Origin of the sequence: Limnohabitans sp. Rim8 (genome assembly GCF_945901735.1) — a bacterium.
GTDB lineage: Bacteria > Pseudomonadota > Gammaproteobacteria > Burkholderiales > Burkholderiaceae_C > Limnohabitans_A.
Genome location: NZ_CAMDLM010000018.1, coordinates 1 through 57671, shown reverse-complemented (window position 1 = coordinate 57671; position 57671 = coordinate 1). Strand labels below are relative to the sequence as shown.

The 57671-nt window shown below is 59.4% G+C and carries 50 protein-coding genes and 1 tRNA gene (1 of these 51 running past the window's edge); 21 read left to right on the top strand and 30 right to left on the bottom strand.

Annotated features, from left to right (window positions below):
* From Q0O99_RS10460 to Q0O99_RS10450, 3 genes are all read right to left on the bottom strand, one after another.
* Positions 1 to 10171 carry the 5' portion of a hypothetical protein gene (locus Q0O99_RS10460; RefSeq protein ID WP_293751128.1) on the bottom strand. It extends 6095 nt beyond the left edge of the window, so the window shows 10171 of its 16266 coding nt (coding positions 1–10171); its start codon is at positions 10169 to 10171; the stop codon falls past the left edge of the window.
* Positions 10172 to 10958: 787 nt separating this feature from the next.
* Positions 10959 to 11035: transfer RNA gene (locus Q0O99_RS10455), tRNA-Arg, on the bottom strand.
* A gap of 54 nt (positions 11036 to 11089) precedes the next feature.
* On the bottom strand, positions 11090 to 12121 hold the full coding sequence (locus Q0O99_RS10450; protein WP_293751126.1) for an ABC transporter substrate-binding protein: 1032 nt from the start codon (positions 12119 to 12121) through the stop codon (positions 11090 to 11092).
* An 83-nt stretch (positions 12122 to 12204) separates the two neighbouring features.
* Here Q0O99_RS10450 and Q0O99_RS10445 point away from each other — a divergent pair, with 83 nt between their 5' ends.
* Complete coding sequence (locus tag Q0O99_RS10445; RefSeq protein WP_293751124.1) at positions 12205 to 13197, top strand: P1 family peptidase; 993 nt, start codon at positions 12205 to 12207, stop codon at positions 13195 to 13197.
* A 328-nt stretch (positions 13198 to 13525) separates the two neighbouring features.
* Positions 13526 to 14254, top strand: coding sequence for a class I SAM-dependent methyltransferase (locus Q0O99_RS10440; RefSeq protein ID WP_293751122.1), 729 nt, complete (start codon positions 13526 to 13528; stop codon positions 14252 to 14254).
* A gap of 388 nt (positions 14255 to 14642) precedes the next feature.
* Here the strand turns inward: Q0O99_RS10440 and Q0O99_RS10435 are convergent, their stop codons facing one another.
* Positions 14643 to 14981, bottom strand: a complete 339-nt coding sequence (locus tag Q0O99_RS10435) for a hypothetical protein (RefSeq protein ID WP_293751120.1) — start codon at positions 14979 to 14981, stop codon at positions 14643 to 14645.
* Positions 14982 to 15559: 578 nt separating this feature from the next.
* Complete coding sequence (gene hrcA, locus Q0O99_RS10430; RefSeq protein WP_293751118.1) at positions 15560 to 16564, bottom strand: heat-inducible transcriptional repressor HrcA; 1005 nt, start codon at positions 16562 to 16564, stop codon at positions 15560 to 15562.
* Positions 16565 to 16592: 28 nt separating this feature from the next.
* Here hrcA and Q0O99_RS10425 point away from each other — a divergent pair, with 28 nt between their 5' ends.
* Genes Q0O99_RS10425 through rapZ form a run of 3 tightly spaced genes read left to right on the top strand, consistent with a single transcriptional unit; the run spans position 16593 to position 20020 of the window.
* Entirely contained in the window at positions 16593 to 17486 is an 894-nt protein-coding gene (locus tag Q0O99_RS10425) for an NAD kinase (protein ID WP_293751116.1), read from the top strand.
* Between the two features lie 3 nt (positions 17487 to 17489).
* A complete protein-coding gene (recN, locus tag Q0O99_RS10420; protein ID WP_293751114.1) occupies positions 17490 to 19175 on the top strand; it encodes a DNA repair protein RecN in 1686 nt (561 codons plus the stop codon).
* Positions 19172 to 20020: an RNase adapter RapZ gene (gene rapZ / locus Q0O99_RS10415; protein WP_293751145.1), complete on the top strand. Its 849-nt coding sequence runs from the start codon at positions 19172 to 19174 to the stop codon at positions 20018 to 20020. The genes recN and rapZ overlap by 4 nt, the downstream gene beginning before the upstream one ends.
* A 105-nt stretch (positions 20021 to 20125) precedes the next feature.
* Here rapZ and Q0O99_RS10410 read toward each other — a convergent pair whose 3' ends face one another.
* Together Q0O99_RS10410 and Q0O99_RS10405 are read right to left on the bottom strand one after the other, a co-directional pair.
* Positions 20126 to 20755, bottom strand: coding sequence for a TetR/AcrR family transcriptional regulator (locus tag Q0O99_RS10410; protein WP_293751112.1), 630 nt, complete (start codon positions 20753 to 20755; stop codon positions 20126 to 20128).
* Between the two features lie 18 nt (positions 20756 to 20773).
* Positions 20774 to 21358: a 5-formyltetrahydrofolate cyclo-ligase gene (locus tag Q0O99_RS10405; RefSeq protein ID WP_293751110.1), complete on the bottom strand. Its 585-nt coding sequence runs from the start codon at positions 21356 to 21358 to the stop codon at positions 20774 to 20776.
* A 9-nt stretch (positions 21359 to 21367) separates the two neighbouring features.
* Between Q0O99_RS10405 and Q0O99_RS10400 the strand changes: the two genes are divergently transcribed.
* Positions 21368 to 23344: a lytic transglycosylase domain-containing protein gene (locus tag Q0O99_RS10400; protein WP_293751108.1), complete on the top strand. Its 1977-nt coding sequence runs from the start codon at positions 21368 to 21370 to the stop codon at positions 23342 to 23344.
* A gap of 150 nt (positions 23345 to 23494) precedes the next feature.
* Here the strand turns inward: Q0O99_RS10400 and Q0O99_RS10395 are convergent, their stop codons facing one another.
* On the bottom strand, positions 23495 to 23797 hold the full coding sequence (locus Q0O99_RS10395) for a polyhydroxyalkanoic acid system family protein (RefSeq protein ID WP_293751106.1): 303 nt from the start codon (positions 23795 to 23797) through the stop codon (positions 23495 to 23497).
* A gap of 26 nt (positions 23798 to 23823) precedes the next feature.
* On the bottom strand, positions 23824 to 25917 hold the full coding sequence (locus tag Q0O99_RS10390; RefSeq protein WP_293751104.1) for a molybdopterin oxidoreductase family protein: 2094 nt from the start codon (positions 25915 to 25917) through the stop codon (positions 23824 to 23826).
* 145 nt (positions 25918 to 26062) lie between these two features.
* Between Q0O99_RS10390 and Q0O99_RS10385 the strand changes: the two genes are divergently transcribed.
* The 5 genes from Q0O99_RS10385 to Q0O99_RS10365 all read left to right on the top strand — a co-directional run bounded on the left by Q0O99_RS10385 (position 26063) and on the right by Q0O99_RS10365 (position 31335).
* On the top strand, positions 26063 to 27274 hold the full coding sequence (locus Q0O99_RS10385) for a M20 aminoacylase family protein (RefSeq protein ID WP_293751102.1): 1212 nt from the start codon (positions 26063 to 26065) through the stop codon (positions 27272 to 27274).
* A gap of 11 nt (positions 27275 to 27285) precedes the next feature.
* The gene (locus Q0O99_RS10380; protein ID WP_293751100.1) at positions 27286 to 28374 is read left to right on the top strand and encodes a M14 family metallopeptidase; all 1089 of its coding nucleotides are present in this window, start codon (positions 27286 to 27288) and stop codon (positions 28372 to 28374) included.
* The gene (locus tag Q0O99_RS10375; protein WP_293751098.1) at positions 28371 to 29330 is read left to right on the top strand and encodes a complex I NDUFA9 subunit family protein; all 960 of its coding nucleotides are present in this window, start codon (positions 28371 to 28373) and stop codon (positions 29328 to 29330) included. The genes Q0O99_RS10380 and Q0O99_RS10375 overlap by 4 nt, the downstream gene beginning before the upstream one ends.
* Positions 29331 to 29392: 62 nt before the next feature.
* A complete protein-coding gene (locus tag Q0O99_RS10370; protein WP_293751096.1) occupies positions 29393 to 30076 on the top strand; it encodes a glutathione S-transferase family protein in 684 nt (227 codons plus the stop codon).
* A gap of 8 nt (positions 30077 to 30084) precedes the next feature.
* Positions 30085 to 31335 (top strand): multifunctional CCA addition/repair protein, encoded by a 1251-nt coding sequence (locus Q0O99_RS10365; RefSeq protein ID WP_293751094.1) that lies wholly within the window; start codon positions 30085 to 30087, stop codon positions 31333 to 31335.
* Between the two features lie 71 nt (positions 31336 to 31406).
* On the opposite strand, the gene trxC is transcribed toward Q0O99_RS10365, so the two are convergent.
* From trxC to Q0O99_RS10340, 5 genes are all read right to left on the bottom strand, one after another.
* A complete protein-coding gene (trxC, locus tag Q0O99_RS10360) occupies positions 31407 to 31853 on the bottom strand; it encodes a thioredoxin TrxC (protein WP_293751092.1) in 447 nt (148 codons plus the stop codon).
* A 96-nt stretch (positions 31854 to 31949) separates the two neighbouring features.
* Positions 31950 to 32210, bottom strand: coding sequence for a translation initiation factor IF-1 (infA, locus tag Q0O99_RS10355; RefSeq protein WP_019426546.1), 261 nt, complete (start codon positions 32208 to 32210; stop codon positions 31950 to 31952).
* 14 nt (positions 32211 to 32224) lie between these two features.
* The gene (locus Q0O99_RS10350; RefSeq protein ID WP_233204898.1) at positions 32225 to 32440 is read right to left on the bottom strand and encodes a hypothetical protein; all 216 of its coding nucleotides are present in this window, start codon (positions 32438 to 32440) and stop codon (positions 32225 to 32227) included.
* 386 nt (positions 32441 to 32826) lie between these two features.
* Positions 32827 to 33021, bottom strand: a complete 195-nt coding sequence (locus Q0O99_RS10345) for a DUF2905 domain-containing protein (protein WP_293751084.1) — start codon at positions 33019 to 33021, stop codon at positions 32827 to 32829.
* Positions 33022 to 33040: 19 nt separating this feature from the next.
* The gene (locus tag Q0O99_RS10340; protein WP_293751082.1) at positions 33041 to 34156 is read right to left on the bottom strand and encodes an SAM-dependent methyltransferase; all 1116 of its coding nucleotides are present in this window, start codon (positions 34154 to 34156) and stop codon (positions 33041 to 33043) included.
* 131 nt (positions 34157 to 34287) lie between these two features.
* Here Q0O99_RS10340 and Q0O99_RS10335 point away from each other — a divergent pair, with 131 nt between their 5' ends.
* Genes Q0O99_RS10335 through Q0O99_RS10310 form a run of 6 tightly spaced genes read left to right on the top strand, consistent with a single transcriptional unit; the run spans position 34288 to position 38082 of the window.
* Positions 34288 to 35061, top strand: a complete 774-nt coding sequence (locus Q0O99_RS10335) for an SDR family oxidoreductase (protein WP_293751080.1) — start codon at positions 34288 to 34290, stop codon at positions 35059 to 35061.
* Complete coding sequence (locus Q0O99_RS10330) at positions 35058 to 35453, top strand: dihydroneopterin aldolase (RefSeq protein ID WP_293751078.1); 396 nt, start codon at positions 35058 to 35060, stop codon at positions 35451 to 35453. Before Q0O99_RS10335 ends, Q0O99_RS10330 begins: the two co-directional genes overlap by 4 nt.
* Positions 35450 to 35821: a dihydroneopterin aldolase gene (locus tag Q0O99_RS10325; protein WP_293751076.1), complete on the top strand. Its 372-nt coding sequence runs from the start codon at positions 35450 to 35452 to the stop codon at positions 35819 to 35821. Before Q0O99_RS10330 ends, Q0O99_RS10325 begins: the two co-directional genes overlap by 4 nt.
* A 5-nt stretch (positions 35822 to 35826) precedes the next feature.
* Positions 35827 to 36765 (top strand): tRNA 2-thiocytidine(32) synthetase TtcA, encoded by a 939-nt coding sequence (gene ttcA, locus Q0O99_RS10320; protein WP_293751074.1) that lies wholly within the window; start codon positions 35827 to 35829, stop codon positions 36763 to 36765.
* 18 nt (positions 36766 to 36783) lie between these two features.
* Positions 36784 to 37425: a DUF4136 domain-containing protein gene (locus Q0O99_RS10315; RefSeq protein WP_293751072.1), complete on the top strand. Its 642-nt coding sequence runs from the start codon at positions 36784 to 36786 to the stop codon at positions 37423 to 37425.
* 12 nt (positions 37426 to 37437) lie between these two features.
* Complete coding sequence (locus tag Q0O99_RS10310; protein ID WP_293751143.1) at positions 37438 to 38082, top strand: histidine phosphatase family protein; 645 nt, start codon at positions 37438 to 37440, stop codon at positions 38080 to 38082.
* On the opposite strand, the gene htpX is transcribed toward Q0O99_RS10310, so the two are convergent.
* From htpX to ruvA, 10 genes are all read right to left on the bottom strand, one after another.
* Positions 38077 to 38952, bottom strand: coding sequence for a protease HtpX (gene htpX, locus Q0O99_RS10305; protein WP_293751071.1), 876 nt, complete (start codon positions 38950 to 38952; stop codon positions 38077 to 38079). The two genes, Q0O99_RS10310 and htpX, sit on opposite strands and share 6 nt — an antisense overlap.
* 70 nt (positions 38953 to 39022) lie before the next feature.
* Positions 39023 to 39799: a DUF3025 domain-containing protein gene (locus Q0O99_RS10300; protein WP_293751069.1), complete on the bottom strand. Its 777-nt coding sequence runs from the start codon at positions 39797 to 39799 to the stop codon at positions 39023 to 39025.
* Positions 39800 to 39846: 47 nt separating this feature from the next.
* Positions 39847 to 40884 (bottom strand): dihydroorotase, encoded by a 1038-nt coding sequence (gene pyrC / locus Q0O99_RS10295; protein ID WP_293751067.1) that lies wholly within the window; start codon positions 40882 to 40884, stop codon positions 39847 to 39849.
* 102 nt (positions 40885 to 40986) lie between these two features.
* Entirely contained in the window at positions 40987 to 41742 is a 756-nt protein-coding gene (locus Q0O99_RS10290) for an amino acid ABC transporter ATP-binding protein (protein ID WP_293751065.1), read from the bottom strand.
* Positions 41743 to 41755: 13 nt separating this feature from the next.
* Positions 41756 to 42856 carry an amino acid ABC transporter permease gene (locus Q0O99_RS10285; protein WP_293751063.1) on the bottom strand — a complete coding sequence of 367 codons (1101 nt, stop codon included), beginning with the start codon at positions 42854 to 42856 and terminating at the stop codon, positions 41756 to 41758.
* Position 42857: 1 nt separating this feature from the next.
* Positions 42858 to 44057: an ABC transporter permease subunit gene (locus tag Q0O99_RS10280; protein WP_293751061.1), complete on the bottom strand. Its 1200-nt coding sequence runs from the start codon at positions 44055 to 44057 to the stop codon at positions 42858 to 42860.
* An 83-nt stretch (positions 44058 to 44140) separates the two neighbouring features.
* Positions 44141 to 45169 carry an amino acid ABC transporter substrate-binding protein gene (locus Q0O99_RS10275; protein WP_293751059.1) on the bottom strand — a complete coding sequence of 343 codons (1029 nt, stop codon included), beginning with the start codon at positions 45167 to 45169 and terminating at the stop codon, positions 44141 to 44143.
* Positions 45170 to 45473: 304 nt separating this feature from the next.
* Positions 45474 to 46418, bottom strand: a complete 945-nt coding sequence (locus Q0O99_RS10270; RefSeq protein WP_293751057.1) for a LysR substrate-binding domain-containing protein — start codon at positions 46416 to 46418, stop codon at positions 45474 to 45476.
* A 76-nt stretch (positions 46419 to 46494) separates the two neighbouring features.
* Positions 46495 to 47547, bottom strand: a complete 1053-nt coding sequence (ruvB, locus tag Q0O99_RS10265) for a Holliday junction branch migration DNA helicase RuvB (protein WP_293751055.1) — start codon at positions 47545 to 47547, stop codon at positions 46495 to 46497.
* Between the two features lie 14 nt (positions 47548 to 47561).
* Positions 47562 to 48137 (bottom strand): Holliday junction branch migration protein RuvA, encoded by a 576-nt coding sequence (ruvA, locus tag Q0O99_RS10260; RefSeq protein WP_293751053.1) that lies wholly within the window; start codon positions 48135 to 48137, stop codon positions 47562 to 47564.
* A gap of 93 nt (positions 48138 to 48230) precedes the next feature.
* On the opposite strand from ruvA, the gene Q0O99_RS10255 reads away from it, so the two are divergent.
* The gene (locus tag Q0O99_RS10255; protein WP_293751051.1) at positions 48231 to 49211 is read left to right on the top strand and encodes a PhoH family protein; all 981 of its coding nucleotides are present in this window, start codon (positions 48231 to 48233) and stop codon (positions 49209 to 49211) included.
* A 17-nt stretch (positions 49212 to 49228) separates the two neighbouring features.
* On the top strand, positions 49229 to 49684 hold the full coding sequence (gene ybeY, locus Q0O99_RS10250) for an rRNA maturation RNase YbeY (protein WP_293751049.1): 456 nt from the start codon (positions 49229 to 49231) through the stop codon (positions 49682 to 49684).
* Between the two features lie 77 nt (positions 49685 to 49761).
* On the opposite strand, the gene dbpA is transcribed toward ybeY, so the two are convergent.
* The 4 genes from dbpA to tyrS are packed head-to-tail and all read right to left on the bottom strand — an operon-like array spanning position 49762 to position 53855.
* Entirely contained in the window at positions 49762 to 51171 is a 1410-nt protein-coding gene (gene dbpA, locus Q0O99_RS10245) for an ATP-dependent RNA helicase DbpA (RefSeq protein ID WP_293751047.1), read from the bottom strand.
* Positions 51172 to 51206: 35 nt separating this feature from the next.
* Positions 51207 to 51650 (bottom strand): D-aminoacyl-tRNA deacylase, encoded by a 444-nt coding sequence (gene dtd, locus Q0O99_RS10240; protein ID WP_293751045.1) that lies wholly within the window; start codon positions 51648 to 51650, stop codon positions 51207 to 51209.
* Positions 51647 to 52573 (bottom strand): cation diffusion facilitator family transporter, encoded by a 927-nt coding sequence (locus Q0O99_RS10235; RefSeq protein WP_293751043.1) that lies wholly within the window; start codon positions 52571 to 52573, stop codon positions 51647 to 51649. The genes dtd and Q0O99_RS10235 overlap by 4 nt, the downstream gene beginning before the upstream one ends.
* A gap of 49 nt (positions 52574 to 52622) precedes the next feature.
* Positions 52623 to 53855, bottom strand: coding sequence for a tyrosine--tRNA ligase (gene tyrS, locus Q0O99_RS10230; protein WP_293751041.1), 1233 nt, complete (start codon positions 53853 to 53855; stop codon positions 52623 to 52625).
* Between the two features lie 358 nt (positions 53856 to 54213).
* On the opposite strand from tyrS, the gene Q0O99_RS10225 reads away from it, so the two are divergent.
* Positions 54214 to 55464 (top strand): M23 family metallopeptidase, encoded by a 1251-nt coding sequence (locus Q0O99_RS10225; protein ID WP_293751039.1) that lies wholly within the window; start codon positions 54214 to 54216, stop codon positions 55462 to 55464.
* An 84-nt stretch (positions 55465 to 55548) separates the two neighbouring features.
* Positions 55549 to 56688: an anhydro-N-acetylmuramic acid kinase gene (locus Q0O99_RS10220; protein ID WP_293751037.1), complete on the top strand. Its 1140-nt coding sequence runs from the start codon at positions 55549 to 55551 to the stop codon at positions 56686 to 56688.
* A 33-nt stretch (positions 56689 to 56721) separates the two neighbouring features.
* Here the strand turns inward: Q0O99_RS10220 and erpA are convergent, their stop codons facing one another.
* Positions 56722 to 57087 (bottom strand): iron-sulfur cluster insertion protein ErpA, encoded by a 366-nt coding sequence (gene erpA / locus Q0O99_RS10215; protein WP_108354256.1) that lies wholly within the window; start codon positions 57085 to 57087, stop codon positions 56722 to 56724.
* 167 nt (positions 57088 to 57254) lie between these two features.
* Positions 57255 to 57647, bottom strand: coding sequence for a 30S ribosomal protein S9 (gene rpsI / locus Q0O99_RS10210; protein WP_108324550.1), 393 nt, complete (start codon positions 57645 to 57647; stop codon positions 57255 to 57257).
* Between the last annotated feature and the right edge of the window lie 24 nt (positions 57648 to 57671).

Below are 57671 nucleotides of genomic sequence, written 5' to 3'. Positions count from 1 at the left end.
CGCTCAGGCGGTTGCCCTCAACATTTCTGTAAAGCTTACCCGAGGCATCGCGTTGCCAGTTTTCACCGATTTCTTCCACACCGTTGCCGTTGTCGCCGTTGTACCAGGATCTTTCCACCAACTGCATGCGCTCGCCAGAGAATCCCAAATACTCAACGTTATGAATTACATCTCGCCCTTCACCACCCTTGCTATCAGAGAAGCGGTCTTGAATGACAACAAAGCCAGCAGGATCTAAGAACCCAGAAGGTAAATAAAGCGCTGCATCTCCCGTAGCGGCATGGCCCAAATTGTCATAGACCCCGGTTTCATCAGGGCCGGCCAACCTGAAGGCCGTGATGTCGTAGCGGCTGCCAGCGTTCGAATAGTTGACCTGGTCCGAATCTCCGGCACCACCGTCAAGCACGTCGTCGCCCTTGCCACCCCACAGCTCGTCATGGCCCGCGCCGCCGAGCAGGGTGTCGTTGCCGGCACCGCCGTCCATGCGGTCGGCGTCCAGCAACCAGGTGCCTTGCTTTTGAAGTGCATCGGCATCGATCAGGTCACCCAGCAAACCGCCACGCAAGTCATTGCGACCGTTCTCCTGGTTGGTGCGGTACTCGGTGATGCCCAGCTGAATCTGGGTGTCGTTGAAATGCAGTTGCTCGACGTTGATGACGTAGTTCACACCGTCACCACCAGCAGCATCTGACAAGCGGTCGGTGATGCGGATGATGTCTTGCGGCCGGTCGGCCTCCAGGTATTTCGCATCAATGGCGGTCTTGACCTGAAGCTGCAGAATGCCCTGGGGCAGTGCTGCTTGCGTGGTCAGTTGTACGTAGCTCAGGGTGTCCACCGTATAGCGCGAACTTGCGCCACGAAGTTCAACGATGTCGAGGTTGTCCCAGCTGTTGGCCGAGGTGCCGTTGGCGCCACCGTCGTAAAAGTCATTGCCGCCCGCGTCAACCATGCGGTCGCCACCTTCGCCACCAAAAACGAAATCATTGCCGCCTTGCGCGTCAATGCGGTCGTTGGGGTTGGTCGGCTTGGCTGCTGTCCCTAAGACCTGCGCATCAATGCGGTCGTTGGGGTTGGTCGCATTGGCTGCTTTCCCTAAGGCCTGCGCATCAATGCGATCGGCAAAGTCGGTGCCTTGCACATCGTTTTGCCCCTGATCACGCGCACCGAAGCGCACGCCCAGGCGCATCGATTGGCCTTCAGAGAAGTCAATACGCTCGATATTTTTCAGGGTGTCCACACCTAAGCCGCCAAACTCAACAGACAGCTTATCGGCCACGGTCACTACACCGGTTGCTTCGTTGCGCGTGACGGTAAAGCGGCTGCGGCTGGCGTCCATTCGAAGGACGTCCTCATCATTCCAGATGTTGTTTTCCGAAGGTACGTTGGCGCCACCATCGATCAGGTCATTGCCTTCACCAGACTCGATGTAGTCAACGCCCGATCCACCCACGATGGTGTCATCGCCAGCGCCCGCCCGAATATCGGTCTGCTTGGTTTTGTAACTGCTAGCGGACACATCAATGTTGTCAGCGAAATCACTGCCACGCCAGTTAGACCCCTCAATCTCACCTTTCGGATTGGTCCAAGACGATGATGTCACGGACAGATTCTTTTCGCCATCGGCAAAACGCAAAACTTCGACATCCACCAACCTGTCAGTGCCCTCGCCTGCATCACCCTTGCTGTCCACCACGGTGAAGTAAGTTTTGCCAGCCACCCCAACTGGGCCCTTGCCATCAACGTCAATCAGTTTATTGACGGTATAGCGGCTAGCGTTACCAGCGTACTCAGCCACGTCGGCACCATTCGAGCCATTTGGGTCCCAGGTCTGCGTTGCCCCCGCAGGGCGGTCAGAGCCACCGATCAGCAGGTCGTTGCCCTTGTCGCCACGCAGGGTGTCGGCACCCGCGCCGCCATACAAGGTGTCGTTGCCGCTGCGGCCTTCCAGGCGGTCAGAGCCGGCAAACAAGGTGTCCGCGTCCTTGACGGCCAGGTCGGCGCCCAGGCTTTCTTCATAGGCCGTACCGGAAACTTGAATACCGCGAATAGGACCAGGCGTCGAAGTCTGAGTCTGCGGGTCAAAAGTCCAGTCGCGATTGGCCCAAATTTCGGCCGTGAGGCGGACTTGCTTGTCAGAAAACTGCAGGGCATCGATGTTGAAAACCACATCGGTGCCGTCGGGCGAGCCACTGCGCTTGTCCTTGACCTCGAAATAAACTTGGTTGGCTTGCCCGGTGACCGTACCGGTTGCGTTGTCTACGAGGCGCGTGATCTCATACCTCGAAGACAAGCCAGAGTATTGGGCCCGGTTTTCCAGGTTCCAGACGTTGTTGGTGGCAATGCGCTCGCTCACCGAGGCGAGTTGCCCCCCGTCGATCGTGTCGTTGCCAGCGCCGCCATCTATCCAATCGCCGCCCTTGCCTGCCTTGACCATGTCATTGCCTTGGCCAGCATTGATGCCGTCGCGGTAGGTACGTGCCTGTGCCTGATCGGCCAACTTGTCGCTGTCAATCACATCATTGGTGTCGGTGCCATGGGTCCAGTTTTGTGCCCACTCATTGGTATCGGTCGTTGCGTTGAAATTAACGACCAGGCTCATGCCGCGCTTGTCACCGTTGAAGTAAAGGGACTCGACCTGGGTGTACACATCCGTCGAGCCGTCGATCAGGCTCTTGACCGTGACCGCGCCGTCGGCGCGGTTGCCAATGACGTAATCGGTCGAGCTGCCGTTGTAGTGAATGTTGTCGTTGCCCTCGCCGCCATCGACGGTGTCGCTGCCCTCGCCGTCAAGGATCCAGTCGTCGCCTGCGCCAGCCAGGATGCTGTCGTCGCCGGCACCCGCCTGAATGTTGTCACGGGTGGTGGTTGCGCTAGCCGCTTCCCCCAACGCTGCGGCGTTGATCACATCGTCGGTGAAAGTGCCGCGAATCTGGTTTTGTGCGTTGACTTGGGCGCTGTTGGCCTTATCAAAGGTCACCTGAAGATCAAGTGCCGAGTCGTCAAACTGCAGCTTCTCGATGTCGTACAGACGGTCCGTGCTGTTGTCTTGTTTGTCAAACACCAACATGCTGCCGTCGGTTTTGTCGCGGCTAAAGGTAAAGCCGCTTTGCTTACCGATAAAACTTGCAACATCGGTGCCGGCGCCGCCGCGCAAGGTGTCATCTCCCTGAGCACCTTCTAGTTCATCGTCGCCTTCGCCACCCAGCAAAGAATCGTTGCCTTTGCCGCCCTGCAGCGCGTCATCTCCAGCACCACCGTCAAGTGTGTCGTTGCCAGATGCACCAAAAAGCAAATCGTTGCCAGCTGCACCGGACAAGCTGTCGGCCTTCGTGGTACCTGCAATCAGATCATCCGTCGTGTCGCCAACAGATCCAAAGGTCATGCTGAATTGGCTCTGGCTACCGTCTTGGCTGCGCACCAACAGCGATTCGATAGCGCCACGTCCAGGGTTCACGGCACCGGTACTACTGTCCACTGCGTATTGATTTCTGACCACAACCTGGCTGAGCACCGTGCCATCGGCCTTCATGGTTTGCAACACCAGGTCTGTGGGCGAAGAGCTGCTCACACTCACTTGACCAATGTTGTTGCGCGATTCAAAGACCAGCTTGTCGCCGCTGCCGTAGCTGCCGGACAAGTTGTCACGACCCGAATCGGTTATGACATCGAAGCCATCTTCGCCGTCGACGTGGGTATAGGTGTCGTCACCCGTCAAGCCTGACAAAGTGTCGTTGCCGCGTCCGCCCGTCAGAGTGTCTGACCCGGCTTGCCCGTCCAGGTTGTTGTTCCCTGAATCACCAATCAAGAGGTCGGCAAAATTGGAACCACGAACTGCATCAACACCGATGAGCACATCAAAACCACCAAAGCCGTCTGTGGCCGATCCAGTTGACAAGTCGACATTCACGCCCATAGGACTACTGCCGAACTCAACACGCGTGACAGCGCCTGCGCTGCCATCCATCGTGTCGTCGCCTTCAAGGCCTTCGAAGGACTCTATATAGCCATCGGTCACGAAGGTTTTACGGTCACTGGCAAAAAAGATGTCGTTGAAAGCTGAACCCCGTGAGGCTTCAATGTTGATCAGAACGTCCGTGCCGCCCATGCCATCCTGTGCAGAGCCAGCCTTAATTCCGCCAAGTTTGACTGTCACCCCTTCGTAGCTCAAGCTGTAATCGGCGCGATCCCAGCCTGTACCGCCGTCAATGGTGTCATCGCCCGCGTTGCCCTGGAAGAACTCGAAGCCATCCGTCACGGCGGACCCATTGGCCGCATTGCCCCCAACGATCTTGTCGTTGTAAGCCGAGCCAAACACAGCTTCAATGTTGCGCAGGGTATCGGTACTGCCATAACCATCGCTTGCGATACCCGTTTGAAGATTGACATCCACGGCGCTGGTGGCGCCGTCGTATCGGGCAATGTCCTTACCGCCCAGGCCATCAATGGTGTCATTGCCTTTGCGGCCTTCAAATTGCTCAGTCAATAAAGTGGTGTTGCTGCCGGTGAGTGTGTCGGCATGGTCCGAACCGCGCACCATGTTGATGTTGCGCAATGTGTCGTTGCCCGCACCACCCGTGGCAGTGCCAGTGCCTAAGTCGACCGTGACAGCCGCAGGTGCCGACTGGTAAGAGGCTCGGTTGTTGTCTGAAGCGATGTAGGTGCCAGTGATTTTTCCGCCGTCGATCGTATCGTCGCCAGCGCCACCTTCAAACATCTCAAGCAAGCCAGCTCCACTGCCCAGCATCGAATCGTTGAAAGCCGAGCCCACAAAGAACTGCGCATTTCGCACCGTGTCGGTACCGCCCAGACCATCAGAGACCGTCCCCTGACCGACGCTTCCGTCACCGGTAATGCCAGTCAAATTGAGCTCGATGCCACTGGTGGACGAAGCGTAGCTGATTGTGGTTCCGTCCGAATTGCGAATGTGGTCCACCAACACACCACCGTCCAGGGTGTCATTGCCAGCACCGCCAACCAGCAGATCAGCACCCAAGCCGCCAAACAAACTGTCGTTGCCCGTGGTGCCAAAAAGATTGTCCAAACCATCGACGACTGTGGTGTTACGCCACTGACTCAAGACGACGCCGAAGTCGTTGTTGGGATCGGTGTTGTCGCCAAAGAAGCTGTCGCGCACCGAGAACGCAATGGACACCGCACCAGCAGGCACCACCACGCGCGTGACGCCCGCGGCAACGTCAAAATCCTGGGTGACATCAGTCACATCGCCAATGCTTTGCGCTTGAGTGGTGGTGCGTGCATAGACCTCAGGCGCAACTCGAGCGCCTTGCGCGTCTAGAAATACTGCCACCATGTTGGAGGTCACGTCGGTGCTGTTGCTGCCGAATTGATAAGCGCCCGATCGGGTCAGCGAGATGACCTCGCCGGCCACCATGCCCAAAGAGCTCAATGTCAAGGTGGTGGCCGCTTTGGCCCCCGTGTCGGTGCTGGCAGCCAAGTAAGTGCCAGCCGGGTCAATCTGATGAAATTCATCACCCGCTGGCACCACGCCCCCTTGAGCGTTGATGTTGAATTCGACTTCGCCGAAGATCATTTTTTCAAAACCTGTCAGCGTGTCAACGCCATCGCGCAGTTCGGTGTTGTCGGTCACCGTGTAGCTTTTCGTGATGCTGTTGAAGCTGATCAAGTAGTCAGCACGGGCGCCTGTAAATCGCGCCGTGTCTGTGCCATCGCCGCCGTCAATTGCGTCGTTGCCCTTGCCGCCGTGCACCGTGTCGTTGCCAGCACCAGCAAACACTGTGTCGTCGCCTGCTCTGCCTTGGAAATCGTTATGGCCATCGTTACCGCGCAACTCGTCGCCGAACTCGGAACCGCGCATGCTTTCAATAGCAATCAGCGTGTCTACGCCGCTGCTGGTGTAGGCCTTGCCTTCGGTCAAATCGATGCGAACACTGGACAGTTCCGCTGAATAGCCGGCACGGTCGTTGCCCGCACCACCATCGATAGTGTCATTGCCACCAAAGCCTTCAAAGTAATTGTTGTTGGCGTTGCCTGTCAATTGGTCATCGAATTGACTGCCAAGGATGCCCGTGAATCCGAATAGCACGTCATTGCCGTCAGCGCCCCATGCGCGACCTTGCAAAAGGTCGACTGTGACCGAGCCGGGCGCCGCCCAATAATCGACCAGATTAAGGCCCAAGTCTGTGCCAGTGCCTGTGCCTCCGCTCAAGGTGTCGTCACCGCCATTGCCGCGCAAGACTTCATTGATTGCGCGATCACTGCCGGAAATCATGTCGCCAAATTTGGTACCCAGCACACGCTCAATGTTGATGAGCGTGTCGACACCGATGGTCAACCCTTGAGCTGTGCCAGCCGTGCCATCCGAACCCAGCTTAACCAACACTGGAGAGCTTTCGGAATCGTAAATGGCCCAGTCGTAATCGTTGTTGGCATTGGCCGTATCAGGCCTGATGGCTTGAATGCCGCCATCAAGCGTGTCGTTGCCAGAGCCGCCATACAACTTATCCGCACCATCACCGCCCATCAAGCTATCGTCACCACCTCGACCCTCCAAGGTATTGGCCAACGCATCGCCAGTCAAAATGTCTGCGAATTCAGAGCCCCGAACCTCCTCAATGTTGTACAACGTATCTACGCCATAGACTGCTGATGTACCGGTGCCAGAAATAAGGACGCCATCTCTGCTTGCAGTGTTTTCCGACAGATTGACCACCACGCCAGTAGATGAGAACTGATAGTTGGCTCGGTCCCATCCTCCGCGCCCATCCAAAAGGTCGTTGCCCTTGTCGCCATAAAATGATTCAAAAGAAGCGTTGTCACTGCCTGTTAGCGTGTCGTTGTAACCCGAGCCTCTCACTTCTTCAATGTTTCGGAGCACGTCACGTCCGCCAAAACCGTCACTGGCGCGGCCATCAAAGGCACCGCCCAAGTTGACGGTGACGGCCACCGGACTGTTGTTGTAATCGGCGCGATCAAACCCTGCGCCGCCGTCAATGGTGTCGTCGCCACCGTTACCGCGGAAAGACTCATAGCCATCGTAAGTTGCCTTGGTCTTGACGCCGTTTTCCACTGCACCGCCAATGAGCAAGTCGCCATAGTCCGAGCCCTGAACAATGGAGATACTGCTTAAAGTGTCTCGGTCACCCCAGTTGTCGATGGCCCAGCCTTCGGCCAGGTTGACGACCACGCCGGTGGTCGTCTTCGATTTATCACCATAAAAGTTATAGCCGTCGTCTTTGTAATTCACAGTGTCGTGACCCGGCCCCCCCATGATGGTGTCCTTGCCGCTGCCAGGCGTCACGTTGTCATCACCCGTTCCGCCGGTGATGTGGTCGTTGCCAGCGCGGCCAAAAACATACCCACCACTTGTTGAGCCCGCATCGGGGTTGCGCATGACAATCGTGTCACCGTGGGCAGAGCCATGTGCCGCTTCAACCGAAACCAGCACGTCGTTGCCCAGTCCGCCACGGGCAAAGCCGTTCTGCAGATCGATGGTGACGGGTGTGGGGGAATCCTCATAAGCTGCGACATCTCGTCCGGCACCACCGTCAAGGCTGTCGTCTCCTTTGCCGCCTTCTAACCAGTCGTTGCCGTCGGCACCCACTAAAAGGTCACTGCCATCTTGTCCACGCAAGTTGTCGTTGTTTGCAGATCCGCGCAAAATGTCTGCATTAGGGGTTCCATAGCCGCCATTGATGGAGTCTGAGTAGGTGATGGCGGTGCCTGGTGATTGCGTGACCAGCGTTGAAAGGTCAAACTCAGGGCCTTCTGCAAGAGTGCCGAATCGGATTTTTTCAATGCCAGTCAAGTAGTCACGGCTAATAAGGACAGGGGCGGCAACTGCGCCTGAAGGGCTTGTCAGATTTGCAGAGCCAGCGTTGGTGCTTGTTGCTCCACCTACGGACCCACTGACAGAGTCATTTCCAGCAACACCACCAGCGACATTTGACCCGGTTGCAGTCACAGCAGGTCGGCCCTGCCAGTACTCAGCCCAGACACCGCCATTTACGCTGTCTGCCATGTCAGCCGTGAAGGTCCAATCGGTGCGCGCCCCCGACAGCACCACCAGATCATTGCCACTGCCGCCAGCCAGTATGTTGCTGCCTGTTCCGCCAACCAGCGTGTCATCTCCCGCGCCAGCGTTGATGTTGTCCCAACCAGCGCCACCGATGATTAAATCGTTGCCCTGCATACCGCCAAAAGCGGAATTTCCGCTGGAACCTGAGCCATCTTGTCCCTGAACAACCAAAGACTGACCCGCGAGCAGGGCACTGCCATCGACCTTAAAAGACTGTGTTGCAGCTTTGGTGGAATCACTTGATTTATAGCCCACTATGCCCACGTCACCGGTCGTGCCATTGCGGTCATAGTCGGCTGTCGCGGCCATATCTGAGGTCAGAACAACCCCAACAATTCCTGTCGAGCCGGTATTTAGCCGATCAGCCAAATCGATGCGGTCAATCTCACGTATCTGGGCGGCATTTTTCAGGTCGTAAACGATATCACCGGTAGTTGTGCCTCCAAACAACTGCATCCGGTCTCGCGCTGACACTAAATCGCTGGCCCCATTGGCGCCTTCAATGACATCTTGGTTCAAGTGCGTGGCGTTGAAGTAACGAAACCGATCCTCGCCGGCGTCACCTGAAAGATAGTCTGCACCCGCGCCACCTTCAATGGTGTCGTTACCTGCGCCGCCCTCGATGCCGTCATCACCATCGGCACCCACCAGCGTATCGTCACCAGAGCCGCCGCTGATCCATTCGCTGGCCGTGCTGCCTGTGACGCTGTCATTGCCTCCGCCAGCCTCGACCGCTTGAACGCCCGAGGTCAGAGCGATGGTGTTGGCCAGCTCGGTGCCAAAGGCAATGGCCCCCGGCAGAGCAGGTAAGCGGTTACCGCTGGCGTCCCGAATGGCGTCAGATCCGTCAGTCTGTGTGGGCTGGTAATTGACCACCACGTAGTCGGTAGAGCTCAAAACAGTCGAGGAGACTGCCCGCAATTGGGTTGTTCCGCTGCCCTCAAACGCTGTGATGGCCAGCACCTCGGTACCGTTTTTCATCAGCGTCAATGCCACCGAACCGCTGGCAAAAACCGGCTCTGAAAAGTTCACCGACAAGACCGTGCCGCCGCTGCTGCTGTCCAGATGAATCGCCAGCGGATCGAGCGGCTGCTGGTCTTGAATTTGGACGATATCAGCGCCAGCTGTTGGCGCAATACCTTTGGCCAGAACCCCTTTCAGAACAACTGCAGTTGACTTAGCTTCAACGTTGAGGGTCTGAAACAACATGGTTGAATCTGTAGAACCGTTGCCATCGTTGTCAAACAAAAAGGCGCCAGTGCCCTTCATCGATTGCAGGTAGGTCGCAACCTGGGTGGAATTGGCTTGGTTCACCAAAATGGGTTTGTTTGCCTTGTCGAAAAAGGTGAACATGCCGTCCGCCACCTCATGGTGATCAATCAGGCTCTGCGCGCTGCGATTGCCAATCAAGTCGACGCCGTCAGCAGCAATCTGCACGTGCGTCAAATCCAAGACATCGTGGCTCTCAGGGTTGATGGACATGATGTCAAAACCCTGAATGACATCGGCCGTATTGCTTTGCCCAATGGTGAACGAGCCATAGCTGTCACCAGCGAGCATCACCACGATGTCGCGGCTAAACGGCAGCGCCGCCGAGCCGTCTTCGACCAGCACGATCTGATCGGCACCCAGCCCCCCTTGCAAGGTATCTGCACCCACGCCATCGATGAGGCGGTCGGCTGCACCGCTGCCAATCAGCAAGTCATCTCCCGAACTGCCAAAAACGCTTACCGGCAACCAACTGCCGTAGTCGTCCATGTTGAGCGTGTCGTTACCCGTTCCGGCAATCCAGATTTCACCCCGTTGGAAACTGCTGCCACCAGTCACCGATTTCAAAACCCCACTGCCCGGGGGGTCGTAGCGAACGAGGATCGTATCGGCTTCGTTCAGCGTCTCCGGGCTGATGAGGGTCAGCGTCCGCTTGTCGGTGTCCAGGCTCAAAGATGTCGAAGGTATCGACAAACGGGCCCAGCTCGAAGATGAGTCCAAGCTTGGATTAATGAACAAGCTCCAGCCATTGAGGCCATCAGCAGCCATAAGAACAACATCTTCACTGAAAATGAGGCTCACAACGTTGCCAGAAACAGTGGCACGCACGACATTAGGATTGCTCATAAAAAGGCTCCGAGATTCAGTACAGGGCAAATGCAATGGCTTGTCAGAATTGCATTCTTTGATGATTTTAATATTTCAACACAATTCACCCGTTCCTCACAACCAAAAGTCACAAATTCAAGTGATTGCCGAGCCACAAAATTGCGCGCAAGCTGTGGTCCGCTGCATTCTTTTGAGGTGAAATGGGCTCTTGCAGTGCTTGACAGAAAAATTTGATTCCCGGCCATTTCATGATGAGGGCATGCTGTGGCGATGGTTGGCTTAAATCAACCCTGTGACTCAGGCCGTTGCTGGAAACCGGATTGGGCCAGTCGTTCACTGGCAGCAGCGCTTGGCGGATGAGCGGCCAACACTTTTGCAGCATCCAGGGGTGCGCTCAATGCCGAACCCATTCACCTTGGTTACGCTTGTGATTGATACAAACTATTTATGACTTCACGCTATGGCATTGCCATCGGGGATCAAACCGCAAAGTGAAATCCCCCAAAACAAGAATTGAACGCCTTGTAATTTAATAATAATTGCTTTAATTGACTTATTTTAAAAAGCGCTTGGTGGCTGAATGCCCACCCGACCTGCTTGGCATCACATTTAAAACGGTTCTCGTCGAACGGCTCGGATTGAGGTTCAGCGCTTACATTCCAAGCTCGGTCGCCCTGACGCGGTTGGGCAACAATCAAGCTCGCTTTGACCCAGCCAGCAGCGGGACTTGCACCCGCAGGTGTGCGCCCATGCTGGGCGCACAAAAGAAAAAGCCCACAACTTTCGTTGTGGGCTTTCTAATTTTTGGTGCGGCTGGCAGGAATTGAACCCACGACCCCTTGGTTCGTAGCCAAGTACTCTATCCAACTGAGCTACAGCCGCATCGTACACGGAATTATAGCAAGCTTTTCAGGGCACTTTCGGGCTGTTTTTGTTTTATTGCCAAGACACGGCCGACATGTCGTTGGCAAATACAGGCGAGCTGGACCACAGGCCTTTGAGGCCTTTTCGGTACACCGCCGTGTTGGTGGCGTTGAACAAAAACACGTTGACCGCATCCTTGGTGATCATGCGCTGCATGTCGCCAAACAGTTGCGTGCGTTCTTTGGCGCCCGTGGTAGCGGCGTGATTGGCGGCCAGATCGCGGAAGGCCTTGCTGTCGTAACCCCAGTAATACTGCGGATTAGCGTAAGCCATGTAGTCAAGGGGCTCGACATGGTTGATCACCGTCAGGTCAAAGTTGCCCTTGAAGGTGCCGCCCAGCCACTGCGCCCATTCGACGTTTTCAATTTTGGCGATGATGCCCACCTTGGCCAGTTGGGCGGCCAAAATTTCGCCACCCTTGCGGGCATACGGCGGTGGAGGCAGGGTCAAGGTCACGTTCAATGGGGTTTGCACACCGGCTTCCTTGAGCAGGGCTTTGGCTTTCTCGGGGTCGTAGGCGTACGCACCCGTCAGGTCAACATAACCGGCATCGGTGGGGGCCATGTGGCTGCCAATGGGTTTGGCCAGGCCTTCAAACACGCCGTCGATGAAGGCTTTTTTATCGATAGCGTGCGACAGGGCACGGCGCACACGCACATCGCCCACCTTGTTTTGCTGCGAAGCGGCATAAATGCCCAGCGCCAAGGCCAACGCCACCGTGAGACCCATGGCCATCACGGCCAGCGGCAGCGTCACCTGCATGCGCTCGGCCATCAGTTGCGCCGTGGGGGTGTCGTAAGAGATGCTCAAGCCCGTCTGCCCCTGCAGCATGCCGCCCATCCAGCTCAGGTAGCGGGTGGCCGCAGGCTGGTTGAGGCCCAGCTTGTCTTCCATCGCCGCGATCGACTCGGGCGTGGCCGTTTCGCCCAATATCACCTGTGCGGCATTGCCGGGCAGTAACTCCAGCACAGCAAACACCACCACCGACGTGGCCAGCAGGGTCAACACAAAGCTCAGCAGCCGTCTCAATACAAACAGGGGCACGCGCTATCCTTGGGATCTGTGAGCAAAGATGAACAGGGTTTTCAATGGCATCGCAAACGATTGTAAACAGCGGCCAAGGCGCCATGGTGGGCTCTGTTGTGGATGTCCCCGGGCTGCAGGTCGGTCACTTCACGCTCAGCGAACGGTTGACCGGCTGCACGGTGGTGCTGGCCCCCCACGGCGCGGTGGGCGCGGTGGATGTGCGCGGCGCAGCCCCTGGCACCCGCGAAACCGATTTGCTGGACCCGGCCAACCTGGTGGACAAAGTGCACGCCGTGCTGCTCAGCGGCGGCAGCGCCTTTGGCCTTGACGCGGCCACAGGCGTGGTGCGCTGGCTGGATGAGCAGGGCATCGGCTTTGAAACCGGCTACGGCCGCGTGCCCATCGTGCCTGCGGCCGTGTTGTTTGACTTGCCTGTGGTGCGCCCCGGCGACGACCCCAAAGCCCGGCCTCACGCGCAGGCCGGCTACCAAGCCTGTCAGGCCGCATCTACCGCCACGCCCGCAGCAGGCAATGTGGGCGCAGGCGCAGGCGCCTGCGTGGGCAAGCTCTTCGGCCTGGACCGCTGCATGAAAGGCGGCATCGGCAACGCCAGCGTGCGCGTGGGCCCCTGGGTGGTGGGCGCCTTGGTCGCCTGCAACGCGGTGGGCGATGTGATCGACCCGGCCACGGGCCAAGTGCTGGCCGGAGCCCGCACAGCCGATGGCCGCAGCCTGCTGGACACCCAACGCGCCTTGCTGCAAGGCGAACGCGGCAACCGCCCCCTGCCCGGCACCAACACCACAATCGGTGTGGTCGCCACCAACGCCACCCTGACCAAGCCCCAAGCCAAACGCTTGGCCATGAGCGCCCACGACGGCCTGGCCCGCAGCATCCGCCCGGCCCACACCACGCTGGACGGCGACACCTTGTTTGCCCTGGCAACAGGCACTGAAACCGATCCGGTAGATCTGATGCTGCTCACGGTGATGGCCGCTGAGGCCACGGCGCTGGCCACGGTGGATGCGATTCGGCAGGCGCGGGGCATTGCCACAGGCTGGGGCGATGTGCCTGCAGCCATCACCATGGTGACTTGAGCCCAAAAACAAGAAAACCCACTCGGTGAATAGCGGGCTGAGTTGTGGATCAAAATGGTAGGGCGTGACAGACTTGAACTGTCGACCAAAGGATTATGAGAGCAGAAAATCAAAAAGAAGCCAGCATTTACAAGACATACAACGCGATTATTTTCGGTGTGTAGCAAAGTGCGTAAGCAAATACGCAATTTACTGCCGCACAATGTCGCACCCAACTACAATCCACAGTATCACTGAAGCAATGCTGTGCGCACAGTCGTAAGTCTGTGCCGTTCTGCTTTACGCTGTTAAACTGTCTTTTCTTTTACAACAATCAGGAACTTTAACGATGCATCCCACAGCGATGAACAATGGCGAAGCTTTCTTCGCAACCTATTCAAAGTTTTTTAATGGTTCATTAGTGACGGTGATTGACATCGGAGCTCAGGATGTTAATGGATCGCTCAAGCAAGTTTGCCCAAAAAATTTCAAATACATTGGGGTAGATTTTCAGGAAGCAAAAGGTGTTGATATCGTATTGAGCGATCCATACAAACTCCCATTTGAAAATGATTCGATCGACATCATAGTTTCGTCTTCTTGTTTTGAACACTCCGAAATGTTTTGGTTAAGTTTTTTGGAGATTTTAAGAGTATTAAAACCAACTGGTCTTTTCTATTTGAATGCCCCATCTGACGGTGGAGTTCATAACTATCCTGTAGATTGTTGGCGCTTTTATCCGGACAGCGGTCAAGCACTTGTTACTTGGGCAAAACGTAATGAATACAATCCCGTTTTACTTGAGTGTTACACACAGGTCGGCGGTGGATGGCAGGACTATGTTGGTGTATTTCTAAAAGATGCGCAGCATTCATCAGTATTTGCTGATCGTATCTTGAATCATAAAAAAGACTTTGAGAACGGACGGGTTTCACATAGCAACACATTGTTGAATCCTGCCGGCGCTACTCAGAATGAGAGAACGATGCGATCAAGAACTTTGAAAGGCATCCTAAAGAAAATTCTTCTGCTTAATTTTCTACGCCGCGCACTTAAACCAACTCCACCGCAGACTTAACAACGCTTGGTCGCAAGTCAACATTGATGCGTGTGATGACTCTTTTGCCAAGTATTGGTATCAGGTACTCGGTGATGACACGAATACTGTCTTTGATTAAGACCTTACCCTTGCCACTTTTGAGTTCTTGATCCATGCATTCAATCGCAAGATGAGCGACATCACGGAAACTACGAGTGACAACGGGAAGGTTTTGTGACTTTGCCCCCGAAAAACGTACTGCTTAGCTGATGGTAAAAAATCAGTTCAAGGAGAACGAAATGAGTGAAACGAGAAAACGGGCCATTACACGCTGGAATTCAAGATGGAGGCGGCCAGGCTGGTCAAAGGCGCGGGGGATAAGCCTGTCAGTGCGGAGCAAATGGCGCTGGCCCGTTAGCGAATCACCTCAGTGCAAGGTTCCCTCCAACTCCGGTAAATACTTATCAGCGGTATCGTCATAGTTATCTATTAATTTTTTGTCAATATAAATTCCAAGCAAAATTGAAGTCACACTTTTTACCATTGACCAACTCGTAAGACGCATCTGGGCAGTGCGACCACGTTTGTAGCTTTCATGCAAAATGGTTGAGTCTCGACTGATTAACAAACCTGTTGTTGACCAACTATCCAAGTACTCTTTTGGTGATTTTTTAAATAATCCCCACTTGTACTTAAAGTCATTAATTTTAGCCTCATCAAATTTTGTCGGCATTGACGAATTTTCAATGATGTGGTGTGGGAACATTTTTTCAAAACCGCCAGAATAATTTCCAGCTCAGTACTCAGGCAATCTGGCAAACCGACCATTCCAACCAGTTGGGTAACCTTGATCCTTTCCCCATTTGTCTGCAGCCCATGTCGGCAAAGAAGCTGTGGATAAACCTGCACCTAGTCCATATCCAACAAATTGACGCCTGTCCATGATCAGCTCTTTTTGAAATCAGTAAACAACACGATCAAAGTTGAATAACAAAAAAGCCACCTTGAAAGGTGGCTTTTTGCAAGTGGTAGGGCGTGACAGACTTGAACTGTCGACCAAAGGATTCTGGTTTGTGTAGCTTTCACTACTCCCTGGACTATGCCTTCATCGTATGCATCACTGCACTTAGACGGGCGCCGTCTAGTCTCTACACCTTCAAAGTGATTTCTCACTGAGCTTGGCTCGGCATTGGCGTATGCATCACTGCACTTAGCTTTCACCGAATTTGACGCCATTCACACGAAGAGTTTCCTGCCTCGGTGCACAATTTTCATGAGTCCTCTGCTCTAACCAACTGAGCTAACGCCCCACTACAGCTTGTCATTGTAGTCGGCCAAAGAGGCCTATTTGGACTGGCTCAGCGCATTGCTGACCAGGCGCGAGGTGATGTTGACGATCTGGATCATGCGGTCGTAGGGCATGCGGGTCGGGCCGATCACGCCCAAGGTGCCCACAATCTGGCCGTCGACCTCGTAGGGCGAGCTGACCACCGACAGTTCCTGCATGGGCACGATCTGGCTTTCTCCCCCAATGTAGATGCGCACACCTTCGGCTTGGCTGGACACATCCAGCAAACGCATGAGCTGGGTTTTTTGCTCAAACAGGTCGAAAGCCCGCCGCAAATGGCCCATGTCGCTGGAAAAGTCGCTCACCGACAACAAATTGCGCTCACCTGCGATCACCACTTCATTCTGGTCATCGGCCAGTGCTTCGGTGCTGACCTGAACGGCCGCTTGCATGAGCGTGGCGATTTCGCTTTGCAGGCTGACCAACTCTTGCTGCACCCGGCTGCGCACCTGCTCGATGGCCATGCCCGCGTAGTGGCTGTTGAGGAAATTGGACGTTTCGATCAGTTGGCTTTGCGAGTAATCGGTCTCGGTGAACAGGATGCGGTTTTGCACATCGCCTTCGGGGGAGACGAGGATGACCAGCAAGCGCCGCTCGGACAGGCGCAAAAACTCGATATGCCGGAACACCGACGGCTTGCGCGGTGTCATGACCACACCCACAAAATGCGACAAGCTAGACAGCAAGTTTGCCGCACTGGCAATCACTTTTTGCGGCTGGTCGGGCGTGAGCGCCGGGGTGTCCAAGCCGTCGCGCTGCACGGTGAGCATGGTGTCGACAAACAGGCGATAGCCCCGGCTGGTCGGAATGCGCCCGGCCGAGGTGTGGGGGCTGGCGATCAGGCCCAGCTCTTCCAGGTCGGACATCACGTTGCGGATGGTGGCGGGTGACAAATCCAGACCCGAGGCCTTGGAGAGCGTGCGCGAGCCCACGGGTTGGCCGTCCGCGATATAGCGTTCCACCAGCGCTTTGAGCAATAACTTGGCACGGTCATCTAGCATGCGGTCATTTTAATGATGTAATTTGCGAATGACCTCCAAGTTTCGTCACATTGCACTCTTTGGCAAGTACCACACCACTGCCCATGGCGGGGCGTTGGAGAGCTCTCGCCGCGCTTTGGACGACGTGGCCCAGTTCTTGACCCGGCAAGGCTGCGATGTGGTGCTGGACCAAGAAACCGCCTCGCACACCGGCTTGAACCAATACCTCGCATTGGACATGTCCGAGATTGGCACGCAGTGCGATTTGGGCCTGGTGATTGGAGGCGATGGCACCATGCTGGGCATAGGCCGCCAAATGGCCCGCCATGGCCTGCCGCTGATGGGCATCAACCAAGGGCGGCTGGGCTTCATCACCGACATACCCCTGCAAAGCTACCAGACCGTGTTGCTGCCCATGCTGCAGGGCCATTACCAAACCGAAGACCGCAGCTTGCTACAAGCCCACGTCATGCGCGACCAGCGCAGCGTGTTCAGCGCGCTGGCCATGAACGATGTGGTGGTCAACCGGGGTGGCACCTCGGGCATGGTGGAGCTGCGGGTCGAGGTTGACGGGCGGTTTGTGTCCAACCAACGCGCCGACGGCCTGATCATCGCCACGCCCACGGGCTCCACTGCTTATTCGCTGTCGGTGGGCGGCCCCTTGGTGCACCCGGCCATGGGCGGCTGGGTCATGGCCCCCATTGCACCGCACACCCTGTCCAACCGCCCCATCGTGCTGCCCGAATCCAGCGAGATCAGCATTGAAATCGTCTCTGGGCGCTATGTCAGCGCTAACTTTGACATGCAATCGTTGGCAGATTTGATATTGGGTGATCGGATCGTGGTCAATCGCTCCGAGCACAAAGTGCGCTTTTTGCACCCGGCAGGCTGGAATTATTTCGACACCTTGCGCAAAAAAATGCACTGGAATGGGGGCGATTGAGCCATGGCATTGACGCACATCACGCTGCGCGACTTTGTGATCGTGCATGAACTGGCGCTGGACCTGAAAACAGGCTTCAGCGTGTTGACCGGCGAGACCGGTGCGGGCAAATCCATCTTGATCGACGCCTTGCAACTGGCCTTGGGTACCCGTGCCGAAGCCAGCGTGGTACGTGAAGGTGCCAGCCGCTGCGAGGTCTGCGTCGAATTTGAGCCTACGCCCCTTATTCAGGCTTGGCTCGAAGAAGCTGGGTTTGAGGCCAATGCCAATTTGCTGCTGCGCCGCACGGTGGACACCGCAGGCAAAAGCCGCGCCTGGATCAACGGCAGCCCCGCCACCGCCAAGCAGCTGCGCGAGCTGGGCGAGCAGTTGCTGGACATCCATGGCCAACACGCCTGGCAAAGCCTGACCCGCCCTGATGCGGTGCGCGGCTTGCTCGACGCCTACGCGGGCACCGACACCCGCCCGCTCAAAGCCGCCTGGCAGGCCTGGCGCCATGCTCAGCAAGCCTTGGCCGATGCGTTGCAAGCGCAAAGCACTTTGGCCAACGAGCGCGAACGCCTGGCCTGGCAAATCAGCGAGCTGGAAAAGCTGAACCCGCAGGTGGGCGAATGGCAAGACCTGAGCACCCAACACAGCCGGTTGGCCAACGCGCAGGCCTTGATTGACGGGGCCAACCAGAGCACGGTCTGGCTCGAAGGCGGTGACAGCGACAGCGGCGCTTTGCGCCATCTGTCCCGCGCCATCCAGACCCTGCAATCGCTCGGGCAGTATGAGGCCGAGTTCCACGCCCTGGCCGAAGTGCTGGTGTCTGCGCAGGCCCAGGCCGAGGACGTGGCCCACAGCCTGCACAGCTATTTGCGAAAAACCGATTTGGACCCGCAGCACCTGGCCCAACTGGACGAGCGCATGGGCCTGTGGCTGTCGCTGGCTCGGCGCTACAAAAAAACACCCGACGAACTGCCCTTGAGCTTGCAAAACTGGCGTCATGAGCTGGCCCAGCTCGATGCCGCCGCCGACCTTGACAGCCTGCAAAAAGCCGAACAAGCTGCCCACAAAGCCTGTTTGCAAGCGGCCAAAGCCGTATCACATCAACGCCAAAAAGCCGCCAAACCCTTGGCCCAGGCCGTCAGCAAAGCGATGCAGCAACTGGGCATGCAAGGCGGCCGCTTTGAGGTGCAGCTGCAAACCCTGGATGCACCGGCACAGCACGGGCTGGAGGAAGTCAGCTTTCTGGTCGCAGGGCACGAAGGCAGCACCCCCCGGCCCGTGGGCAAAGTGGCTTCGGGTGGCGAACTCTCGCGCATCGCGCTGGCCATTGCGGTGACCACCAGCGAGCTGGGCGAAGCCGGCACTTTGATCTTTGACGAGGTGGACTCCGGCGTGGGCGGTGCTGTAGCCGAAACCGTGGGCCGCCTGATGAAGCAGTTGGGCCTGCACCGCCAAGTGCTGGCCGTGACCCATCTGCCCCAGGTGGCCGCCTGCGCAGACCACCACTTGTTGGTCAGCAAAGCCGCGGCCAGGGGCCAAGTCAGCAGCCAAGTGCGCGGCGTGAATGGCCAAGATCGCGTGAGCGAGATCGCCCGCATGCTGGGCGGCGAAAAGTTGTCTGCCACCACCTTGGCCCATGCTCGCGAAATGCTGGGCACCCCTTCCAAACCCGTTGGCCGCAAAGCCACCCAAAGCTGAACATGGACATCATCTTGATCACCGGCATGTCCGGTTCTGGCAAATCGGTGGCGCTGCACGCCCTAGAAGACTCAGGTTTTTACTGCGTGGACAACCTGCCGCCTGAGTTGCTGATTCCCTTCGTCAAGCTCGAAGAGCAACACCAAGAGCGACGCCTGGCGATTGCCATCGATGTGCGCAGCGCCAATTCCTTGTACCTGATGCCTGAGCAAATGAATTTGCTGCATGACATGGGCATGACGGTGAAGTCGGTTTTTCTGGACGCGAACTCCGACACGCTGCAGCGCCGTTATTCCGAATCGCGGCGCAAACACCCTTTGTCGAGTGGCGACAAAGCCTTGCTTGAAACCATTGGTTTCGAGCGTGAATTGCTGGCCGACTTGCGCGACCGTGCCCACGTCATTGACACCAGTTTGCTGCGATCGGCACAGCTTCAAACCTACATCAAGACCTTGGTCAGCGCCCCCTCGGCCCAGCTGACCTTGGTGTTTGAATCGTTTGGCTTCAAGCGCGGCATCCCCACCGATGCCGACTATGTGTTTGACGTGCGCATGTTGCCCAACCCCCATTACGAGAGCGCGCTTCGGCCTTTGACGGGACGTGACGAGCCGGTGCAGGCCTATTTGCGCCAGTCCGAAGCGTTCTTGCAAATGCAATTGCAGATCGAAGGGTTCCTCAAGCACTGGATTCCGGCCATCGAGCGCGATCACCGCAGCTACGTGACGGTGGCCATCGGTTGCACTGGGGGGCAGCACCGCTCGGTGTTCATGGTCGAGCAGTTGGCCCAAAACTTCGGCACACGCTGGCTCACCCTGAAACGGCACCGGGAACTGGACGCGATTTGAGCCACAGTGCAAGGCGCAGGTGAGCCGATTTGCCACCCGTTTCGCGGCTGGGTGATGAACATCCCGTCACCTGCGCATGAGCAGGGTTGCAGACGTCCAAGCACCTCAACCCAGCCCCTTTTCCAGCATACCAATCACTTCATCGGCAAAGGCCGCATAGCTGATGGGGCCACCCGGACGCAGCCAGGTGAAGGTCCAGTTGATCATGCCCAGCAGCATCATGGTCAGGGCGGTCTGGTTGGTGGGCGTCAAGCGCTCAGGGTAGGCCCGCTTCATGAATCGGGTCATGGCGGCCACGATGTCGCGCTGGCGGTTCAGGATCAGCTCTCGCGGGGATACTGGCGCAAAGCCCAAGGCCGCGTCGGGCACGTCGCTCAAAAACTGGGTGTCATTGAGCAAGGCCGCGTGCCGGGTGGCCGAGGTTTCATATTCCTGCAAAAACGCCCGAACCAACTCGTGCAGCGCGGCCCGTTCGTTCAGGTCCTTGCGCTGGGCGTTGGCTTCGGTTTGCGCGATCACCGCCAACAGGCGCTGGGTGTGGCGGTCCAGCAAATCAAACAAGATGGCTTCCTTGCTTTCGTAATAGTGGTACAGCCTGGCCTTGGAGGTGCCACATGCGGTGGCGATTTCGTTCATGCTGGCAGCGGGGTAGCTGCTTTGCGCAAAGCACTGCGCCGCGATGTCCAGGATCGCGTCGCGCTTGATGTCGTGGGTTGCTGATTTGGGTCTGGCCATGGTTCTTTCGGGTTTGACTCAAATGGGCCAGACCACCCCGTTGTCGTTCAGGATGGCGTTCAGCGGCTCATCGTGGTCTTCGGGCTCCAAATCTTCTAAAAACCCGTGGGTGTAGCCCAAGCCCACGGTGAAGGGCTTTGGCAGCAGGGTAGCCAGGGTGCGGTCGTAGAACCCCCCGCCGTAACCCAGGCGGTAGCCGCCAATGCCATAGCCCACGCAGGGCACAAACAACAAGGTGGGCACGATGACTTCGGTGTCTTTGGGCTTGGGAATGCCATAGGCGTCTTCTTCCATCGGGCAGCCGGGGTACCAGGTGTGGAAAGTCAAGGTTTTGTGCTGTTTGTTGACGACCGGCAGGCCAATTTGGCGGCGCTGCGGCTCGCCGTTCAACTCGCCGTCTTCTTTCCAGCGGTGCAGCGCGGGCAGCGGATCGAACTCGCCCTTGATCGGCCAGTAAGCACCGATCACGGTTTCGGGGCGGTCAAACAGCCAAATGCGCATGACGCGTTGCAAGGCTTCGGCCCGCGCCAATCGGTCGGGCAGGTTCAGCCTTTCTTCAATCAAGGCTTTTCTCAAGGCGCGTTTTGCTTCGGCTTTGTCCATAATCGACCCATGAAATTAAGACCCATTTTGACACTGCTGAGCGCCATGGCCATGACGGGCCTGGGGGTCTGGCCCGCCCAAGCCCAAAACCGGGCCGACGTGGTGCTGCTGGAGATGCATCAGGCTTTTCGCAAAAATGATGCCAAACGGCTGTCAGCCCTAATGCCCCAAGCCCGCGGCCATGTGTTGGAGCCCTTGGCCGCCTATTGGGACATGCGCACCCGCCTTGACACCGCGCCTGAATCTGAAATTCGCGGCTTCTTGGACAGCTACGCAGGCAGCTACTACGAAGACCGCCTGCGCAACGACTGGCTGCAACAACTGGGCAAACGGCGCGACTGGGCCACCTTCACGGCCCAATACCCCCGCTTTCGCATGCGCGATGACCGCGAAGTGCGCTGTTACGCCCTGGCCACCGAGGCCATGAACAGCAAGGCCGATGTGGCCGATGAAGCCCTGCGTCTTTGGTATTCATTGCGTGAGGCCGACGATGGCTGCACCTATGTGGCCGAGCATTTGCATTCGGGCCGTCAGATTCAGGCGCTGGACCTGTGGCGCAAAGCCCGCACCGCCATGGACGCCAACCGGCCCCGCGCGGCGCAAGCCGCAGTGGACATCGAAGCGCCGCGCCTGTCCGAACAAGTGGCGCTCATCCACGCCAACCCGGCCAAATACCTGGACAAGCGCATCATGGCCATCACCCGCAGCCGCAAAGAACTCGCGGTGCTGGCCCTGATCCGGCTGGCCGCCAAAGACCCGGACGAGGCGGCCGATTTGCTGAGCCGTCGCTGGGCCATCCAGCTGAGCGCTGAAGAGCGCAATTGGACCTGGGCCGTCATTGGCAAACAAGCCGCCCAAAAGCTGCAAGACAACGCGGCCAGCCACTTTGCCAAGGTGCAAAAAGACAGCGACCTGAACGACGACCTGCTGGGCTGGAAAGTGCGTGCCGCTTTGCGCCAAGGCCAATGGCCACAGGTGCTGAGCGCCACCCAGGCCATGAGCGCCGACCACCGCAAAGACCCAACCTGGGTCTATTGGCGGGCCCGCGCCCTGACCGCCACGGCCCAGGACAACGCCCAGAAACTGGAGGCCCAAGGTCTGCTGCGCAGCATCGCCAGCGTGCGCGGTTTTTATGAGCAGCTGGCGCTGGAAGAGCTGGGCCAACCGATCACTGCGCCTGAGCGCCCCATGGCCCTGACCCCGCAAGAAAAAGCTGCGGCCCTCATCAACCCCGGCCTGCAGCGCGCCTTGTACGCCATCCAGTTGGGTCTGCGAACTGAGGGCAACCGCGAATGGAACTACAGCACCAACCTGCACACCCCCGGTGGCATGAACGACCGCGAGCTGCTGGCCGCGGCCGACCTGGCTTGCCAACGGCAGGTATGGGACCGTTGCATCAACACCAGCGAGCGCACCAAGGAGGTGATTGACTTTGAACAGCGCTTTCCCATGCCGCTGCGCGAGACGGTGGTGCGCCGCGCTGGCGAGATCCGCCTCGACCCGGCTTATGTGTACGGTTTGATCCGGCAAGAAAGCCGCTTCGTCATAGACGCCCGCTCGCATGTGGGCGCTTCGGGCCTGATGCAGGTGATGCCGGCCACCGCCAAATGGACGGCCAAAAAGATCGGCATGACCGGCTTCACGCCGGACCAGATCACCGACCGCGAAGTGAACGTGGCCATTGGCACCGGCTACCTTAAACTGGTGCTGGACGACTTTGAAGGCTCCATGCCCATGGCCACCGCCGCCTACAACGCTGGCCCCAGCCGCCCGCGCAACTGGCGCAAAGGCCCTGTGCTCGAAGCGGCCATCTGGGCCGAAAACATTCCATTCCTCGAAACACGCGATTACGTGAAAAAAGTGCTGTCCAACACCACCAACTACGCCGCCATCCTGACGGGGCAGCCGCAATCGCTCAAAGCACGTCTGGGCTCGGTCGGTCCGCGCACCTCACCCGTTGCCGAGGCCAGCAAGGATTTGCCGTAACACTGACGGCCGGTTCAACCTCTTTGCCGCAGGTCGGACCTTCTGATCCGACATGATGGGCATTGCCGCAAGTTCATGTCGGGGCTAAAGCCACCGTCCTGCAAAACTTCAAAGTCCATGGCAACAGCAGGCCCCTGCGAAAAAATGCGCTCAGGCCTGCGGCGCTGGGCCCAACAAAGCGTCCAGATTGGCTTTGATTTTTTCTTCGATCTTGCCGCTGTAAGCGCCCAGCAAAAAACCCAGTTTCAGCTGCAGGTCAAAGCGGGTGTCGGACACCACCAGTTCACCGCTCACGCCACTTCGCGCGAAACGCATGCGGTCTTCAAACTCACCTGGCTCGGACTCGCAGGCCATGCCCCATTCCTGCTCGGCTTGTTCGCGCCAGCGCTCGGCCACGGTGCGTGCGCCGCTCAAGCCCAGGGCGTGCGCGCGTTCAATGTTCAGTTCAGGCATGGTGTTTGAAAGGTGCTTTTGGGGGTTCAGGTGTGGGCTGTGGCCACCCAATGGGTGGCCGGTTTGAAAGCCGGATCGGCAGCCACTTCCACCAGGCAGTCGTAAAACACAGGCGCACGGCCCAGGTCGGTCAGGTGCTGGCTGGTCAGCTCGTTCACGTTGGTGCCGTTCAGGCCCAGCTTGCGCCACCAGATGCCCAAGCCATGGACCACGCCAAGCCGCGCCCGCTGGTTCAGCCTGGCCTTGCAGTGGTAAGTGCCCCGGTCGTTGAAGACGCGCACCACCGCACCGTCGGCAATGCCTCGCGCAGCGGCGTCTTGCGGGTGCATTTCCAGCACCGGCTCGGCCTCGATGTCGCGCAGGCTTTGCACGTTGACAAAGGTGGAGTTGAGGAAGTTGCGCGCAGGTGGCGAGATCATGGCCAGCGGGTAGCGCGCGTCGCTGCCGGCCGCTTCGTAATTGGGCAAGTGATCAGGCAGGCCATCCAAGCCCTGATCGGCCAGGCGTTGGCTGAAAAACTCGCACTTGCCAGATGGCGATGGAAAGCCACCTTGCGCGAACGGCGCATCGGGCACAGGCAAAGAAACAAAGCCATGCTCAAGCAGCTGCTCAAAGTCTTTTTCGTCGCCAATGGCGCCGCGGCACAGGCTTTCGTCGCTCTCGGCAAAACACGGGGCGTCAAACCCCATGCGCGCAGCCAGCGCCCGGAAGATGTCGGTGTTGGTGCGCGCCTGCCCCACGGGCGCAATGGCGGGGCGGTTGAGCAGCACATCGGTGTGGCCGTAGCTGGTGTGAAGGTCCCAATGCTCCAACTGCGTGGTGGCCGGCAAGATGTAGTCCGCCATGTCGGCCGTGTCGGTCTGGAAATGCTCCAGCACCACGGTGAACAGGTCTTCGCGGGCAAAGCCCTGCACCACCTTGCCCGACTCGGGAGCCACGGCCACCGGGTTGCTGTTGTAAACGATCAAGGCTTCGATCTGCGGGCCAAACGTGGGCGATGACGGGTGCAACAACTCGTCGCCAATGGTGCTCATGTTGAGGGTGCGTGGACGGCGTTCGCCCAACAAGTCGGGTCGTTGCAAAGCCGCACGCCGCAACGGGTAATGCCCCGAGCTGCTGAGCAACACCCCACCCGCCCGGTGTCGCCAGGCTCCGGTGAGCGCGGGCAAACACGCCACCGCCCGCACTGCGTTGCCGCCTCCGCGCACGCGCTGCATGCCGTAGTTCAGGCGAATGGCGGCAGGCTGGGTGGTGCCCCAGTCGCGCGCCAGTTGGCGGATCTGTTCAACCGGCACCCCGCAAACCTCGGCCGCGCGCTCGGGCGGCCATTGCAAGGCACGCTCTTTCAGGGCCTCCCAGCCCAGGGTGTATCGGTCGATGTAGTCCTGGTCGAGCCAGCCATGGACGGTCAACTCGTGCATGAGGGCCAGCGCCAGCGCGGCGTCGGTGCCGGGGCGAAGCGCAATGTGTTCGTGGCATTTTTCGGCCGTTTCGCTGCGACGGGGGTCGATGCACACCAGCTTCGCGCCATGGCGCTTGGCCTCTTGCGCGAGGCGCCAAAAGTGCAGGTTGCTGCCAATCGAGTTGCTGCCCCAAATGACGATGAGCTTGGATTCGGCATAAAACTCGACCTTCATGCCGACCTTGTTGCCCAGCGTTTGGGTCAGGGCTTCGGCCCCGGCCGAGGCGCAAATCGTGCGGTCCAACAGCGACGCGCCCAGCTGGTGGAAAAAACGCGCCGCGATCGACTCGCTTTGCACCAAGCCCATGGTGCCCGCGTAGCTGTAGGGCAGGATGGCCTGCGGGTCGCGAGCGGCGATGGTTTTCAGGCGCGTGGCGATGGCGTCCAGCGCCTCGTCCCAGCTCACCGGTTCAAAATGGCCTGAGCCCTTGGGGCCGACGCGTTTCAGGGGTTGCAGCAAGCGTTCGGGGTGGTAGGTGCGTTCGGTGTAGCGCGCCACCTTGGTGCACAGCACACCATCGGTCTGCGCGTGCGCCGGGTTGCCCTGCACTTTGGTGGCCCGGCCGTTTTCCACCGTGGTCAGCAGGGCGCAGGTGTCGGGGCAATCGTGCGGGCAGGCGCCGCGCACGGTTTGGGGGGCCAAAAGGGCGTCAATCATGGGGCTGTGTGCAAGGTTAAGACTGGCGTGGGGCAATCGTTAGGTCCGATTGTGGCCCAAACCCGCCCCTTCGTGGGCAGCCCGTTTGTCCCCCATGTGCGCGGGGGTGTTGGCAATTCCATCCAAGTGTGGCTAGACTGTACCCATGAAAATCATCGACTCCATCCTCACCGACGCGGCCAGCATTGCGGCCATTCGCAAAGACATCCACGCTCACCCCGAGCTGTGCTTTCAGGAGGTGCGCACCGCTGACGTGGTGGCGCAGCAGCTGACGGACTGGGGCATTCCCATCCACCGCGGCATGGGCACCACCGGCGTGGTGGGCATCTTGCACGGGCGCGACGGCGGCGCTTGCGGGCGTGGCATTGGCTTGCGCGCCGACATCGACGCCCTGCCCATGCAAGAGTTCAACACCTTCCCCCACGCCAGCAAACACCAAGGCAAGATGCACGCCTGCGGCCACGACGGCCACACGGCCATGCTGCTGGCGGCTGCCAAGCATTTTTCCAAGCACCGCGACTTTGACGGCACGGTGTATGTGATCTTCCAACCCGCCGAAGAAGGCGGCGGCGGGGCTCGCGAAATGATCAAGGATGGCTTGTTCGACAAGTTCCCCATGCAGGCCGTGTTTGGCATGCACAACTGGCCAGGCGCGCCGGTGGGCACCTTTGCCGTGAGCGCAGGCCCGGTGATGGCGTCCAGCAACGAATTCAAGATCGTTATCCGCGGCAAAGGCAGCCACGCCGCGCTGCCGCACAACGGCATCGACCCGGTGCCGATCGCCTGCCAAATGGTGCAAGGCTTTCAGACCATCATCACCCGCAACAAAAAGCCAGTCGACGCGGGCGTGATCTCGGTCACCATGATCCATGCGGGCGAAGCCACCAACGTCGTGCCCGATTTCTGCGAACTGCAAGGCACGGTGCGCACCTTCAGCATCGAGGTGCTGGACCTGATCGAGACCCGCATGAAACTGGTGGCCGAGTCGATCTGCGCCGCTTTTGGTGCGCAGTGCGAATTCGAGTTCCACCGCAACTACCCGCCCACCATCAACAGCCCAGCCGAGGCCGACTTTGCCCGCCAGGTGATGGGTGGCATTGTGGGTGCCGACCATGTGATGACGCAAGAACCCACCATGGGCGCAGAAGATTTTTCGTACATGCTGCAAGCCAAGCCTGGCGCCTATGTGTTCATCAGCAATGGCGACGGCGCGCACCGCGAAATGGGCCACGGCGGCGGTCCCTGCACCTTGCACAACCCGAGCTACGACTTCAACGACGACCTGATCCCGCTGGGCGGCACCTATTGGGTGGAATTGGCCACGCAGTGGCTGGCCAATCCGACACAAACCGCTTGACCGGGCCCCGCATGAACGACAACCAAAACGGCTTTTCTAAGAGTTATGCCGAAGCCCGCCAGAAGTTTTTGAACGCAGCGAATGCTGCAGGTCTGAAGGTTGACTCGAACATCCACCCGCTCAAAGGGCGCGACGGCGAAGAACTGGCCATGGACGTGGTGCTCGACGGCGCGCCCGATGCGAAACAGCTGCTGGTCATCAGCAGCGCCTGCCACGGTGTAGAGGGCTACTGCGGCTCGGGCGTACAAATCCACGCGCTGCAAAACACCGCCTGGCGTGCAGCGGCCAAGGCCAACGGCGTGGCGGTGCTCTACATCCACGGGCTCAACCCCCACGGGTTTTCGCATGTGCGGCGCGTGACCCACGAGAACGTGGACATCAACCGCAACTTCCAGGACTTTTCTAAGCCCCTCACCCGCAACGAGGCCTACAAGGAAATCCACCCCTTGCTTCTGCCCGAGGTCTGGCCACCCGATGCCGCCAATGCAGCGGCCACCGCCCAGTACATCGCCCAGCGCGGCATGAAAGCCTTTCAGTCCGCCGTCACCCAAGGCCAGCACGAGTTTCCGGACGGTCTTTTCTTTGGTGGCCAGGCCCCCACCTGGAGCAACCTCACCTTGCGCCAAGTGCTGCAAAAGTACGGCCAGCGCTGCCAGAAAATGGCCTGGATCGACCTGCACACAGGCCTGGGCCCCAGCGGTGTGGGCGAGCGCATTTTTGCCTGCGCCGACGACGCAGCGGCCTACAGCCGTGCCAAAGCCTGGTGGGGCCAGGGCATCACCTCCATCTACGACGGTTCGTCCAGCTCAGCCTTCCTCACCGGCCTGATGTGGATGTCGGCCTACCAGGAATGCCCGCAAGCCGAGTACACCGGCATTGCCATGGAATACGGCACGCAAACCACTGACAAGGTCATCGGTGCCTTGCGTGGCGACCATTGGCTGCACCTGCACCCCGAAGCGCCTGAAGCCCTGAAAAAACAGATCAAACAAGACCTGATGGACGCGTTTTACGTCGACACCGACGCATGGCGCGCCCAAATCGTCGATCAAGCCATGGACGCCATGCACCAGGCCGTCGGCGGCTTGAGCGCCGCATGAACCCCCAGCGCGTTCTGGTCTTGGGGGGCAGCGGCTTTGTCGGCCGTCACGTTTGCGAGCAACTGGCCCGCCTGGGCTGGCACATCACCGTGCCCACGCGCCGCGCCGTGAATGCGGCCAGCGTGCAAAGCCTGCCCGGCCTGACCGTGGTCGAGACCTCGGTGCACAGCGAAGCCGATCTGGCCCGACTGATGCCCGGCCATGATGCGGTGGTGAACCTGGTGGCCGTACTGCATGGCAACGAGGACCGCTTTGAAAACGTGCATGTGGATTTGCCCGGCAAGATCGCCCACGCCATGAAGAAAGCCGGCGTGCAACGCCTGGTGCACGTCAGCGCCTTGGGTGCCAACCCGCAAGGCCCTTCGATGTACCAGCGCAGCAAGGCGAGGGGCGAGACGGTCTTGCACAACGCCGGGCTGGACCTCACCGTTTTGCGGCCCAGCGTGATTTTTGGGGCTGAAGACAAATTCCTCAACCTGTTTGCCGATCTGCAAAGCGTGGCGCCTTTCATGCCGCTGGCGGGCAGTGGCACACGCTTTCAGCCCGTGTGGGTGGCCGATGTGGCGCGTGCTGTGGCGGTCTGCCTGCAAAAGCCGGACACCATTGGCCAGACTTACGAGTTGTGCGGCCCGGATGTGTTGACGCTGGGCGAGTTGGTCAAGCTGGCAGGACAGTGGGCGGGTGTGAACCAGGGCCGAGGCCGTCCGGTCATTGGTTTGCCGATGTGGGTGGGCTGGTTGCAGGCTGCGGCCATGGAGTTGGCCCCGGGCGAGCCGCTCATGAGCCGGGACAACCTGGCGTCGATGAAGGTGGACAACGTGGCCACGGGCCAGTTGCCAGGCTTGCAGGCCTTGGGCATCGCTGCAGCGTCTGCCGCAGGCGTGGCGCCGACCTATCTGGGACACCGCGGCCCGCGCAGCAAGTTGAACCGCTGGCGTGCGGGTGCGGGGCGCTGAATTCGGGCCTCTTCTCTGGCCTGTAGCCGTTAACATGCAGGGTCTGATTTTCGGGAGAAACCATGATCCAGCTTTACATCGCCAACAAAAACTATTCGTCTTGGTCCATGCGCCCCTGGGTGCTGCTGCGCCAAGCTGGCATTGACTTTGAAGAGGTCTTTGTTCGCTTTGACAGCTTTGAGCCCGACTCGCAGTTCAAGACCGCACTGAAAGATGTGAACCCGGTGGGCAAGGTGCCTGTGCTGGTGCACGACGGACTGGCCATTTGGGACACGCTGGCGATTGCGGAATATGTGGCTGAGCAGTTCCCTGAAAAGCAACTTTGGCCGCAAGAGCGCGGCGCACGTGCCCGTGCGCGCAGTGTCTGCGCCGAAATGCACAGCGGCTTTGTGGGCCTGCGCAGCGCTTGCCCGATGAACATCGAGGCGCACCTGCCCGAGGTTGGCGCTTTGGCCCTGCGCGACAAACCCGCCGTTCGTGCCGACTTGGACCGTATTTGCAGCCTGTGGAGCGGTCTGTTAGCAGCGCACAGTGGCCCCATGCTGTTTGGCCCATTCACCATTGCCGACGCTTACTTTGCGCCAGTGGTCATGCGCATCAAAACCTACACCCTGCCCGTTCCGGCCGATGTGGCTGCCTACATGGAACGCGTGTGCGCCCTGCCCGGCGTGAAGGCCTGGATCGACGACGCGCTGGCAGAGCAGGACTTCATCGACTTTGAAGAGCCCTTCCGGCTGGCTCGCTGAAGGTCAGCATGGGCGTTTTTGTCGTCGGCGGTGCGGTGCGCGATGCCTTGATGGGCCAAAGCGTGAACGACCGCGACTGGGTGGTGGTGGGCAGCACGCCCAAGGCCATGAGCGCTCAAGGGTTCATGCCCGTGGGCAAGGACTTTCCGGTGTTTTTGCATCCGCAGACCCGCGAGGAATACGCCCTCGCCCGCACCGAGCGCAAAACGGCCCGGGGCTACAAAGGTTTTGCGGTGCATTCCGACCCCAGCGTCACCCTTGAAGAAGACCTGGCCCGGCGCGACCTCACCGTCAACGCCATGGCGGTGCCCGAGACACTGGCCCATGCCGCCCCCAGCAAATGGACTGACCATATCGTGGACCCGTATGGCGGCGAGCGTGACCTGCAGGCCAAGGTGCTGCGCCATGTCACCGAAGCTTTTGCCGAAGACCCGGTACGCATCTTGCGCGTGGCGCGCTTTGCGGCACGTTTTGCTGACTTTTCAGTGGCCGACGAGACCATGGCGCTGATGCGCCAGATGGTCGAAGACGGCGAGGCGGACCACCTGGTGCCCGAGCGCGTCTGGCAGGAACTGGCCAAGGGGCTGATGAGCCAGAAGCCTTCTCGCATGTTCGAGGTGCTGCGCGAATGCGGCGCCCTGCGCGTGTTGCTGCCTGAGCTGGAGCGCATGTGGGGCGTGCCTCAGCGCGTCGAATACCACCCCGAAGTGGACACGGGCGTGCACATGATGCTGGTGATGGACATGGCCGCACGCCTGAACACGCCGCTGGCTGTGCGCGTAGCCTGCCTGATGCACGACTTGGGCAAAGGCACCACACCCACCAACGTGCTGCCGCGCCACATTGGCCATGAAGGCCGCAGCGTCAAATTGCTGCAAAAGGTGTGCGAGCGCCTGCGCGTGCCGACCGAGGGCAAGGAACTGGCCGAGGTGGTGGCGCGTGAGCACGGCAACATCCACCGCAGTGCCGATCTGAACGCCGAAGCCCTGGTGCGCCTCTTGGAACGCTGCGACGCCATCCGCCAACCTGAGCGTTTTGAGCGGGTGCTGCAAGCGTGTGAATGCGATGCGCGGGGGCGACTGGGGTTTAAAGATGCGGCTTACCCGCAAGCCGCGCGCTTGCTGAAAGCCCAACAAGCAGCCCTCTCGGTCGAGACAGCCCCGATCGCGCAAGCGGCTGCGGCCCAGGGCCTCAAAGGCCCGCAAATTGGTGCACAGATCGCCATGGCCAGAGTCCAAGCAGTCAGCGCTTCTTTGTAGGAGCGGACTCTGACCGCGATCCACCCGCACCCCATGCTTCGCGGTTGAAGACCGCTCCCCCAAAGCCATGTTCACAAATGCGAGCGCGTCCAGTCGGCGATGTCTTGCGCGGTGCGAAAAGCACCGGCCTGACGGGCAACTTCTTTGCCGCCGATAAACAAGGCGAGTGTGGGGATGCTGCGGATGTTAAAGCGGGCTGAGATGGTCTGCGCTTCTTCGGTGTTGAGTTTGGCCATCCGAACATCGGGCTCCAGCAAAACTGCCGCTTGCTCATAGGCCGGAGCCATCATGCGGCAAGGGCCGCACCAAGGGGCCCAAAAGTCCACCAGCACCGGCACATGGCTGCGGCCAATGTGCTTGTCAAAGCTGGCCGCATCCAGCGCCAGCGGGTGTCCATCAAACAAAGCTTGGTGACATTGTCCGCAATCGGGTGCGTTGCGCGTGTCGGCCACACGCACGCGGTTGGTGGTGTGGCAGTGCGGACAAACAATGTGCAAGGCGTCAGCTGAAACGGTCATGAAATCCCCCGTGTTTAAAAAATCACTTGAGGGCCATGATCCGCAATTCAAGCGCCAGGCGCGTTGACTCAGGTCAACACCATCAACCTGAAAGGATCAACGAGCCGGTGGGCGGCGCGGTGCCATCGGTGCGCGGCCGGCCAGGTGACGGAAGCTGATGCGGCCTTTGCTCAAGTCATAAGGCGAGAGCTCGAGCGTCACGCGGTCACCTGCCAAAATGCGGATGTGATTTTTGCGCATCTTGCCCGCGGAGTAGGCAATCAACTGGTGACCGTTGTCCAAGGTCACGCGAAAACGGGTGTCGGGCAACACCTCGTTGACCACGCCCATCAGTTCAATCAGTTCTTCTTTAGCCATTTATAACGTCTTTCTCAGAGCAGAATCGGTTTGGAAGTCTGGCGCTCGACCCACAACATGCCTTCATCGAGGGCGTATTGGCTGGCGGCGTCAGGCGTTGCAAATTCGGGCACAAACCGCATCACGCGGTCGGTGCTGGCGCTGCCACGGCCACTGGCCACGGACACTTGCGCGCCAAATGCGCCATTGGGCAAAGCCCTGGAGCACGGTTGAATTCGGAATTTTCCCATGGAGATGGGTTGGTGTGAACAATATGAAGTAATCATGTATTTTAACGAAGGGGGTCGCGCCGCTTTTTTCGGCCTTCTTGAGGGCTGTGCAGCGGCACGGGTCTTGGCATGTCCTGCTGCCAAAAAGACGCCTCCATACGCAGACTGCAAGGCCTGCCCAACAACAGCACCGTGCAGAGGCGCGTCAAAAAAGGAAGCAAAAAAATCGTCTGAGCCCAGCTAGGTAAGCATGGCGGGCGATGTGCACAGTGGAGGACAAGACTGGCATCCCTCTGCCGGGATGCGCTATCGGCTCGCAAGGAGCTAGATGGGCATAAGTCGCCAATGGCGTGTCGCACTGTAACACGTTCGGGTTGAAGGCCTTCAAGCTCTGTGTTACCCGGGCCTCATACCCAACGTGCTATGGCTGCAGCCAACAAGCTCAGCAGCAAGGTGCTGGTCAGCGGGATGAACCATTCGCGCCCAAACAAGCGAAAGCGGAAATCACCAGGCAGGCGACCAAAGCCGAGTTTTTGCAGCCATTTCTGCAGGCCACTGAAAAGGATCAGGGCCAGAAACACCACGATGAGCCAACGCAACATAAGCTTGCCTTGATGCCGTTTACAGGCGGTGCGACCGGTCGCCCCGGGCAAAGCCCTGAGCGGCCCAATCAGACGACGTGGCGAACCCGACCACCTTGAACAGCTCACCCATTTCGTGCTCGTTGACCAGGCGCTGCGCCTGGCTGCGCTCGGCCAAACTGTAAGCCGCCATGCGATCTGCCAGACCCAGACTCAGCAAAAACCAGGCTTGGCTGGCATAACCCAGCACATGCAGCCCGGCGTTTTGTGCGGCCAGTGCCACGCCCGTGAAGTTGACGTGCGCCGTGATGTCTTTTTGGCCCACCGCCACCAGTGGGTTGTCGTCGGCTTGGTGCAGCTGGTGGCACATCACCGTGCCCATGTGGCGCTGGGGGTGAAAGTATTCGCCTTCGGGAAAACCGTAGTCCAGAAAAAACGCCGCACCACCCCGCCCAGCCTGCAAACGCTCGGCCAAGCTGGCGATGAAGGCCTCTGCCTGGGGATGGATTTCGGTCAAATAGTCGTGCTCGCCTTCGATGTCCACAGGTGGGCGCAGGTCGGTCAGGCGGTCTTGCCAGGCAAAGCCAAGACCATCAACCTCGCCCGCGCTGACCACACCGCGCTCATGCCAGACGCCTTGGGTGCGCTGCAAAAGCTGCACCGGCATGGCGTCCAGCACCTCGTTGCCCACCACCACGCCCTCGATGGCGTCGGGCCAGGCGTCGAGCCAGCGCACTTTGTCAGCGTATTTCAACAGGGTGTCAGCCTGGCGAACACGCAAAGTGCCCGACAAATCGATGATGGTGTAACGGCGAACCGCATCGCCCAGGGTGTCCAGCAGCTGCAGGGCCAGGGCCCCGGTGCCCGCGCCAAACTCCCAGACTTCGTCGGTACCTGTGGCCTCCAGCGCTTGGCGCACCTGCGCGGCCAGGGTTTGACCAAACAAAGGGGTCATGCCGGGCGCGGTCACAAAATCGCTGCCCGATGAGGGCATGGCACCGAACTTTTGCAGGGCGTTGGTGTAATAACCCAAACCCGGCTGGTACAAGGCCATGGCCATGAAACGGTCAAAACCGATCCAGCCACCGGCATGGGCGATGGCCTGGTGGATGCGCAGGGTCAATTCGGATGGAGGATGGGGATTCGGCGTGCTCACGCGGCGATTGTCGCCGAAGGTGTATGGGCGTTTGCCGGGGCACCGGGGGCCAAATCCATGGCTTGCCCGATAATTCAACCCTTTGTCACCTCGGATGTTCCTGCGCAGTCCCCTCTGCCCAGCCCCCTTTCATGAAACAAGTTCTGGTCACCGGAGGCGCTCACCGCCTGGGCGCAGAGATCGTTCGCCAATTTGCAGCCGCGGGCTGGCGCGTGTGGTGCCACTACCAACGCTCGGCCGATGCGGCCAAGGCGCTGCAGACTGAGCTGCAGGCATCAGGGGGACATGTGGAATGTGTGCAAGCCGATCTGGCCCAGAGCGAACAAGTCGAACAGATGATGACGCACATCGCGCACTGCCACGGCCCGCTTGATTGCTTGGTGAACAACGCTTCGCTTTTCGAGCCGGACGAGGGAAACGACATGGACTTGCCCGGCGCACGTTTGCAGATCGAGGTCAACCTGATCGCGCCCATGCTGCTGGCCTCGCTGATGGCCCAGCAAGCCGCACCCAACGCGAAATCCGGCCAGCGCAGCGTGGTCCACATCCTCGACCAGAAGGTGTTCAACCTGAACCCCGATTATTTCTCGTACACCGTCTCCAAACTGGCGCTGGAGCGCGCCGTGGCCTTGCAGGCCCAAGCTCTGGCCCCCTTGCGCGTGTGCGGCGTGGCCCCGGGCCTGATGTTTTTGAGCGGCCCGCAAACCCAAGAGAACTTTGACCGCAACAGCCGCGTGAACCTGTTGCGTGAGCCGATCGACCCGACGCAAGTGGCGGCCACCTGCCTGTTTCTGGCGCAAAACCCCTGCATCACCGGCACCACGGTGTGCGTGGACAACGGCCAGCACCTGGTGCCTTTGGCGCGCGACGTGATGTTTTTGGCCGACACGAAAGCCGTTTCATGAACGACCTCATGACCGATTTGGCGCTGAACTGCCGCCGCCTGTTTTTGCGCAACCACACGGTGGACGTGCGCATCGGCGCGCACGACTTTGAAAAGCTCGGCCCCCAGCGCATCGTCTTCAACGTGGAGCTGTTTGTGCCCTGCAGCGCATCCACCCCCACGCAGGACGACTTGGCCGAGGTGGTGGACTACGACTTCATCCGCGAGGTGATTGCCAAACGCGTGGCCCTTGGCCACATCGTGTTGCAAGAGACCTTGTGCGACGACCTGATGCGCGAGCTGATCGCACACCCGCAGGTGCAGGCGGTGCGCCTTTCGAGCTGCAAGCCCGATGTGTACCCAGACTGCGAAGCGGTTGGGGTTGAAATTTTCCAAATGAAACCCCCAACATGAAAACCCCCGCAGGACAACAAACCCTGGAGCTGACCGGTTTGCGCTTTGACGCCAACCTGGGCATTCTGGAGCACGAAAAAACCGACCCGCAACCGATCCAGGTCGATGCCGAGTTGAACCTGGGCACGCAGCCCCTGATGCCCAGCGACGACGACATCCACCATGTGCTGGATTACCGCAAGGTGCGCAAAATCATCATCGACGAATGCACGGCCGAGCACATCAACCTGCTGGAAACACTGATCGGCAAAGTCTCCAACCGCCTGATGCAGTTGCCCGGTGTGCTGGGTGTGCGCGTCAAGATTGCCAAACTTGAAATTTTTGAAGACTGCGCGGTGGCCATTCGCATGGAAACCGGACAGTGGTGAACCTTATGAACACAGACACAGAAACCGACATCGCCTGGGCACAAGCGCAAGCCGAATCAGAGGCCGCCAAAGCCATCAAGATCGAGCGCGAGACCCACAAGCTCGAAAAACGCCTGTGCCGCCAGATGGGCCAGGCCATCAGTGACTTCAACCTGATTGAAGCAGGCGACCGCATCATGGTCTGCATGTCGGGTGGCAAAGACAGCTACGGCATGCTCGACATCTTGCTCAAGATGAAGGCCCGCGCCCCGGTCGACTTCGAACTGGTGGCGGTCAACCTGGACCAAAAGCAGCCGGGCTTTCCGGAGCACATCCTGCCCGCTTACCTGAAAGAGTTGGGCGTGGAGTTTCACATCGAGACGCAAGACACGTATTCGATCGTGAAGGACAAGATCCCCGAAGGCAAGACCATGTGCAGCCTGTGCTCGCGCCTGCGCCGGGGCATTTTGTACCGCGTGGCGCGCGAGCTCAAATGCAACAAGCTGGCGCTCGGGCACCACCGCGACGACATGCTGCAGACCTTCTTTTTGAACATGTTCTTTGGCGGCAAGCTCAAGGGCATGCCCCCGAAACTGGTCAGCGACAACGGCGAGTTCATGGTGATCCGCCCGCTGGCTTATGTGGCCGAGTCCGACCTGATCCGTTGGGCAGCGCACCGACAGTTCCCCATCATTCCGTGCACCCTGTGTGGCAGCCAAGAGAATTTGCAGCGCCTACAAGTGGGCAACATGCTGCGCGAGTGGCAAAAAAAGCACCCTGGCCGGATTGAAAACATGTTCTCGGCTTTGCAAAATGTGGTGCCTTCGCATTTGATGGACGCGAAGCTGCACGGTTTCAAGGACCTGAAGATCACCGGTATCGAATCGGACGACGGCGACAAGGCTTTTGACGAAGAAGAGTTCAAGGAAGCGTCCTTGCCGGGCATCCAAGTCATCTCGATGTGAACCTCAAGGGAACAGCGCATGCGCACAACAATTCGGCAGCTCAAGTGGTGGTTTTCGGTGGCCTTGGCTGCGATGGCCTTGGGCTTCTTGACGGGCTGCGCATCGATGCGCCTGATCGACAGCGATGTGGTCTCGGTGGCGGCCGTGCCGCCGGGCATGAGTTTGCAAGGCGCCAAATACCGTTTCGAACGCCTGCCCTCACAGGTGCACAACCCCGAAGCCGGTCTCGCCGAGCAGCAAGCGCAGGCCGCCATGACGGCCGTGGGTTTGGTGCGTGACGATGCCACAGCCAGCCTGAGCGTGATGCTGGGCTTCAGTGGCTCGCAGTACCTGGCCGACCCTTGGGGCCGACCCCTAGCGCCGGGCTGGACACCCTTCGGCAGCATCACCATCGGATCAGGTTTTGGCGGGGGCTTGGGCTCGCACGTCGGTCTGGGCATGGGCATGCGCTTTCCGCCGCCCACGCATTACCGCCGTGAAGTCAGCGTCGTCATGCGTGACTTGAAATCGGGCCAAGTGGTTTACGAAACCCGTGCCAGCCATGCAGGCCCATGGAGCGACAGCATGCCGATTTTTGCCACGCTGTTCCAAGCCGCGCTGGCCAACTTCCCCAACCCGCCAGCAGGGCTGCGCCGGGTCAACATCGAACTGCCCCGCTGAGCCCGAAACTTGATGGAACCCACCCGCATTTTGGCGATTCGCCACGGAGAAACCGCTTGGAACGTCGACACGCGGGTGCAAGGCCACCTGGACATTCCACTCAACGATGTCGGACTGCGCCAAGCCCAGCACCTGGCCCGGTCGCTGGTGCAGCGCGATGCCATCGATGCCATTTACGCCAGCGACCTGTCTCGTGCCCACACCACCGCCAACGCGATTGCGCAAGCCATAGGGAAAACGGTGAACACCCACGCTGGCTTGAGAGAACGGCATTTTGGCGCGTTTCAGGGCCGCACATTCGCCGAAATCGAAGTCGAGCTGCCCGACCATGCTTGGCACTGGCGCAAACGCACGCCCGACTGGACACCGCCCGATGGCGGTGAATCGCTTTTGGTGCTTCGCGATCGCATTGTGGCCACGGTGAACGAACTGGCTGTACTCCATCCGGGTCAGCAGATCGTGCTGGTGGCCCATGGCGGGGTGCTGGACATTTTGTACCGTGCCGCCACCCGCATCGATCTGCAAGCACCGCGCACGTGGGCACTCACCAACACCGCGGTCAACAGCTTGTTGTGGACGCCTGCAGGCTTGTCTTTGGTGGGCTGGGGCGACACGTCCCACCTGGACGCACTGGGGGAAGACGAATCGTCTTTATAAAGCGCTGTTTTGCAGTGCGGCGATGCGTTCTTCGATGGGAGGATGCGTGCTGAACAACTGTCCAATGCCCCCCGCAATGCCCATGGCGGCCATGGTTTTGGGCAACTCGGCCGTGTGCACGCCGCCCAAGCGGGCCAAGGCATTGATCATCGGCTGCTTACGGCCCATCAGCTGCGCCGCGCTGGCATCGGCGCGGAACTCGCGCTGGCGGCTGAACCAGGCCACGATCATGGCGGCCACAAAGCCGAGGATGATGTCCATCACGATGGTGGTGATGTAGTAGCCCATGCCGGGGCCAGTGTTCTCGCTGTCGCCCTTGCGCAAGAAGCTGTCGACCGCATAACCCACCACCCGCGAGATGAACACCACGAAGGTGTTCATGACGCCCTGGATCAGGGTCATGGTGACCATGTCGCCGTTGGCAATGTGCGCCACTTCGTGGGCGATCACGGCTTCGATTTCTTCGTGCGTCATGTTTTGCAGCAAGCCGGTGGACACGGCCACCAGGGCCGAATCGCGAAATGCACCTGTGGCAAAGGCATTGGGGTCGCCCGGGAAGATGCCGACTTCGGGCATGCCGATGCCAGATTTGTCAGCAAACTTGCGCACCGTGTCCAAAATCCAGGCTTCGTCGGCGTTGGCGGGTTGGGTGATGACTTTGACACCCGAGGTCCACTTGGCCAAGGGCTTGCTGATGAGCAAGGAAATGATGGCGCCGCCAAAGCCCATGATCAGCGCAAAACCGAGCAAAGCGCCCAGGTCCAGGCCGTTGGAAGTCAAAAAGCGGTTGACGCCCAGCAAGTTGGCCACAATGCCCAAAACGACCACGACGGCCAGGTTGGTCATGACAAAAAGAAAAATGCGTTTCATGTTGAGTTTCACTTTCAGCCCGAAAGACGCGGGCGCGTTGTGTCGAATGTTAGGGGGTCGGTGTTCAAAATCAAGCCGGGGGCGCGATTTCCGCATTGGCGTACGGTTTTTCAGCCAGGCGCGGGCTTCTGCGGGGCCGAAACACGCTGTCATCGGCGTAAAAGGATGGGGCTTCGTTGGCCAGCCACCAGCCCGGCACGCCCAGCAGTGGCAAGGGACTGAAGGGTTTGCGGGCCAGCTTTTCAGGCGTGAGGTCTTGCGCCAGCCAAGCGTCGAGGTCGGCCTGCGCCACGCCTTGCGGCACGCGCCACAGGTGCACGGTGATCGACTTGTAGGGCTGCACCGCTTTTTCGAGCGCGGCATGGCCAAAAGCCCAAAGACATGTAAGTGCCCACTCGCTACGCAAGCCAAGGAACGCATCCATCCATCGGTGCTCGGTCAAGGCAGACCACACGGCATCGGAGGTCTGGATCAGCAGCGCGTTTTCATCGAACACGGTGGCGGCGTCGCGCACCGGGCCGCGCACCTGGCCCACCCCGGCTCGGGCAATTTCGCGGGCTTGCAACTGGTTCAGGCGTTTTTTGGCCTGCGGGAAATGCATCCAGCACAAAGCATTGAAAAAGTCGTGCAGGCCTTCGCGGGTGGGCACCTGGCCAGCGGCGAAGATGAAGTCTTCGTAGGCCTGTCCTTCGGGCAAGTCGGCTTGCGGCACAAAGCGCACAGGGGCATGGCCCGCCGCGTTCAAGGCCTCAGGCTGAGGCGTGCCCGCCACCACCTGGCAAGCGATGGGCTCACCCACGGCCCGCCAGTCGGCCAACCAAGGCGCGTTCCAGTCGATGTCGGGCACGCTCAGGCTGGAAGCTGGCGCACAGCGGTGCCCAGCCCGATTGGGGCTCAGCCCTCCACCAGACGCCACGGCAGGCTTTCTCCGGAACGCAGGGGCTTGAGTTCGGCCTCGCCAAAGGCAAAGCTCTCTGCGGGCGTCCAGCTTTCGCGGCGCAAGGTGATCGTGCTGGTGTTGCGCGGCAGACCGTAAAAGTCGGCCCCAAAGAAGCTGGCAAAGCCTTCGAGCTTGTCGAGCGCCCCCGCTTGGTGAAAGGCCTCGGCATACATCTCGATGGCGGCGTGCGCGGTGTAGCAACCGGCGCAACCGCTGGCGTGCTCTTTGAGGTGCGCCGGGTGCGGGGCGCTGTCGGTGCCCAAGAAGAAGCGGGCATTGCCACTGGTGGCCGCCTGCACCAGCGCCTGGCGGTGGGTTTCGCGCTTGAGCACGGGCAGGCAGTAGTAATGTGGGCGCATGCCGCCCAAGAACAGGGCGTTGCGGTTGTACAGCAGGTGGTGCACGGTGATGGTGGCAGCCAAATTCGCGTCGCCTGCGGCCACATAGTCGGCGGCTTCTTTGGTGGTGATGTGTTCCATCACGATTTTCAGGCCCGGAAAGTCACGGCGCAACGGGATCAATTGCTGCTCGATGAACACCGCTTCTCGGTCAAAAAGATCGATGTCGGAGGAGGTGACTTCGCCATGCACCAGCAGCAGCACGCCTTCGCGCTGCATGGCTTCGAGCACGGGGTAGATTTTGCGCAGATCGGTCACACCCGCATCGCTGTTGGTGGTGGCCCCCGCTGGATAGAGCTTGCACGCCACCACGCCAGCGGCTTTGGCGCGGGCGATTTCTGCCGGGGCCAAGTTGTCGGTCAGGTACAGCGTCATGAGCGGCTCAAAGGCCATGCCCACAGGCACGGCGGCCAGGATGCGCTGTTTGTAGGCCAGCGCCTGCTCGGCCGTGGTCACCGGCGGCTTGAGGTTGGGCATGATGATGGCTCGGGCAAACTGCGCAGCCGTGTGAGGCACGACCACATTCAGGGCTGCGCCATCGCGCACATGCAGGTGCCAGTCGTCGGGACGGATGAGGGTGAGTTCTTGGGTCATGGGGCGTATTGTCGCAAACCTGCTGGCCGCGTTCAGTCCGGCGACAAACGCCAATGGATCAGGGTCTGACGCCGATTCAATCGGGATCTGACCCTCATTAAATCAATGCCCCAAGATTTTGGACAAGAAGTCCTGCGCCCGGTCGGTTTGGGGTGCGTCAAAAAACTGCTGGGGCGGGGCTTGTTCGACCACCTGGCCTTGGTCCATGAAGATCACGCGGTCGGCCACCGCCTTGGCAAAGCCCATCTCGTGCGTCACGCACAGCATGGTCATGCCTTGGCTGGTCAACTCGATCATCACGTCCAGCACTTCCTTGATCATCTCGGGGTCGAGCGCCGAAGTGGGCTCATCGAACAGCATGATCTTGGGCGTCAGGCACAGCGCACGCGCAATCGCCACGCGCTGCTGCTGGCCGCCGGACAACTGCAGCGGGTACTTGTTCGCGTGCTCGGCAATGCGCACGCGCTCCAGCTGCACCATGGCTTTGTCCACGGCTTCCTTGCGTGGCATCTTGGCCACCCAGGTGGGTGACAAGATCAGGTTTTCCATCACTGTCAGGTGCGGGAACAGGTTGAACTGCTGGAACACCATGCCGACCTCGCGGCGCACTTTGTCAATGCCTTTGAGATCATCGCCCAGCACAGTGCCGTCTACGGTGAGCGAGCCTTCCTGGTATTCCTCGAGGGCGTTGATGCAGCGAATCAGGGTGGACTTGCCCGAGCCCGAGGGGCCGCAGATGACGACTTTTTCGCCTTTGGCAAATTGCAGGTTCACATCGCGCAGCACATGGTAGCCATTGCTGGCGTACCACTTGTTCACGCCTTTGAACTCGATGATGGGGTTAGCGTTGGAGGTCATAAAGGTCTTTCGTTCAGCGGACTTTGCTCACGGCCGTGCGCTCTTCGATCCACAGGCTGTAGCGCGACATGGCAAAGCAGAACGCGAAATAAATGAAGGTGATGAAGAGGTAGGCTTCGATCTTGAAGGGGCGCCAGTCGGCATCGGAGTTGAGCGCCAGGCCCAACGCGCCGGTCAGCTCGTACAGCGACACGATGGTCACCAGCGAAGTGTCTTTGAACAGACCGATGAAGGTGTTCATGATGGACGGCACCACGGTGGCCAGCGCCTGGGGCAGCACGATCATGCGCTGGGTTTGCCAGTAGCTCAGGCCCAGTGTGGCCGCCGCTTCGGTCTGGCCTTTGGGCAAAGCCTGCAGACCGCCGCGAATCACCTCGGCCATGTAGGCCCCGGAAAACAAGGTGATGCCCACCACCACGCGCACCAGCACGTCGATCTTCACGCCCTCGGGCATGAACAGCGGCAGCATGAACGAGGCCATGAACAGCACAGTGATCAGCGGCACGCCGCGCACCAACTCGACGTAGAGCGTGCACAAGGTTTTGATGGCCGGCATGTTGGAGCGTCGGCCCAGCGCTACAAAGATGGCCAGCGGAAAGGCCAGCGTCATCGAGATCACGGTGAGCATGACCGTGAGCGGCAAGCCGCCCCATTGGTCGGTGTCGACTTCGGTCAGGCCAAAAAAGCCGCCCTTCATCAGCACGAAATACACGGTCAGCATGACCAGCCAAACCAAGGGCAAGGCCTTGTTCCAAAAACGCGGCATGCAACTGATGACGACCACACCCAACATGAGGGCGGTGGCGATCACCGGACGCCAGTGCTCGACTTCAGGGTAACGACCCATCACGATCAAGCGGCCTTTTTCGGAGATCACGCCCCAACAAGCCCCTGCGCCGCGCACGTCGTTGCAAGCTTGCAAGTTGCTGCCAAAGACGGCTTGCAAGACGGCCCAGTCGAGTGAAGAGACAAATGCCCACAGGCACACGGCCAGCAACACCAGCGACATCAGGCTGTTGCTCGGGGTGGAAAACAAATTGCCGCGCAACCAGGCCACGGGGCCTGTGCTGCGGCCGGGCATCGGCCGGGCTTCGGTGGATTTGAAAACGTTCATGTCAGCGCTCCTGGATGGCGGCACTGGCGTTGAACCAGTTCATGAGGGCCGAGGTGAGAAGGGACAGCGTCAGGTACACCAACATCACGATGGACAAGGCCTCGATGGCGCGGCCCGTTTGGTTGAGCGTGGTGTTGGCGATCGAGACCAGTTCGGGGTAACCAATGGCCACCGCCAGCGATGAGTTCTTGGTCAGGTTCAGGTACTGGCTGGTCAGCGGCGGAATGATCACGCGCAAGGCCTGGGGCAACACCACCAGACGCATGGACTGGTTTTTGCTCAGGCCCAAAGAGGCCGACGCCTCGTGCTGACCCAGCGACACCGAAGCAATGCCCGAGCGCACGACTTCGGCAATGAAGGACGCGGTGTAAAACACCAAGCCACACAGCAGGGCTATGAATTCGGGACTGAACGCGCCGCCATCTTCAATCTGGAAATCGCCCTTCTTAGGCAAGTCCCATTCGTTGGGCGCGCCACCCACCAGCCAGCCGAGCACCGCCATCACCAGCGTGACCGCCAACGACACGGCCCACACTGGGCGCGTGTTGCCGGTGCGGTCAAAATGCGCCCGTGCCATGCGTCGGTAGATCCACGCAAACACCAGGCCTAGAGCAACACCGACCAGGGCCAAAGTCTGGCCCCACTGCCACACGGGCCAGGGGAAGGAAATGCCGTTTTTGCTCAGGAAAAAATGACCCGCATTCCAGGCGTTGTCCAGGTCGGGCAGCATCTCAGTGAAGACCAGATACCAGATGAGCAACTGCAGGTAGACCGGCACGTTGCGGAAAAATTCGACGTAGGCGTAACAGATTTTGCGCACCAAAAAGTTGGCCGAAAAGCGTCCGACTCCTACGAGAACACCCAGCACCGTGGCCAGCAGGATACCGATCACGGCGACCTTGAGCGTGTTGAGCATGCCGATGGCAAAGGCCACGAAGTAAGAGCTGTTGTGCGCATACTCGATCACCGTTTCGCTGATGTCAAAGCCAAACGGTTGAAACAAAAAATCGTAGCCGCTTTGGATGCCGCGCAGGCGCATATTGGTGAGCGTGTTGCGCACCAACAGGGCCACCAGCGCCAAAGCCGACAAGATGGCGACGACCTGGTAGATGACCGAACGCCCTTCGCGGCTGCGCCACGAGATGGATCGGGTTTTCTTGCCGGGCAAGGGCCTGGCCTCGATCATGGAAAAATGGGTCATGGGGACTGCCTGAAAAATGACGGGCTGGTAAAAAATACGCCCCGTGAAGGGGCGTATTCAGAACCTTCAAAAAAGGCAGGCGATCAACGCAGCGGTGCAGCGTACATCAGGCCGCCCTTGTTCCACTGGTTGTTCAGGCCACGTGGCAAGTTGATGGCGGTTTTGGGGCCGACGTTGCGCTCAAACATTTCACCGTAGTTACCGGTGGTCTTGATGGCGCGGGCCAGCCATTCCTTGTCCAGACCCAGGTGCTTGCCCAGGTCTTCGGTGGCACCCAGCAAACGACCCACTTGTGGGTTCTCGCTGGTTTTCATTTGGTCCACATTGGCTTGGGTGATGCCGTACTCTTCGGCTTCGATCAGGCCGGAAAGCACCCACTTGTTGATGGCGAACCACTCGTCGTCACCACGGCGCACCATCGGGCCCAGGGGCTCTTTGGAGACCAGATCGGGCAAGATGACGTGGGCAGCTGGGTCTTTGGCTTCCTTGGCACGCACCGAGGCCAGGCCCGATGCGTCGGTGGTGTAGGCCTGGCAACGGCCAGAGAAGTAAGCGCCGGTGGCGGCTTCGACTTTTTCAAACACGACAGGCTTCAAGTTGAGCTTGTTGGCGCGGGAAAAATCGGTGAGGTTTTTCTCGGTGGTGGTGCCGGATTGCACGCACACGGTGGCACCCTTGAGTTGCTTGGCGCTGGTGATCTTGCCTTTGGGCACCATGAAACCCTGGCCGTCGTAGTAGTTGGCGCCGATGAAGTGCAGACCCAAAGAGCCATCGCGGTTCAGGGTGTTGGTGGTGTTGCGGGCCAGTACATCGACCTCGCCAGACTGCAGAGCGGTGAAACGCTGCTGGGCGGTCAGGGGCACGTATTTGACTTTGGTCGCGTCGCTCAACACGGCTGCGGCCAAGGCACGGCAGTGGTCCACGTCCAGACCCGACCAGTTGCCGCTGGAGTCAGCGGCCGAAAAACCGGCCAGACCGGTGTTGACACCGCAGACGATTTGGCCGCGCTGCTTGATCTGGTCCAGAGTTTTGCCCGCCATGGCGGATGTGGCCACCAGCAAGCCTGCAGTGGCCAGCACGGAGCCGATCAAGGTTTGTGTCATTTTCTTCATGGTTTGAATCCTCTTGTGAAATGGTGAGTAGCAAATTGCCACCCACAGATTAAATGCCAAATTCAGCAATGAACCGCCTAGGAGCTTCCCTAGGCCCGCATCAAAGAGCGGGCATCATTGAGAAGCACCCCCAAGGTGCACCACGACACCAGCGGTTTGTGCATTTGCACAAAATGTGCCTACACACCAGCGTGTGCTGAATATAGTCAGTTTGTAGTCAGCCCTCATCAGGGTGTACCCCCGGACTCCATGCAAAAAATGCATAAAGCAATACATGCCATGAAAAGACCGGGCTGGCGACGATTTAACGGGAGGAATGCACCGAAGAGGTGCTCTGGGTCAGGTGCAGCCACAACTGGTGGGCCGAGCTCTTGAAACAGGGTTTGGACCCGGATTTCTCGCGGTAGGCACGCACCTCCATGCTCAGCGCCAGGGTTTGCCCACCCGGCAAGCCCACCTCGACCAGGGTACCAGCTTGGATTTCTTTCTTGACCGCACTGCGCGGCAAAAACGCGATGCCATGGCCTTCCAGGGCCATCACTTTCAGACCCTCAGCCATGTCGGTTTCATAGACCCGCTCCAGATGCACCGGCACGCCCGCCTGTTTCAAGATCCAGTCGGTCACACCGCCCAAATAAGCCCCGGGCGCGTAGCCAAGATAAGGCAGTGGCCGTGCGGCATGGCCGGGCAAACTGAACAGCGCACGACCATCGGGCGTGCTTTGCACATAGGGCGCAATCACCTCGTGCCCCAATACCACCATATCGTAGCGTTCAGGGTCAATTTGCAAGGGCTGCGAGGGGTGGTGGTAGGCGATCAACACGTCGCAACCGCCCTCCACCAGGCGCATGGCCGCGTCGTGCACGTTCAGCGCCATGAGCCGGCTTTTCATGGGCCCAAAAGTCTCGCGCAAGCTGGCCACCCAAGGCGGAAAAAATGTGAATGCCAAGGTGTGCGGCACGGCAAACTGGATGATGTCTTGACCCACCGCATTGTGGCCGCGCAGCATGGCCCGGGTGTTTTGCAGCGACTGCAGCATCTCCAGCGCCTGGGCATACAAGGTCTCACCCGCAGGGGTGAGCCGGGTTGGGTAAGAGCTGCGGTCGACCAAGTCTGCCCCGGCCCACGCCTCCAGCGACTGGATGCGCCGGGAAAAAGCCGGTTGCGTGACGTGCCGCAACTGCGCCGAACGGCTGAAACTGCGGGTTTCGGCCAAGCTCACAAAATCTTCAAGCCATTTGGTTTCCATGCTGGCATTATCGTTTCAGCCCCAGGTCAGGCCGCCCAATCACCATCTCCATCCAACTGCAAGCGCACACACCGATTCAGAACTTGTCACCAAACGACTTGGGCGGCGTGACGCCCAAATGCCGGAATGCTGCCAAGGTGGCCATGCGCCCGCGTGGCGTGCGCTGCAAATAGCCTTGCTGAATCAGATACGGCTCGATCACGTCCTCGATCGTGTCACGCTCCTCGCCGATGCTGGCCGCGATGTTGTCCAACCCCACAGGCCCGCCGTCAAAACGGTGGATCACCGCTTCCAGCAGTTTGCGGTCCATCAGGTCAAAGCCTTCTGGGTCCACGTCCAGCATGACCAAGGCTTTTTCGGCGATGGCCTTATGGATGGTGCCGTCGCCCTTCACATCCGCATAGTCGCGCACCCGGCGCAGCAGGCGGTTGGCAATGCGAGGCGTGCCGCGTGAACGTCGGGCGATCTCGAACGAGCCTTCGGGGTCGATCGGCGCTTTGAGCAAACCGGCGCTGCGGGTCACGATGCGGGTCAGCTCCTCGGGGGTGTAGAACTCCAGGCGCGAGACGATGCCAAAGCGGTCGCGCAGCGGGTTGGTGAGCATGCCAGCCCGCGTGGTCGCACCCACCAAAGTGAACGGCTGCAGGTCGAGCTTGATGCTGCGCGCAGCTGGCCCTTCGCCGATCATGATGTCGATTTGGTAGTCCTCCAGAGCGGGGTACAAGATCTCTTCGACAACGGGCGAGAGGCGGTGGATTTCGTCAATGAAGAGCACGTCGTTGCGCTCCAAATTGGTGAGCAGCGCCGCCAAATCTTTGGGTTTCTCGAGCACCGGGCCGCTGGTTTGGCGCAGGTTCACACCCAGCTCGGCGGCAATGATGTGGGACAGCGTGGTTTTGCCCAAACCGGGCGGGCCAAACAGCAGCACATGGTCGAGCGGCTCTTGGCGCATCTTGGCGGCGCTGATGAAAATCTCCAGCTGTTCGCGCACCTTGACCTGGCCGACGTATTCGTCCAGCAGTTTGGGGCGCAAGGCGCGTTCAATGGCTTCCTCTTGATGGGACACTGGGGCCGCTGAAATGACCCGGGGTTCGGGTTGCGGGGCAAAGTCGTCGGTGCGGATGCTCATGGCTCAATTCATCTTCATTTGTTCAGGGCTTTGAGGGCCAGCTTGATGCCTTCGCTCACGCCCACATCGGCGGGCAGGCTCTTGAGCGCGGCAGCCGCTTCCTTGTCGTTGTAGCCCAGGGCCAGCAAAGCCTGCTGAATGTCGCTTTGCGCGTCGGGGGTGTGTACGGCAAACAGACCGCCGATGTCGCCGCCCAGTTTGCCTTTGAGTTCAAGCAACAAACGTTCAGCGGTTTTTTTGCCGATGCCGGGCACCTTGACCAGACGGCCGACTTCTTGGGTGGTGATGGCCTGCGCCAAATCGTCCACACTCATGCCGGACAACACACTCAAGGCCGTGCGGGGCCCCACGCCCGAAATTTTGATGAGCTGACGAAACGCCTCGCGCTCGGCCAGGGTGGCAAACCCGTAAAGGATTTGCGCGTCTTCGCGCACCACAAAGTGCGTGACCAAACTGACTTTTTCGCCCGCAGCAGGCAAGTTGTAGAACGTGCTCATGGGCACATTGACTTCGTAGCCCACGCCATGGCAGTCCACGATCACCTCGGGTGGGTTTTTGTCGCTCAGGATGCCGGTGAGTTTGCCAATCATGGAGGGTGTCGCCTTAAATGCCTGTGATGGGAGAAAATGCGCTCTCGCCCGGGCCATCCTGGCCACAAACCGCGCACAGCGAGGATTATCAACTTGATCGTCAGACACACCTTCACGCCGCACAACAACACCCGCTTGTCACACCTGTGTGGCCCGATGGACGCGCACCTGCGCACCATCGAAGCGGGCTTGCAAGTGAGCATCGCGCACCGCCACGAGCAGTTCAAGGTGGACGGCCCCAAGGCGGTGGCCATGCGGGCCATGGAGATTTTGCAGGCGATCTATGAGCGGGCCGACCGCCCCATTTCACCCGACATGGTGCAGCTCATGCTGGTCGGCGACAGTGGGGGCGAAGAGGCGAACTTGCCCATCTTGCAAACCCGCCGCGCCGACCTGAAGGCCCGCACTCCGGTACAAGCGGCCTATTTGGAGAGCATCGCCAGCCACGACATCAGCTTTGGCATTGGCCCAGCGGGCACCGGCAAGACTTATCTGGCCGTGGCCTGCGCCGTGGATGCACTGGAGCGCGCCAGCGTGCAGCGCATCGTACTGACCCGCCCGGCGGTGGAAGCGGGTGAACGTCTGGGCTTTTTACCGGGCGACTTGTCGCAAAAGGTCGACCCGTATTTGCGCCCGCTGTACGACGCGCTCTACGACCTGATGGGCCATGACAAGGTGCTCAAAGCCTTTGAGCGCAATGCGATCGAAGTGGCCCCTCTGGCTTTCATGCGCGGGCGCACGCTGAACAACGCCTTTGTGATTTTGGACGAAGCGCAAAACACCAGCACCGAACAGATGAAGATGTTCCTGACACGCATTGGCTTTGGCGCCAAGGCAGTGGTGACGGGCGATGTGAGCCAGATCGACTTGCCCAAGGGGCAGCTGAGCGGCCTCATCGATGCCGAGCGGGTTTTGAAGCGCGTCAAGGGCATTGCTTTCACACGTTTTTCCAGCGCCGATGTGGTGCGCCACCCGCTGGTGGCCCGCATCGTGGACGCCTACGACGCGCAAGGCAGCGCCCCCATGCGTGCGGGCGTCACGACCCGCCGCAAGCCCCTGCCCACCGACGATTGAACGACCCTGCGAACCCCATGGCCCTGCAACAACTTCAGCTCTCTCTGCAATTTGGCGACATCCCCAACGCGGCGCGCCACCGCGCCGCCCTGCCCCGCCATGCGGTTGCCCGCGCCATTCGTCATGCCCTGGCCGATGACGCCGAAATCACGGTGCGCATCGTGGGCGAAGAGGAAGGACGCGCGCTGAACCAGAGTTATCGCAAAAAAGACTACGCCACCAACGTGCTGACCTTTGACTACGAGCAAGCGCCCGTGGTGCTGGCCGATCTGGTGCTGTGCGCCCCGGTGGTGGCACGTGAGGCCAAAGAGCAGGGCAAGACGCTGGCGGCGCATTATGCGCATTTGCTGGTGCACGGCACTTTGCACGCGCAGGGCTGGGACCATGAGACCAGCGAGGCCGATGCCGAGGAGATGGAGGCCTATGAGGTTGCGATTTTGGCGGGGTTGGGGCTGAAAAACCCTTACCTTTGATTTCCAGCTGGGGAGGCCAGGAATGGGTGGGCGCATCCCCTCACACATCGCCCCAGCAAAAGGCGAAAGGCAAATCGTCAGAGCAACCGAACCTTCACACTCTTGCCCTTGATCTTGCCGTGTGACAACTGCGCCTCGACCTTTTTGGCCAACTGAGCCTGCACCGCCACATAGGTTGAAAACTCGTTCACATTGATCTTGCCGACCTGCTCGCGGGTCAAACCACACTCACCCGCCAAGGCCCCCATCACATCGCCTGCCCGGATTTTTTCCTTGCGGCCACCGACAATCTGCAAGGTGCGCATGTTCGGTTGCAGTGGACCACCCGCCGCAGGCGTCAGGCCAGACAAAGGCTCCCACTTCGACTCACGCCCCTGCATCACCTCAATCTTGCCGACCGATCCCATCTCGTCCATGCTGGCCAGCGTGAGCGCCAGGCCCTCGGCATCGCCCCGACCGGTGCGGCCAATGCGGTGGATGTGGATTTCTGCGTCCGGCGTCACGTCTACGTTGATCACGGCTTCAAGGCCTTCCACATCCAGCCCCCGCGAAGCCACATCGGTGGCCACCAGGACCGAGCAACTGCGGTTAGAGAACTGCACCAGCACCTGATCGCGCTCGCGCTGCTCCAACTCGCCAAACAGCGCCAGCGCGCTGTAGCCCTGGGCCTGCAACACCGCCACCAAATCGCGGCATTGCTGTTTGGTGTTGCAAAAGGCCAGCGTGCGTTCGGGGCGAAAATGTGCCAACAGTTTGGACACGGCGTCCAGCCGCTGGCTTTCACTGACTTCGTAATAAATCTGGCGAATTTTGTGTGCGCTGTGCTGCGCCTCCACCTTCACGGTTTGCGGTGAACGCATGAACTGCGCCGCCAGCTTGGCAATGCCTTCGGGGTAAGTGGCCGAGAACAGCAGGGTCTGGCGGTCTTTCGCGCACTGGCGCACCACTTTGGCGATGTCGTCGAAAAAGCCCATGTCCAACATGCGGTCGGCTTCGTCTAAAACCAGCGTGTTCACGCCCGCCAAGCTCAAAGATCCGCGCTCCAGATGGTCCAGGATGCGCCCAGGCGTACCCACCACCACATCGGCGCCGTGCTCCAGGCTCACAGATTGACCACGCAGGGCCACGCCACCACACAAGGTGACGACTTTCACGTTTGACCGGGCACGGGCCAAGCGGCGGATTTCTTGCGTGACCTGGTCGGCCAGCTCGCGGGTGGGGCACAGGATCACGGCCTGGATGGCCGCACTGGGCGAGCCCGCGCTTTGCAAGCGCTCAATCAAAGGCAGGCCAAAAGCGGCGGTTTTGCCGCTGCCCGTGCTGGCTTGGGCGATCAGGTCTTGCCCCGCCAGCGTGAGCGGCAGGCTGGCCGCCTGGATGGGCGTCATCTGGGTGTAGCCCAGTTGTTCGAGGTTTTGAAGGGTGGCAGGCGCCAGCGCAAGCTGGTCGAAGCGAGCGGAACTCGCGGCAGGAGAAGTTGCAGTCATGCGGGGATTATCGTTGCCCACCCCCGGGCAGCGCCTCAAGCCGACATGCGCATCGGGATAGTGATGGGGCCGTCGTTGATGAGGGCCACTTTCATGTCGGCGGCAAAGCGGCCGGTTTGCACCACCGGGTGGGCTTTTTGTGCCTGCGCCACAAAGTGCTCGTACAAGCGCCGACCCTCCTCGGGCGCAGCCGCCTGGGTGAAGCTGGGGCGGTTGCCCCCGGCCAAATCGGCGGCCAGGGTGAACTGGCTGACCACCAACAAACCACCGCCCACGTCCTGCACGCTCAAATTCATCTTGCCTGCGTCGTCACTGAAGATGCGAAGTTTCAGAATTTTGGCCAGCATCTTTTCAGCCACCGCATCTGTATCGCCTTTTTCGGCACACAGCAGCACCAGCAAACCGGTGTCAATCTGGCCGATCACTGCCCCATCGACACGCACACTGGCTTGACTCACCCGTTGCAGCACAGCCATCATTTCAAGTCCCTGGCATCGTCAAAGTGCGCTTCCACATCGCTGGGCAAGAGCTGGATGGTGGCCCGCAAGCCGGGCACCTCGCTCATCAATGCCTGCTCGACGCTGGCGCGCAAAGCAGCAGCGCGGCCCAAGCTCCAGCTGGCGGGCATGTGCATGTGCACATCCAAAAAACGGCGTTGCCCGGCTTTGCGGGTGTTCAGGTGGTCAAAGCGGAGGATCTCGGTCTCGCCACGCTGGTGCGCAAAACCATCAAGCACGCGTTGCACATCGGCCAAGATTTCAGGCTCCAACGCCTCGTCCATCAGGCCCTGCGAGGACCGCCAGACCAAGCTCCAGCCTTCTTTCAAAATGTTCAGGGCCACGCCGATGGCGACCACCGCATCCAGCCACAACCAGCCGCTCACACTCACCAGAACAAGTCCGACCACCACCCCAGCCGATGTCCAGACGTCGGTCACCAAGTGCCGGGCATCGGCCTCCAGCGCCAGTGAGCGGTGCTGCCGGGCGGCGCGAAACATCAACCAGGCCAGCAAACCGTTCAGGGCCGAGCTGCCCACCGACAAGGTCAGACCCCAGCCCACCTGCGCGATGGGTTGCGGGTCAAACAAACGATGAACCGCCACCCAAATGATGCCCAAGGCGGCCACCAGAATCAGGATGCCTTCAAAACCAGAAGAGAAATACTCGGCCTTGTGGTGGCCATAGGGGTGTTCGTCGTCGGCTGGACGGGCCGCAATGGTGACCATCATCAAGCCGAACACCGCACTGGCCAGGTTGACCAGCGACTCCATCGCGTCCGACAGCAAACCAACCGAATCGGTGAGCCACCAGGCCCCGGTTTTGAGTGCGATCGTGACCAAGGCCACCACCACCGAAGCCCAGAGCAAGCGGGTGGGCGTCATCCAGTCATCGAATCTTTTCATGGGCTAAGCATACCCGCGGTGGATGACTTGTCCGTACGCCAACCCCTGATCAAGCCAGCGTGACCTTGGCAAACTTGCGCTTGCCCACTTGCACCACGTAAGTGCCCGCTTCGAGTTTCAGGCCCTTGTCACTGACCACACTGGAGTCCACACGCACACCTCCGCCATCCACCAAGCGACCAGCTTCTGTCGTGGAGGGGGCCAGTCCAGCCGCCTTGAGCAAAGCCCCGATGCCCATGGGTGCGCCGGACAAAGACACTTGCGGGATGTCCTCAGGCACGCCACCCTGGCTGCGGTTGATGAAATCTTGCTCAGCCGCATCGGCCGCGGCTGCGCTGTGAAAACGGGCCGTGATTTCCTTGGCCAGCATGACCTTGGCGTCTTTGGGGTTGCGTCCGCCCTCGACTTCTTTCTTGAGTGCCTCGATCTCAGCCATCGACTTGAAGGACAGCAAAGTGAACCAGCGCCACATGAGGGTGTCCGAGATGCTCAGCACCTTGGCGAACATGGTGTTGGGCTCTTCGCTGATGCCGATGTAGTTGTTTTTAGACTTGGACATCTTGTCCACACCGTCCAGCCCTTCCAGCAGAGGCATGGTCAAAATGCACTGCGGCTCTTGCCCGTATTCGGCTTGCAAATGACGCCCCATCAACAGGTTGAACTTCTGGTCGGTGCCACCCAGCTCCAAGTCGGACTTGAGTGCCACAGAGTCGTAGCCCTGCATGAGCGGGTACAAGAACTCGTGCACCGAAATCGGTGTGCCTGCCTTGAAACGATCATGGAAGTCGTTGCGCTCCATCATGCGGGCCACGGTGTACTTGGCTGCCAACTGGATCATGCCCATGGAACCCAATGGTAGCGACCACTCACTGTTGTAACGGATCTCGGTTTTATTGGGATCCAGCACCAGACTGGCTTGTTTGTAGTAAGTCTCAGCGTTGGCCTTGATCTGCTCGGACGTGAGCGGTGGACGGGTGTTGTTGCGGCCAGAAGGGTCGCCGATCAGGCTGGTGAAATCGCCGATCAAAAAGATCACCTGGTGCCCCAGATCCTGCAATTGGCGCATCTTGTTGAGCACCACGGTATGGCCAATGTGAATGTCAGGGGCTGTCGGGTCCAGACCCAGTTTGATGCGCAGTGGCACGCCGGTGGCCTCGGATTTGGCCAGTTTCTGTAGCCAATCTTCTTTGGGAATCAGCTCTTCACACCCTCGTAAAGTCACTTCCAAAGCATTCAACACAGGGTCATTTACCGGGTATTTTGTAACAAGCGCTTGATTCATAAGGGTTTTTTCTGTGTTGAATGCGATCCAGAGGGATACAATGGCGGTCCGAGTTCAAATCGCATTTTATGTGCGAGCAGACTGTTTCCGACCCATCTGACACATCCCCTTGGCGCCTGACAGCGTCTTCCTTCCTTTTTTCATGCCGTTCCTTTCCACCCTACAGTCGCGACTGACCTCCTTGCTGCTCAGCATTTTGTTCCTTGGCACGGCCGTGCTGGGTGCAATGCTGATTGCCACGCAAAGGTTTTTAGCCTGGGTGGACGGATACCATCCGCACCTGAATCAGGCGAATCTTGTCCTTCAAGGATGGCTCAAGCGTCACCCAAAAACGATTGTCGCCAGCCTTGCGAGCGTCTTGTTGGTCGGTGGTGGCGGTGCTTTCGCCCTTGCCAATTTGGGGCCTGACATTTCAGACCAACCCGTCATCAACATCACCGTGCCCGTTGAGATCGCTCAGCTTGAATCTCAGGCTCAATTGTTGGACAAGTTTGAAGTCATATTGACCCGGTCCGACAACACCCGCACCTCAGACACACCTGAAGCTTTGCTTCGTCGCTTGGGACTGGTCGATGCTGAAGCGGCCGCATTTTTGCGGAAAAATCCTCAAGCCCGCCAAGCACTGCAGCAAGGAGGGCGGACAGTATCCGCCGAAGTCACCTCCCAACAACTGCTGCGCTCACTGAGTGTGCGGTGGCTCAAAAACGAAAACGACACCTTCTTCCAACGTTTGCGCTTGGAGCGTTCCCCACAGGGATTTCAAGCAGCACTCGAAACCTCGCCCATGAACACCAGCATCCGCATGACCGGTGGCACGGTGTCGCGATCGCTCTACGATGCTGCTGACGAGGCCAGACTGCCTGACCCGGTCATCCAGCAGCTGACTCAGATTTTTTCCAATCAGATTGACTTCCACCGGACTTTGCGAAAAGGCGCTCGCTTTTCTGTGGTCTATGAAGTCCTGGAAGCCGATGGAGAACCCTTGCGCACAGGTCGGGTGCTCAGTGCCGAGTTTCACAATGACAACCAGCATTACGATGCCATTTGGTACCAAGAACCCGGCCAGAAAGGCAATTATTACGACATGGACGGCAAGAGCTTGAGTCGCTCCTATTTGGCTGCTCCACTGACTTTTTCTCGTCAGTCCAGTGGTTTTGCTATGCGCCTGCACCCCATTTTCAAAACCCAGCAAGCACACCGCGGTGTGGACTATGCAGCCCCAACCGGAACTCCCGCCATGACTGTGGGTGATGGCGTGGTCGTTTTTGCGGGTTCTCAAGGTGGTTATGGCAACGTGGTAGAGGTTCGCCATGGCAATGGCCACTCGACTTTGTATGCTCACCTCAGCCGCATCCATGTGCGCAATGGTCAAACCGTGCATAAAGGCCAGGCCATTGGCGCTGTTGGATCCACGGGATGGTCGACAGGCCCTCATTTGCATTTTGAGTTCCGCGTCAATGGCGTCCACGTTGACCCCCAGAAGGTCATCCAGCAAGCTCAAAGCGTTCCGATAGCGCCCTCTTCTAAGGCCAGATTCGTGGCTTTGGTGGGCCAAGCTCAGTCTCAGCTGCAGGCAGCCGCCCAGATGCGGGAAGTCAACAGCCAATAATTGGACGGCACCCTGACAAACCACTGGACTCTTTCTCTGATCGGTCCTAGCATGGTCTTGGTCTGATCAACTCAGGCGTTCCTCATGCCCTCCTCTTATTTCGTTGGCCTCATGTCCGGTACCTCTTTGGATGGTGTGGATGGGGTCCTTGCCCAAATAGACGATGCGGGGCGCCTGAATGTCTTGGCCCATGACTTTGCACCCTTTGATCATGCTTTTCGCAGTGATTTGTTGTCCCTCAACCAAAGCGGCACCGACGAGTTACACCGCAGCGCCTTGGCGGGAAACGCCATTGCCCGCCATTACGCAGAGGTGGTGGACGCCTTGCTCCACAGAGCCCGACTGACTGCCGCACAAGTCAAAGCCATCGGGGCCCATGGCCAGACCGTGCGCCACCGCCCATTGGAATTTGACCCTGATGTGGTGCGCCATCTTCCCGCTGTAGGTTATACCCTGCAACTGATCAATCCAGCCTTGTTGGCCGAATTGACGGGCATCGACGTGGTGGCAGACTTCAGAAGCCGGGACTTGGCCGCCGGAGGTCAAGGTGCGCCCCTGGTGCCCGCCTTTCACCAAGGTGTCTTTGCCCAGCCCAGGCGCTGCGTGGCTGTGCTCAACATCGGTGGCATTGCCAATCTGAGCGTGCTCAAGGCCGACGGCTCGGTGTTAGGCTGGGATTGCGGTCCGGGCAATACCCTGATGGATTTCTGGTGCGCTCGCCACACCGGACAAGCGTTCGACCGCGACGGCGCTTGGGCCGCCAGTGGCCAGTTGCACCCCGAATTGCTGTTGAAAATGGCCGGGGAAAGTTTCTTGCACAAGCCACCCCCGAAAAGCACTGGGCGAGACCTGTTCAATCCGGCCTGGCTACTGCATCACCTCGCTCAGTTTGAGGAGCTGGAACCGGCCGATGTACAAGCCACCCTCTGCACTTACACGGCCTATGCCTGCAGCCAAGATCTTTTGCGTTATGCCCCTGATGCGTGCCAACTGGTCGTATGCGGCGGGGGGGCGTTGAACGGCGAATTGATACGCCAGATAGCGGCGCATGTGCCGGACAAGTCTGTCTTGAACAGTGAGGCCTTGGGCCTGCCACCGCTTCAAGTGGAGGCCGCCGCCTTTGCTTGGCTGGCTTTCAAAACCGTGCGCCGCGAAACATCGAGCTTGCCAAGCGTCACGGGCGCCAGAGGCGCCCGTGTGTTGGGGGCAATTTACCCCCGTTGATCCCTGGCCAGCCAAGCTGGCCAAACCCGCAAATCAGGTTGAGAAAGAAGAACCGCAACCGCAAGTGGAGGTGGCGTTCGGGTTCTTGATCACAAACTGTGCACCTTGCAGGTCTTCTTTGTAATCGATCTCGGCACCGGTCAGGTACTGATAACTCATGGCATCGATCAACAGGGACACGCCGTTTTTGCTCATGGTGGTGTCGTCTTCGTTGGTGATTTCATCGAAAGTGAAACCATACGAAAAACCCGAGCAACCGCCGCCTTGGACAAAGACGCGCAATTTCAAATCTGGGTTGCCTTCTTCTGCGATCAGGTCAGCCACCTTGGCGGCAGCGCTGTCGGTGAAGACAATTGGATCAGGCATCACAGTTTGGATATTTTCAGCTACAGCGCTCATGGTGTTTCTCCAGTTCAGTTCAAAATAGTATAGCGCGCTGGTCGGGAATTACCACCTGGCCAGTTCAGTAACGCTACTGGGCTCATGGGCTTTTCACCCGATAAGCGGCCAAACAAAAAGCCGCCACGGCGAACCGGGCGGCTTTTTGATGAAGCAGGAAAAGCGGATTAACGCTTGGAGAACTGCTTGCGACGGCGAGCAGAGTGCAAGCCGACCTTTTTACGTTCGACTTCACGGGCGTCGCGAGTGACGAAACCTGCTTGGCTCAGCATAGGCTTGAGCGTTGCATCGTAGTCAATCAGGGCGCGGGTGATGCCGTGGCGCGATGCGCCGGCTTGGCCGGATTCACCACCGCCGTGCACGTTGATCATGATGTCGAAAGTTTCGGCATGGTTGGTCAACATGAGGGGTTGCTTGGCGATCATGATCGAAGTCTCGCGGCCGAAGTAGGCTTGGATGTCCTTGCCATTGACCGTGATCTTGCCAGTGCCTTTTTTCAGAAACACGCGGGCGACGCTGGATTTGCGACGGCCTGTGCCATTGTTCCATTCACCAATCATCTCAAGGCTCCTTAGATGTCCAGC

Coding starts and splice junctions, on each gene's coding strand:
- dtd (WP_293751045.1), bottom strand. CDS start 51,650: ATGATGGCTGTGCTGCAACGGGTGAGTCAAGCCAGTGTGCGTGTCGAT.
- Q0O99_RS10380 (WP_293751100.1), top strand. CDS start 27,286: ATGAACGACAACCAAAACGGCTTTTCTAAGAGTTATGCCGAAGCCCGC.
- Q0O99_RS10270 (WP_293751057.1), bottom strand. CDS start 46,418: ATGGAAACCAAATGGCTTGAAGATTTTGTGAGCTTGGCCGAAACCCGC.
- trxC (WP_293751092.1), bottom strand. CDS start 31,853: ATGACCGTTTCAGCTGACGCCTTGCACATTGTTTGTCCGCACTGCCAC.
- Q0O99_RS10440 (WP_293751122.1), top strand. CDS start 13,526: ATGCATCCCACAGCGATGAACAATGGCGAAGCTTTCTTCGCAACCTAT.
- Q0O99_RS10220 (WP_293751037.1), top strand. CDS start 55,549: ATGCCCTCCTCTTATTTCGTTGGCCTCATGTCCGGTACCTCTTTGGAT.
- Q0O99_RS10330 (WP_293751078.1), top strand. CDS start 35,058: ATGAACGACCTCATGACCGATTTGGCGCTGAACTGCCGCCGCCTGTTT.
- Q0O99_RS10435 (WP_293751120.1), bottom strand. CDS start 14,981: ATGTTCCCACACCACATCATTGAAAATTCGTCAATGCCGACAAAATTT.
- Q0O99_RS10425 (WP_293751116.1), top strand. CDS start 16,593: ATGACCTCCAAGTTTCGTCACATTGCACTCTTTGGCAAGTACCACACC.
- ttcA (WP_293751074.1), top strand. CDS start 35,827: ATGAACACAGACACAGAAACCGACATCGCCTGGGCACAAGCGCAAGCC.
- Q0O99_RS10405 (WP_293751110.1), bottom strand. CDS start 21,358: ATGGACAAAGCCGAAGCAAAACGCGCCTTGAGAAAAGCCTTGATTGAA.
- Q0O99_RS10315 (WP_293751072.1), top strand. CDS start 36,784: ATGCGCACAACAATTCGGCAGCTCAAGTGGTGGTTTTCGGTGGCCTTG.
- ruvB (WP_293751055.1), bottom strand. CDS start 47,547: ATGAGCATCCGCACCGACGACTTTGCCCCGCAACCCGAACCCCGGGTC.
- Q0O99_RS10325 (WP_293751076.1), top strand. CDS start 35,450: ATGAAAACCCCCGCAGGACAACAAACCCTGGAGCTGACCGGTTTGCGC.
- dbpA (WP_293751047.1), bottom strand. CDS start 51,171: ATGACTGCAACTTCTCCTGCCGCGAGTTCCGCTCGCTTCGACCAGCTT.
- infA (WP_019426546.1), bottom strand. CDS start 32,210: ATGGCTAAAGAAGAACTGATTGAACTGATGGGCGTGGTCAACGAGGTG.
- Q0O99_RS10410 (WP_293751112.1), bottom strand. CDS start 20,755: ATGGCCAGACCCAAATCAGCAACCCACGACATCAAGCGCGACGCGATC.
- Q0O99_RS10275 (WP_293751059.1), bottom strand. CDS start 45,169: ATGAAGAAAATGACACAAACCTTGATCGGCTCCGTGCTGGCCACTGCA.
- Q0O99_RS10290 (WP_293751065.1), bottom strand. CDS start 41,742: ATGACCTCCAACGCTAACCCCATCATCGAGTTCAAAGGCGTGAACAAG.
- Q0O99_RS10445 (WP_293751124.1), top strand. CDS start 12,205: ATGGTGGGCTCTGTTGTGGATGTCCCCGGGCTGCAGGTCGGTCACTTC.
- rpsI (WP_108324550.1), bottom strand. CDS start 57,647: ATGATTGGTGAATGGAACAATGGCACAGGCCGTCGCAAATCCAGCGTC.
- Q0O99_RS10370 (WP_293751096.1), top strand. CDS start 29,393: ATGATCCAGCTTTACATCGCCAACAAAAACTATTCGTCTTGGTCCATG.
- ruvA (WP_293751053.1), bottom strand. CDS start 48,137: ATGATTGGCAAACTCACCGGCATCCTGAGCGACAAAAACCCACCCGAG.
- Q0O99_RS10395 (WP_293751106.1), bottom strand. CDS start 23,797: ATGCCTGAACTGAACATTGAACGCGCGCACGCCCTGGGCTTGAGCGGC.
- Q0O99_RS10365 (WP_293751094.1), top strand. CDS start 30,085: ATGGGCGTTTTTGTCGTCGGCGGTGCGGTGCGCGATGCCTTGATGGGC.
- ybeY (WP_293751049.1), top strand. CDS start 49,229: ATGGCCCTGCAACAACTTCAGCTCTCTCTGCAATTTGGCGACATCCCC.
- erpA (WP_108354256.1), bottom strand. CDS start 57,087: ATGAGCGCTGTAGCTGAAAATATCCAAACTGTGATGCCTGATCCAATT.
- Q0O99_RS10285 (WP_293751063.1), bottom strand. CDS start 42,856: ATGAACGTTTTCAAATCCACCGAAGCCCGGCCGATGCCCGGCCGCAGC.
- Q0O99_RS10345 (WP_293751084.1), bottom strand. CDS start 33,021: ATGTTGCGTTGGCTCATCGTGGTGTTTCTGGCCCTGATCCTTTTCAGT.
- Q0O99_RS10235 (WP_293751043.1), bottom strand. CDS start 52,573: ATGAAAAGATTCGATGACTGGATGACGCCCACCCGCTTGCTCTGGGCT.
- Q0O99_RS10280 (WP_293751061.1), bottom strand. CDS start 44,057: ATGACCCATTTTTCCATGATCGAGGCCAGGCCCTTGCCCGGCAAGAAA.
- Q0O99_RS10400 (WP_293751108.1), top strand. CDS start 21,368: ATGAAATTAAGACCCATTTTGACACTGCTGAGCGCCATGGCCATGACG.
- htpX (WP_293751071.1), bottom strand. CDS start 38,952: ATGAAACGCATTTTTCTTTTTGTCATGACCAACCTGGCCGTCGTGGTC.
- Q0O99_RS10375 (WP_293751098.1), top strand. CDS start 28,371: ATGAACCCCCAGCGCGTTCTGGTCTTGGGGGGCAGCGGCTTTGTCGGC.
- Q0O99_RS10310 (WP_293751143.1), top strand. CDS start 37,438: ATGGAACCCACCCGCATTTTGGCGATTCGCCACGGAGAAACCGCTTGG.
- pyrC (WP_293751067.1), bottom strand. CDS start 40,884: ATGACCCAAGAACTCACCCTCATCCGTCCCGACGACTGGCACCTGCAT.
- Q0O99_RS10350 (WP_233204898.1), bottom strand. CDS start 32,440: ATGGGAAAATTCCGAATTCAACCGTGCTCCAGGGCTTTGCCCAATGGC.
- recN (WP_293751114.1), top strand. CDS start 17,490: ATGGCATTGACGCACATCACGCTGCGCGACTTTGTGATCGTGCATGAA.
- tyrS (WP_293751041.1), bottom strand. CDS start 53,855: ATGAATCAAGCGCTTGTTACAAAATACCCGGTAAATGACCCTGTGTTG.
- Q0O99_RS10335 (WP_293751080.1), top strand. CDS start 34,288: ATGAAACAAGTTCTGGTCACCGGAGGCGCTCACCGCCTGGGCGCAGAG.
- hrcA (WP_293751118.1), bottom strand. CDS start 16,564: ATGCTAGATGACCGTGCCAAGTTATTGCTCAAAGCGCTGGTGGAACGC.
- Q0O99_RS10385 (WP_293751102.1), top strand. CDS start 26,063: ATGAAAATCATCGACTCCATCCTCACCGACGCGGCCAGCATTGCGGCC.
- Q0O99_RS10390 (WP_293751104.1), bottom strand. CDS start 25,917: ATGATTGACGCCCTTTTGGCCCCCCAAACCGTGCGCGGCGCCTGCCCG.